This is a genomic window from Alloalcanivorax venustensis (genome assembly GCF_047495515.1).
Taxonomy (GTDB): domain Bacteria; phylum Pseudomonadota; class Gammaproteobacteria; order Pseudomonadales; family Alcanivoracaceae; genus Alloalcanivorax; species Alloalcanivorax venustensis.
In genome coordinates, this window is record NZ_CP179934.1 from 3,325,476 (window position 1) to 3,379,887 (window position 54,412).

The 54,412-nt window shown below is 64.2% G+C and carries 56 protein-coding genes and 1 pseudogene (2 of these 57 only partly in view); 18 read left to right on the top strand and 39 right to left on the bottom strand.

The genetic code is table 11. The features are described 5' to 3' along the window. A protein-coding gene (gene pssA / locus ACMG4O_RS15540; protein ID WP_067608480.1) for a CDP-diacylglycerol--serine O-phosphatidyltransferase crosses the window boundary here: on the bottom strand, positions 1-750 show its 5' portion. The gene continues 39 nt to the left of window position 1, outside the view; the window shows 750 of its 789 coding nt (coding positions 1-750); it begins with the start codon at positions 748-750; its stop codon lies off the left edge, out of view. A gap of 118 nt (positions 751-868) precedes the next feature. Then, complete coding sequence (ilvC, locus tag ACMG4O_RS15545) at positions 869-1,885, bottom strand: ketol-acid reductoisomerase (protein WP_142950220.1); 1,017 nt, start codon at positions 1,883-1,885, stop codon at positions 869-871. A 123-nt stretch (positions 1,886-2,008) separates the two neighbouring features. Here ilvC and ilvY point away from each other — a divergent pair, with 123 nt between their 5' ends. Next, positions 2,009-2,890: an HTH-type transcriptional activator IlvY gene (gene ilvY, locus ACMG4O_RS15550; protein WP_370202666.1), complete on the top strand. Its 882-nt coding sequence runs from the start codon at positions 2,009-2,011 to the stop codon at positions 2,888-2,890. Between the two features lie 21 nt (positions 2,891-2,911). On the opposite strand, the gene ACMG4O_RS15555 is transcribed toward ilvY, so the two are convergent. The 4 genes from ACMG4O_RS15555 to ACMG4O_RS15570 form a co-directional block, all read right to left on the bottom strand. After that, positions 2,912-3,421: a DNA-deoxyinosine glycosylase gene (locus ACMG4O_RS15555; RefSeq protein WP_414434116.1), complete on the bottom strand. Its 510-nt coding sequence runs from the start codon at positions 3,419-3,421 to the stop codon at positions 2,912-2,914. Positions 3,422-3,465: 44 nt separating this feature from the next. Continuing rightward, a complete protein-coding gene (locus tag ACMG4O_RS15560) occupies positions 3,466-3,909 on the bottom strand; it encodes a hypothetical protein (RefSeq protein WP_194856314.1) in 444 nt (147 codons plus the stop codon). A gap of 159 nt (positions 3,910-4,068) precedes the next feature. Beyond that, a complete protein-coding gene (gene ilvN / locus ACMG4O_RS15565; RefSeq protein WP_067609676.1) occupies positions 4,069-4,560 on the bottom strand; it encodes an acetolactate synthase small subunit in 492 nt (163 codons plus the stop codon). After that, positions 4,560-6,281 (bottom strand): acetolactate synthase 3 large subunit, encoded by a 1,722-nt coding sequence (locus ACMG4O_RS15570; protein WP_370202676.1) that lies wholly within the window; start codon positions 6,279-6,281, stop codon positions 4,560-4,562. The genes ilvN and ACMG4O_RS15570 overlap by 1 nt, the downstream gene beginning before the upstream one ends. Before the next feature lie 440 nt (positions 6,282-6,721). Here ACMG4O_RS15570 and ACMG4O_RS15575 point away from each other — a divergent pair, with 440 nt between their 5' ends. Then, positions 6,722-7,189: a DUF4124 domain-containing protein gene (locus ACMG4O_RS15575; protein ID WP_414434117.1), complete on the top strand. Its 468-nt coding sequence runs from the start codon at positions 6,722-6,724 to the stop codon at positions 7,187-7,189. Here ACMG4O_RS15575 and clpB read toward each other — a convergent pair whose 3' ends face one another. The 3 genes from clpB to rluD all read right to left on the bottom strand — a co-directional run bounded on the left by clpB (position 7,190) and on the right by rluD (position 11,628). Further along, complete coding sequence (clpB, locus tag ACMG4O_RS15580; protein WP_414434118.1) at positions 7,190-9,775, bottom strand: ATP-dependent chaperone ClpB; 2,586 nt, start codon at positions 9,773-9,775, stop codon at positions 7,190-7,192. A 129-nt stretch (positions 9,776-9,904) separates the two neighbouring features. Beyond that, positions 9,905-10,660 (bottom strand): peptidoglycan editing factor PgeF, encoded by a 756-nt coding sequence (pgeF, locus tag ACMG4O_RS15585; RefSeq protein ID WP_370233479.1) that lies wholly within the window; start codon positions 10,658-10,660, stop codon positions 9,905-9,907. Then, positions 10,657-11,628, bottom strand: a complete 972-nt coding sequence (gene rluD, locus ACMG4O_RS15590; RefSeq protein ID WP_414434119.1) for a 23S rRNA pseudouridine(1911/1915/1917) synthase RluD — start codon at positions 11,626-11,628, stop codon at positions 10,657-10,659. Before rluD ends, pgeF begins: the two co-directional genes overlap by 4 nt. A gap of 57 nt (positions 11,629-11,685) precedes the next feature. On the opposite strand from rluD, the gene ACMG4O_RS15595 reads away from it, so the two are divergent. Next, positions 11,686-12,504 (top strand): outer membrane protein assembly factor BamD, encoded by an 819-nt coding sequence (locus tag ACMG4O_RS15595; RefSeq protein WP_194856318.1) that lies wholly within the window; start codon positions 11,686-11,688, stop codon positions 12,502-12,504. Positions 12,505-12,510: 6 nt separating this feature from the next. Here ACMG4O_RS15595 and ACMG4O_RS15600 read toward each other — a convergent pair whose 3' ends face one another. After that, positions 12,511-14,136 (bottom strand): NAD+ synthase, encoded by a 1,626-nt coding sequence (locus ACMG4O_RS15600; RefSeq protein ID WP_414434120.1) that lies wholly within the window; start codon positions 14,134-14,136, stop codon positions 12,511-12,513. A gap of 78 nt (positions 14,137-14,214) precedes the next feature. On the opposite strand from ACMG4O_RS15600, the gene ACMG4O_RS15605 reads away from it, so the two are divergent. Genes ACMG4O_RS15605 through ACMG4O_RS15615 form a run of 3 tightly spaced genes read left to right on the top strand, consistent with a single transcriptional unit; the run spans position 14,215 to position 17,391 of the window. Beyond that, on the top strand, positions 14,215-14,463 hold the full coding sequence (locus tag ACMG4O_RS15605; RefSeq protein WP_142949769.1) for a PP0621 family protein: 249 nt from the start codon (positions 14,215-14,217) through the stop codon (positions 14,461-14,463). After that, entirely contained in the window at positions 14,453-16,009 is a 1,557-nt protein-coding gene (locus ACMG4O_RS15610) for a sensor histidine kinase (RefSeq protein ID WP_414434121.1), read from the top strand. The genes ACMG4O_RS15605 and ACMG4O_RS15610 overlap by 11 nt, the downstream gene beginning before the upstream one ends. Positions 16,010-16,011: 2 nt before the next feature. Continuing rightward, positions 16,012-17,391 carry a sigma-54-dependent transcriptional regulator gene (locus tag ACMG4O_RS15615; protein ID WP_414434869.1) on the top strand — a complete coding sequence of 460 codons (1,380 nt, stop codon included), beginning with the start codon at positions 16,012-16,014 and terminating at the stop codon, positions 17,389-17,391. Here the strand turns inward: ACMG4O_RS15615 and ACMG4O_RS15620 are convergent. After that, the gene (locus tag ACMG4O_RS15620) at positions 17,364-18,443 is read right to left on the bottom strand and encodes an NAD(P)/FAD-dependent oxidoreductase (RefSeq protein WP_414434122.1); all 1,080 of its coding nucleotides are present in this window, start codon (positions 18,441-18,443) and stop codon (positions 17,364-17,366) included. The two genes, ACMG4O_RS15615 and ACMG4O_RS15620, sit on opposite strands and share 28 nt — an antisense overlap. A gap of 72 nt (positions 18,444-18,515) precedes the next feature. Next, complete coding sequence (locus tag ACMG4O_RS15625; protein ID WP_194856343.1) at positions 18,516-19,100, bottom strand: GspH/FimT family pseudopilin; 585 nt, start codon at positions 19,098-19,100, stop codon at positions 18,516-18,518. A gap of 117 nt (positions 19,101-19,217) precedes the next feature. Between ACMG4O_RS15625 and tnpA the strand changes: the two genes are divergently transcribed. The 3 genes from tnpA (at position 19,218) to tnpC (ending at position 21,574) form a co-directional block, all read left to right on the top strand. Next, the gene (tnpA, locus tag ACMG4O_RS15630) at positions 19,218-19,601 is read left to right on the top strand and encodes an IS66-like element accessory protein TnpA (RefSeq protein WP_414433629.1); all 384 of its coding nucleotides are present in this window, start codon (positions 19,218-19,220) and stop codon (positions 19,599-19,601) included. Further along, positions 19,598-19,933 carry an IS66 family insertion sequence element accessory protein TnpB gene (gene tnpB / locus ACMG4O_RS15635; RefSeq protein WP_414433628.1) on the top strand — a complete coding sequence of 112 codons (336 nt, stop codon included), beginning with the start codon at positions 19,598-19,600 and terminating at the stop codon, positions 19,931-19,933. The genes tnpA and tnpB overlap by 4 nt, the downstream gene beginning before the upstream one ends. Positions 19,934-20,008: 75 nt before the next feature. Then, positions 20,009-21,574 carry an IS66 family transposase gene (tnpC, locus tag ACMG4O_RS15640; protein ID WP_414434123.1) on the top strand — a complete coding sequence of 522 codons (1,566 nt, stop codon included), beginning with the start codon at positions 20,009-20,011 and terminating at the stop codon, positions 21,572-21,574. Positions 21,575-21,703: 129 nt separating this feature from the next. Here tnpC and ACMG4O_RS15645 read toward each other — a convergent pair whose 3' ends face one another. The 13 genes and pseudogenes from ACMG4O_RS15645 to murJ all read right to left on the bottom strand — a co-directional run bounded on the left by ACMG4O_RS15645 (position 21,704) and on the right by murJ (position 35,937). Continuing rightward, positions 21,704-22,117, bottom strand: coding sequence for a type IV pilin protein (locus tag ACMG4O_RS15645; RefSeq protein WP_323745375.1), 414 nt, complete (start codon positions 22,115-22,117; stop codon positions 21,704-21,706). A 53-nt stretch (positions 22,118-22,170) separates the two neighbouring features. Continuing rightward, complete coding sequence (locus tag ACMG4O_RS15650; protein WP_414434124.1) at positions 22,171-25,635, bottom strand: pilus assembly protein; 3,465 nt, start codon at positions 25,633-25,635, stop codon at positions 22,171-22,173. Positions 25,636-25,666: 31 nt separating this feature from the next. After that, on the bottom strand, positions 25,667-26,224 hold the full coding sequence (locus ACMG4O_RS15655) for a pilus assembly PilX family protein (protein WP_194856323.1): 558 nt from the start codon (positions 26,222-26,224) through the stop codon (positions 25,667-25,669). Between the two features lie 36 nt (positions 26,225-26,260). Further along, the gene (locus ACMG4O_RS15660; RefSeq protein ID WP_194856324.1) at positions 26,261-27,307 is read right to left on the bottom strand and encodes a PilW family protein; all 1,047 of its coding nucleotides are present in this window, start codon (positions 27,305-27,307) and stop codon (positions 26,261-26,263) included. A gap of 12 nt (positions 27,308-27,319) precedes the next feature. Further along, entirely contained in the window at positions 27,320-27,823 is a 504-nt protein-coding gene (pilV, locus tag ACMG4O_RS15665) for a type IV pilus modification protein PilV (RefSeq protein ID WP_194856325.1), read from the bottom strand. Beyond that, positions 27,817-28,224: a GspH/FimT family protein gene (locus tag ACMG4O_RS15670; protein WP_228548085.1), complete on the bottom strand. Its 408-nt coding sequence runs from the start codon at positions 28,222-28,224 to the stop codon at positions 27,817-27,819. Before ACMG4O_RS15670 ends, pilV begins: the two co-directional genes overlap by 7 nt. Before the next feature lie 12 nt (positions 28,225-28,236). Beyond that, positions 28,237-28,344 (bottom strand): annotated as a pseudogene (locus tag ACMG4O_RS15675) (Tfp pilus assembly protein FimT/FimU); the annotation flags it as partial. Positions 28,345-28,595: 251 nt separating this feature from the next. Next, positions 28,596-29,531 carry a 4-hydroxy-3-methylbut-2-enyl diphosphate reductase gene (gene ispH / locus ACMG4O_RS15680; protein ID WP_194856327.1) on the bottom strand — a complete coding sequence of 312 codons (936 nt, stop codon included), beginning with the start codon at positions 29,529-29,531 and terminating at the stop codon, positions 28,596-28,598. 62 nt (positions 29,532-29,593) lie between these two features. Then, positions 29,594-30,061 carry an FKBP-type peptidyl-prolyl cis-trans isomerase gene (fkpB, locus tag ACMG4O_RS15685; protein WP_142949780.1) on the bottom strand — a complete coding sequence of 156 codons (468 nt, stop codon included), beginning with the start codon at positions 30,059-30,061 and terminating at the stop codon, positions 29,594-29,596. Further along, entirely contained in the window at positions 30,054-30,548 is a 495-nt protein-coding gene (gene lspA / locus ACMG4O_RS15690) for a signal peptidase II (protein ID WP_414434125.1), read from the bottom strand. The genes fkpB and lspA overlap by 8 nt, the downstream gene beginning before the upstream one ends. After that, a complete protein-coding gene (gene ileS, locus ACMG4O_RS15695; protein WP_414434126.1) occupies positions 30,541-33,354 on the bottom strand; it encodes an isoleucine--tRNA ligase in 2,814 nt (937 codons plus the stop codon). The genes lspA and ileS overlap by 8 nt, the downstream gene beginning before the upstream one ends. After that, entirely contained in the window at positions 33,351-34,289 is a 939-nt protein-coding gene (gene ribF / locus ACMG4O_RS15700; protein ID WP_142949783.1) for a bifunctional riboflavin kinase/FAD synthetase, read from the bottom strand. Before ribF ends, ileS begins: the two co-directional genes overlap by 4 nt. Positions 34,290-34,362: 73 nt before the next feature. After that, on the bottom strand, positions 34,363-35,937 hold the full coding sequence (murJ, locus tag ACMG4O_RS15705; RefSeq protein ID WP_370203082.1) for a murein biosynthesis integral membrane protein MurJ: 1,575 nt from the start codon (positions 35,935-35,937) through the stop codon (positions 34,363-34,365). Between the two features lie 192 nt (positions 35,938-36,129). Here murJ and rpsT point away from each other — a divergent pair, with 192 nt between their 5' ends. Then, positions 36,130-36,396: a 30S ribosomal protein S20 gene (rpsT, locus tag ACMG4O_RS15710; RefSeq protein ID WP_067608555.1), complete on the top strand. Its 267-nt coding sequence runs from the start codon at positions 36,130-36,132 to the stop codon at positions 36,394-36,396. Between the two features lie 71 nt (positions 36,397-36,467). Here the strand turns inward: rpsT and proB are convergent, their stop codons facing one another. The 4 genes from proB to rplU all read right to left on the bottom strand — a co-directional run bounded on the left by proB (position 36,468) and on the right by rplU (position 39,579). Further along, the gene (gene proB / locus ACMG4O_RS15715) at positions 36,468-37,574 is read right to left on the bottom strand and encodes a glutamate 5-kinase (protein ID WP_214012268.1); all 1,107 of its coding nucleotides are present in this window, start codon (positions 37,572-37,574) and stop codon (positions 36,468-36,470) included. 35 nt (positions 37,575-37,609) lie between these two features. Beyond that, positions 37,610-38,791, bottom strand: coding sequence for an Obg family GTPase CgtA (gene cgtA / locus ACMG4O_RS15720; RefSeq protein WP_414434127.1), 1,182 nt, complete (start codon positions 38,789-38,791; stop codon positions 37,610-37,612). A gap of 189 nt (positions 38,792-38,980) precedes the next feature. Then, positions 38,981-39,241: a 50S ribosomal protein L27 gene (gene rpmA, locus ACMG4O_RS15725; protein ID WP_067608563.1), complete on the bottom strand. Its 261-nt coding sequence runs from the start codon at positions 39,239-39,241 to the stop codon at positions 38,981-38,983. A gap of 26 nt (positions 39,242-39,267) precedes the next feature. Beyond that, the gene (gene rplU / locus ACMG4O_RS15730) at positions 39,268-39,579 is read right to left on the bottom strand and encodes a 50S ribosomal protein L21 (RefSeq protein WP_067608565.1); all 312 of its coding nucleotides are present in this window, start codon (positions 39,577-39,579) and stop codon (positions 39,268-39,270) included. A gap of 240 nt (positions 39,580-39,819) precedes the next feature. Here rplU and ACMG4O_RS15735 point away from each other — a divergent pair, with 240 nt between their 5' ends. Both ACMG4O_RS15735 and ACMG4O_RS15740 read left to right on the top strand, forming a co-directional pair. After that, complete coding sequence (locus tag ACMG4O_RS15735; protein WP_142949787.1) at positions 39,820-40,791, top strand: polyprenyl synthetase family protein; 972 nt, start codon at positions 39,820-39,822, stop codon at positions 40,789-40,791. Between the two features lie 63 nt (positions 40,792-40,854). Next, positions 40,855-41,448 carry a YajG family lipoprotein gene (locus ACMG4O_RS15740; protein WP_414434128.1) on the top strand — a complete coding sequence of 198 codons (594 nt, stop codon included), beginning with the start codon at positions 40,855-40,857 and terminating at the stop codon, positions 41,446-41,448. A 9-nt stretch (positions 41,449-41,457) separates the two neighbouring features. On the opposite strand, the gene ACMG4O_RS15745 is transcribed toward ACMG4O_RS15740, so the two are convergent. Together ACMG4O_RS15745 and ACMG4O_RS15750 are read right to left on the bottom strand one after the other, a co-directional pair. Next, the gene (locus ACMG4O_RS15745; protein ID WP_142949789.1) at positions 41,458-41,646 is read right to left on the bottom strand and encodes a CPXCG motif-containing cysteine-rich protein; all 189 of its coding nucleotides are present in this window, start codon (positions 41,644-41,646) and stop codon (positions 41,458-41,460) included. After that, complete coding sequence (locus ACMG4O_RS15750; RefSeq protein WP_414434129.1) at positions 41,647-42,045, bottom strand: HIT domain-containing protein; 399 nt, start codon at positions 42,043-42,045, stop codon at positions 41,647-41,649. Between the two features lie 149 nt (positions 42,046-42,194). On the opposite strand from ACMG4O_RS15750, the gene ACMG4O_RS15755 reads away from it, so the two are divergent. Further along, positions 42,195-42,587 carry an MAPEG family protein gene (locus ACMG4O_RS15755; protein ID WP_142949791.1) on the top strand — a complete coding sequence of 131 codons (393 nt, stop codon included), beginning with the start codon at positions 42,195-42,197 and terminating at the stop codon, positions 42,585-42,587. 6 nt (positions 42,588-42,593) lie between these two features. Here ACMG4O_RS15755 and ACMG4O_RS15760 read toward each other — a convergent pair whose 3' ends face one another. Further along, positions 42,594-43,607: an AraC family transcriptional regulator gene (locus tag ACMG4O_RS15760; RefSeq protein ID WP_370186083.1), complete on the bottom strand. Its 1,014-nt coding sequence runs from the start codon at positions 43,605-43,607 to the stop codon at positions 42,594-42,596. Between the two features lie 216 nt (positions 43,608-43,823). Between ACMG4O_RS15760 and ACMG4O_RS15765 the strand changes: the two genes are divergently transcribed. Further along, positions 43,824-44,660, top strand: coding sequence for an SDR family oxidoreductase (locus tag ACMG4O_RS15765; RefSeq protein ID WP_142949793.1), 837 nt, complete (start codon positions 43,824-43,826; stop codon positions 44,658-44,660). Between the two features lie 191 nt (positions 44,661-44,851). Continuing rightward, the gene (locus ACMG4O_RS15770) at positions 44,852-45,061 is read left to right on the top strand and encodes a hypothetical protein (RefSeq protein WP_194856345.1); all 210 of its coding nucleotides are present in this window, start codon (positions 44,852-44,854) and stop codon (positions 45,059-45,061) included. A 66-nt stretch (positions 45,062-45,127) separates the two neighbouring features. Here the strand turns inward: ACMG4O_RS15770 and ACMG4O_RS15775 are convergent, their stop codons facing one another. Continuing rightward, the gene (locus ACMG4O_RS15775) at positions 45,128-45,508 is read right to left on the bottom strand and encodes a hypothetical protein (RefSeq protein ID WP_142949795.1); all 381 of its coding nucleotides are present in this window, start codon (positions 45,506-45,508) and stop codon (positions 45,128-45,130) included. 246 nt (positions 45,509-45,754) lie between these two features. On the opposite strand from ACMG4O_RS15775, the gene ACMG4O_RS15780 reads away from it, so the two are divergent. Then, on the top strand, positions 45,755-46,186 hold the full coding sequence (locus tag ACMG4O_RS15780; protein WP_142949796.1) for a phasin family protein: 432 nt from the start codon (positions 45,755-45,757) through the stop codon (positions 46,184-46,186). Positions 46,187-46,355: 169 nt separating this feature from the next. Continuing rightward, complete coding sequence (locus ACMG4O_RS15785; protein ID WP_414434130.1) at positions 46,356-47,681, top strand: ABC1 kinase family protein; 1,326 nt, start codon at positions 46,356-46,358, stop codon at positions 47,679-47,681. A 64-nt stretch (positions 47,682-47,745) separates the two neighbouring features. On the opposite strand, the gene ACMG4O_RS15790 is transcribed toward ACMG4O_RS15785, so the two are convergent. Then, positions 47,746-48,297 carry a porin family protein gene (locus ACMG4O_RS15790; protein ID WP_142949798.1) on the bottom strand — a complete coding sequence of 184 codons (552 nt, stop codon included), beginning with the start codon at positions 48,295-48,297 and terminating at the stop codon, positions 47,746-47,748. Positions 48,298-48,420: 123 nt separating this feature from the next. On the opposite strand from ACMG4O_RS15790, the gene ACMG4O_RS15795 reads away from it, so the two are divergent. Then, positions 48,421-50,811: a hybrid sensor histidine kinase/response regulator gene (locus tag ACMG4O_RS15795; protein ID WP_335629394.1), complete on the top strand. Its 2,391-nt coding sequence runs from the start codon at positions 48,421-48,423 to the stop codon at positions 50,809-50,811. On the opposite strand, the gene ACMG4O_RS15800 is transcribed toward ACMG4O_RS15795, so the two are convergent. The 5 genes from ACMG4O_RS15800 to ACMG4O_RS15820 all read right to left on the bottom strand — a co-directional run. Next, positions 50,808-52,148, bottom strand: coding sequence for a VWA domain-containing protein (locus tag ACMG4O_RS15800; RefSeq protein WP_370233109.1), 1,341 nt, complete (start codon positions 52,146-52,148; stop codon positions 50,808-50,810). The genes ACMG4O_RS15795 and ACMG4O_RS15800 overlap by 4 nt on opposite strands. A gap of 9 nt (positions 52,149-52,157) precedes the next feature. Next, the gene (locus ACMG4O_RS15805) at positions 52,158-53,087 is read right to left on the bottom strand and encodes an AAA family ATPase (protein WP_142949801.1); all 930 of its coding nucleotides are present in this window, start codon (positions 53,085-53,087) and stop codon (positions 52,158-52,160) included. Positions 53,088-53,120: 33 nt separating this feature from the next. After that, positions 53,121-53,471 (bottom strand): putative quinol monooxygenase, encoded by a 351-nt coding sequence (locus ACMG4O_RS15810; RefSeq protein WP_142949802.1) that lies wholly within the window; start codon positions 53,469-53,471, stop codon positions 53,121-53,123. 82 nt (positions 53,472-53,553) lie between these two features. Beyond that, on the bottom strand, positions 53,554-54,240 hold the full coding sequence (locus ACMG4O_RS15815; RefSeq protein WP_142949803.1) for a nitroreductase: 687 nt from the start codon (positions 54,238-54,240) through the stop codon (positions 53,554-53,556). 70 nt (positions 54,241-54,310) lie between these two features. Beyond that, positions 54,311-54,412: the 3' end of a TetR family transcriptional regulator gene (locus ACMG4O_RS15820; RefSeq protein WP_370186075.1), read on the bottom strand. Its footprint extends 531 nt past the window's final position; 102 of the gene's 633 nt are visible here — the last part of the coding sequence; its start codon lies beyond the right edge, outside the window — the gene reads right to left on this strand; the stop codon is at positions 54,311-54,313.

Here is a 54,412-nt window from a genome sequence, read left to right on the forward strand (position 1 = left end):
CAGCAACAGCCCCACGGCGACATAGATCACCGCCACGGTAAGAAGCACCAGCGGCGGGTCCAGGAAAACGATAGCGAACGCCACGATCACCCCGAGCAGCACCTTGAACGGCACCCGCCCGATATGAAACTCCTTGAACGAGTGGTAGCGCACCGAGGACACCATCAGCAGGCCGGCACCGGCCACCACCAGGGCCACCAGCCAGGAGACCTCGTTGCCGTCGATGCCGCGGCTGGCCCCCAGCCATACCATGGTGGCCACCAGGCCGGCGCCGGTGGGGCTGGGCAGGCCGATAAAAAAGCGCTTGTCGGTGCTTTCCGCCTGCACGTTGAAGCGCGCCAGACGCAGAGCGGCACAGGCGAGATAGATGAAGGCGGCCATCCAGCCGAACTTGCCGAGCTCGGTGAGCGCCCAGGAGTAGGCCACCAGCCCCGGCGCCACGCCGAAGGCGACACAGTCGGAGAGCGAATCGTACTCCGCGCCGAACTTGCTCTGGGTGTTGGTAAGGCGGGCGACGCCACCGTCCAGGCCGTCCAGGATGCCGGCGACGATAATCCCCACCGCCGCCGCTTCGAACAGGCCGTTCATCGCCGCCACGATGGCGTAGAAGCCGGCGAACAGGGCGCCGGTGGTGAACAGGTTGGGCAGCAAATACACCCCCTTATGCCGGGCACCGGTGCGGTGCTCCGCCTCCACCACTTCGAAGGGGTCGCTCTGGGGCTGCTCGTTCTGGTCTTGCTGCTGGGTCATGGTGTCTCGCCGCTCGGTGTGGCATCAGGACGGCTAGTCTAACCCACTGGCGCCCAACAAAAAACGCGCCCCGGAGGGCGCGTTTTGATAGCGAACCAGTGCGGCAAGCGCCGCTGGATCAGTTCTTGCTCTTGTCGACGATCTGGTTGGCCTTGATCCAGGGCATCATGCCGCGCAGCTTCTCACCCACCTGCTCGATGGGGTGCTCGGCGTTGAGCCGGCGGCGGGCGGTCATGCTCGGGTAGTTGGAGTTACCCTCGTTGATGAACATCTTCGCGTATTCACCGGTCTGGATGCGCTTGAGCGCGTTGCGCATGGCGGCACGGGACTCGTCGTTGATCACTTCCGGGCCGGTCACGTACTCGCCGTACTCGGCGTTGTTGGAAATCGAGTAGTTCATGTTGGCGATGCCGCCTTCGTACATCAGGTCGACGATCAGCTTGAGCTCGTGGAGACACTCGAAGTACGCCATTTCCGGCGCGTAGCCCGCGTCGGTCAGGGTTTCAAACGCCGCCTTCACCAGCTCCACGGTGCCGCCGCACAGCACGGCCTGCTCACCGAACAGGTCGGTTTCGGTCTCGTCCTTGAAGGTGGTTTCGATGATGCCGGTGCGGCCGCCGCCGATGCCGCAGGCGTAGGACAGCGCCAGATCCTTGGCCTGGCCGGAAGCGTCCTGGAAGATCGCCACCAGGTCGGGGATGCCGCCGCCCTTGGTGAACTCGGTGCGCACGGTATGGCCCGGCGCCTTGGGCGCGATCATGATCACGTCCAGGTCCTGGCGCGGCACGATCTGGTTGTAGTGGATGCAGAAGCCGTGGGCGAACGCCAGGGTGGCACCCTGCTTCAGGTTCGGCTCGATCTCGTTCTGGTAGATGGCGGCCTGGTACTCGTCCGGGGCCAGCACCATCACCACGTCGGCGGCCTTCACGGCCTCGGGCACGTTCTGCACGGTGAGGCCGGCGGCCTCGGCCTTGGCCGCGGAGCTGGAGCCCTCACGCAGCGCCACCACGACGTCCACACCGGACTCTTTCAGGTTGTTGGCGTGGGCGTGGCCCTGGGAGCCGTAGCCGATAATGGCCACTTTCTTACCCTGGATGATGGAAAGGTCGCAGTCTTTGTCGTAGTACACTTGCATGGTTGTATCCCAATGACGGTTAACGAATGGTCGCTACCATAGGCCATACCCGGTATTGCGTAAAATGATATATTCGCAACACAGTATGCCGACTATTAAAATACCGGATTGGACAACGCTCGCATGGATACCCGCCCGCTTCGCCTGTTTCTGGCGCTCGCCGACACCCTGCATTTCGGCCGCGCCGGCGACCGCTGCCATATGAGCCCCTCGGCGGTGAGCCGCACCATCCGACACCTGGAAGAAGAGCTGGGCGTCACCCTGTTCCGGCGCGACAACCGCAGTGTCAGCCTCACCCCGGAAGGCCGGCGTTTCCAGCAGTACGCCCGCGAAGCCCTGGCCCAGTGGGACAGCCTGCGACACTCCATGCAGGAGAGCAGCCGCGTGCTGCAGGGCGAGCTGAGCCTGTATTGCTCGGTGACCGCCAGCTACAGCTTCCTCTATGACATTCTCAGCCACTTCCGTAACGACTACCCCGGCATCGAGATCAAGCTGCACACCGGCGACCCGGCCCAGGCGGTGGAACGGGTGACCACCGGACGGGAAGACATCGCCATCGGCGCCCGCCCGGACACCCTGCCCCGGGGCGTGGCGTTCCGGTCGATACTGCGCTCGCCGCTGCTGTTCATCGCCCCCGCCGACCAGCCCGACCTGGCCGGCGCCCTGAACGGCCCCGCCCGGGCCGACGCCTGGCGCGACGTGCCGATGATTCTTTCCGAGGAGGGCCTGTCCCGGCAGCGCCTGGACCAGTGGTTCCGGGCCCTGGGCGTCACGCCGCGCATCTACGCCCAGGTGAGCGGCAACGAAGCCATCGTCAGCATGGTGAGCCTGGGTTTCGGGGTCGGCGTGGCGCCCCGCATCGTGCTGGAGAACAGCCCGCTGGCCGAGCGCACCCGCCCCCTGGAAGTGGAACCGGCCCTGGAGGACTACGAAGTGGGCCTGTTCACACTGGAAAAGCGCCTCACCGACCCGGTGATCCAGGCGTTCTGGTCGCAGCTGCGGTGACTCAGCGAACCACCGCCCTTCCTATAGAGGCGTAGTCACCGCCCGCCATTGCCGCAGCTTCACCGGATAGGGAATCGACGCGTTCGCCGGGCTGGTGGACGGCAGGCGAGAAGTAGGGATCGCGGCAAGATCGGCGGGTAGTGTGGGCCCCACGTGACGCCGCCAGACGCTCTCCGCCTTGGCGCCGTTGAAAAAGATCACGCCGATGCGCGGATGGGCACGCAGAAAACCCTCGAAATCCTTAGGCACGATCGACGCTTCAAGGATATCCGAGTCGAGGCTGCTCGAGCGTGTGCAGGCTCGCAGCACGTCCCAGAGGGCCACGCCCTGCTCCGCCAGCTGCCGGCAACGTTCCGCGTAAGGGAGATCGGCTCGAATGTCGAAAAGGGTTTCGACGATTGGCCAGAACAGGTTGCGCGGGTGGGCGTAATACTGATTCGCCGCCAGCGACGCCTTGCCGGGCATGGAGCCGAGAATCAGCCGGTCGGCGCCGGGCCCGGACACCGGTGGGAAGCTATGGATATAAGACATGGCGAGCCTAGAGCCTGCGGATCGGCTCTGCGGAGACAGTTGCGCTATTCACCAGAGACCGGCGGCCACACTGACCGGTCGGGGGTATCCGAAAGACGATAGATTGAGTGGCGCTCACCCTCATAGTCTTCGTAAACGAACTCAGACAACCCTAAACCGATAATTTTGTTGCAGAAATCTCTCCGGCTCCCCCAGTTAACCAGCAAGTTGGTATTCTCATCGTATTCCTCGAAAGCGATATGGGTGAAGCAGGAGTAACGCCCAATATGGCCCCACATTCCCACTATCTCCAGCCGGTTACCTTCAACGCTTGTTGTATAAGCATAGGCACTACCGTCCGGAAAATACGAGGTATATCCACTACACGATTGACCACCGTCGTCGGACTCGCACCACTTCCCCACCATGCGCGCCGGGTGCTGCTGCGCGCCGGCCAGGCCCGACCATATCCCCCAAATTAAAGCCAAGCCGCCCAATACTCCACGCATAGTCTTTCCCCCGGAAATGACGTCCGATGACCACTCTTTAAAATACGTACATCCGTTTCAACGCTCAAGAAACCAACATCGAATCGCCATTCCCAGCGCTATATACGAAAGAACCCCGCACGAGGCGGGGTTCTTTGGGACTCACAGTGTAAAGGCGACTCAGAGGCTGAGGACTTTCTCGCCCCGTGAGATGCCGGACACGCCGGAGCGCACCACTTCCAGCACCTGCGCTTCTCCGACGGCGTTGATGAACGCCTCCAGCTTGTCGGTGGTGCCGGTGAGCTGCACCGTGTACACGGTGCTGGTGACGTCCACGATCTGGCCCCGGAAGATGTCCACGGTGCGCTTGACCTCGGCGCGCTGGGCGCCGGTGGCCTTCACCTTCATGAGCATGATCTCGCGCTCAATGTGGGCACCCTCGGTGAGATCCACCAGCTTGACCACCTCGATGAGCTTGTTGAGGTGCTTGGTGATCTGTTCGATCTTCTTGTCGTCGCCGGTGGTGGTCATGGTCAGCCGGGACAGGGTGTCGTCCTCGGTGGGCGCCACCGTCAGGGTCTCGATGTTGTAGCCGCGCTGGGAGAACAGCCCCACCACCCGGGACAGCGCACCCGGCTCGTTTTCCATCAGAATCGAAATAATGCGTCTCATCAGGTGCGCTCCGTCTTGCTCAGCCACATGTCCCGCATGGCGCCGTCAGCGATATGCATGGGGTAAACGTGCTCCGTGGAGTCCACGTAGATATCCATGAATACCAGGCGGTCCTTGAGCGCGAAGGCTTCGTCCATGGCCGGCTGCAGGTCTTCGAACTTTTCCACCAACATGCCCACGTGCCCGTAGGATTCCGCCAGCTTGACGAAGTCCGGCAGGGATTCCATGTACGACTGGCTGTGACGGCCGCCGTACTGCATGTCCTGCCACTGGCGCACCATGCCCAGGGCCTGGTTGTTGATGTTGATGATCTTGATCGGGAGACCGTACTGCAGACAGGTGGAGAGCTCCTGAATGTTCATCTGGATCGAGCCTTCGCCGGTGACACAGGCCACCACGCCGTCCGGATAGGCGAACTGCACGCCCATCGCCGCCGGCAGGCCGAAGCCCATGGTGCCCAGGCCGCCCGAGTTGATCCACTGACGCGGCCGGTCATAGAGGTAATACTGGGCGGCGAACATCTGGTGCTGGCCCACGTCGGAGGTGACGAACGCCTCGCCGTTGGTGGCCTTGTAGAGCGCCTGCACCACCTGCTGCGGCTTCATCGGACCGTTTTCGTTGACCTCGTAACGCAGCCCGTGCACCTGGCGCCAGCCGTCGATTTCCTGCCACCAGCGCTCCACGCTCTTGTGGTCCGGGCCGCTGTCATGCTCGTCGATCATGGTGAGCATTTCTTCCAGCACCTGCTTCACCGGCCCGACGATGGGAATGTGGGCGGTGACGTTCTTGGAGATGCTGGCCGGGTCGATATCGATATGGATGATCTTGGCGCCCGGGCAGAACTTCTTGGCGTCGTTGGTGACCCGGTCGTCCAGGCGCGCGCCGGCGGCCAGAATCACGTCGGCGTTGTGCATCGACATGTTGGCTTCGTAGGTGCCGTGCATACCCAGCATGCCGAGGAACTGTTCGTCGGTGCCCGGGTAGGCGCCCAGCCCCATCAGCGTGTTGGTGACCGGATAGTTGAGCTTGCGGGCCACCGCGGTGAGCGCCTCGCTGGCGTCACCCTGAACCACGCCGCCGCCGGAGTAGATCACCGGGCGCTTGGCCTTGAGCAGCTCGTCCACCGCCTTGCGGATCTGCCCGGAGTGCCCCCGGGAGACCGGCATGTAGGAGCGCATCTTGACCTTCTTGGGGTACTCGTACGGGAAGGTCTTGTTGGGCGCCGTGTGGTCCTTGGGAATATCGATCAGAACCGGGCCGGGGCGGCCGGTGCTGGCGATATAGAAGGCCTTTTTGACCATCTCCGGGATCTCACTGGGGTCGCGGACCATGAAGCTGTGCTTCACGATCGGCCGCGACAGACCGATCATGTCGGTCTCCTGGAAGGCGTCGTCGCCGATCCAGTCGGAGCGCACCTGGCCGGACAGCACCACCATGGGAATGGAGTCCATGAAGGCGGTGGCGATGCCGGTGATGGCATTGGTCGCGCCGGGGCCGGAGGTCACCAGCACCACGCCGGGCTTGCCGGTGGAGCGGGCATAGCCGTCCGCGGCATGCGTGGCGGCCTGCTCATGGCGCACCAGAATGTGATTGACTTTGTCCTGCTGGAACAACGCGTCATAGATGTGCAGTACCGCGCCCCCGGGATACCCGAAGATGTACTCCACTCCCTCGTCTTGCAGAGCGCGGACCACCATTTCCGCGCCGGATAACATTTCCACGATTGCTACCTCGAAATTAAAAATAGCGTTCACCCCGCCGAAAACCGGCGGAACGGGAGGGTGTTGCGTTTACCTGTGGGACGGACGCCGTATTTAGGCATCCCGAAGTCCGCGTGGAGGTGGCCAACGGCGAACACAGGTTGGGAAGCTCGGAGGGGGCACATACCCGCGCCGGAATCCTCCAGAGGCTTCACCAGCGGGACATGCTTGCAGTGATGCTGCGTTAGGACGTCGCGGTAACGGCGCCCCGGGTCCCGGCCACACAGGTGCCGGTAAGCGCCTGCGGGTTCCGATCTCCGGAAAGTACTGCAATATTGTCAGAAATGCGGGCGCTTTCAAACCCCTGGCGGGCCCTTTCTTACACAATAGGGACGCTTAGGGGCACTTGCACAGCGGGGACCGTCGCGGGCATTCTGATTCGCCGACCAAGGGGGCAAACAATGATCCGAACCAGCATCGCCAGAACACTCACGCCACTGCTGGCGCTCGCCCTGCTGGGCAGCGCCGCACCCGCCATGGCGGATAAGTACTACAAATGGGTGGATGACAACGGAGTCACGCACTACGGCACCGCGCCGCCGGAGGACGGCGGCTCGGAAGCGGTGCGCACCTACGGGCCCAGCTCCGATCAGGGCAAGGAGCTCAAGGCCCTGCAGGAGCAGCGCGAGGCCGCCGCCCGCGCCCGTGAACAGGCGGAAGAGCGGGCCCGCGAGGCCGAACGCGCGGCCGAGGAGCCGGAGGCCGTGGCCAAGGAGCGCTGCGAAGAGCACCGCGCCAACCTGGAGATCCTTGAGAACAAGCCGGTGGTGCGGGTGGAAAACCCGCAGACCGGAGAAATGGAAGTGATCGACCAGGCGCGCCGCGACGAGATAATCGAAACCACCCGCGCGGCGCTCAAGAACTGCTGATCAGCCTTTGCGGAACACCATCTCACTGCCGGCGACATCCACTTCGATGGTGTCGCCGGGGCCGAACTCACCCTTGAGCAACGCCTGGGCAAGCGGGTTTTCCAGCTGCTGCTGGATCGCCCTTTTCAGCGGCCGGGCGCCGTAGACCGGATCGAAACCGGCCTCCACCAGCTTCTCCAACGCCTTGTCCGACAGCCGCAGCCCCATATCCCGGTCCACCAGCCGCTGACGCAGGTAGTCGAGCTGGATCGCGGCGATGCCCTTGAGCTGATCCCGGGCCAGGGGGTGGAACACCACCGTCTCGTCCACCCGGTTGATGAACTCGGGCCGGAAGTGCTGGCCGACCACCTCCATGACCGCGTCTTTCATGGCGTCGTAGTCGCCCTCGCCGGCCATGCGCTGGATCAGATCGGAGCCCAGGTTGGAGGTCATCACCACCACCGTGTTGCGGAAGTCCACGGTGCGGCCCTGGCCGTCGGTGAGGCGGCCGTCCTCAAGCACCTGCAGCAGGATGTTGAAGACGTCCGGATGGGCTTTCTCCACCTCGTCGAGCAGCAACACCGAGTAAGGCTTACGCCGCACCGCCTCGGTGAGGTAGCCGCCCTCTTCATAGCCCACGTAACCCGGGGGCGCGCCGATCAGCCGGGCCACGGAGTGCTTCTCCATGAACTCGGACATATCGATGCGCACCATCGCCTCTTCGGTGTCGAACAGGAACCCGGCCAGGGCCTTGCAGAGCTCGGTCTTGCCGACCCCGGTGGGGCCCAGGAACAGGAAGCTGCCGTTCGGGCGGTTGGGGTCGGAGAGCCCGGCCCGTGAGCGGCGCACCGCGTTGGACACCGCGGTCACCGCCTCGTCCTGGCCGACCACCCGGGCGTGCAGCGCCTCTTCCATACGCAGCAGCTTGTCGCGCTCGCCTTCCAGCATCTTGGACACCGGAATGCCGGTCCACTTGGAGACCACCTCGGCCACCTCTTCCTCGGTGACCTTGTTGCGCAGCAGCTTGGTTTCCACCTGGGCGGACTCTTCCGCCTCCTGGGCGGTCTGCACCTTCTTCTCCAGATCCGGGATCACCCCGTATTGCAGCTCGGACATGCGGCTCAGGTCGCCGGCGCGGCGCGCCTGCTCCATGTCCACCCGGGCCTGTTCCAGCTCCGCCTTGTACTGCTGGGCGCCCTGCAGGGCCGCCTTCTCGGCGTTCCAGATTTCCTCCAGGTCGGCGTACTCTTTTTCCAGCGCGCCGATGTCGTCCTGCAGTTTGTCGAGCCGCTTCTTGCTGGCCTCGTCGTCTTCCTTACGCAGCGCCTCACGCTCCATCTTGAGCTGGATCAGGCGACGGTCGAGACGGTCCATTTCCTCGGGCATGGAGTCGATCTCCATGCGGATACGGCTGGCCGCCTCGTCGATCAGGTCGATGGCCTTGTCCGGCAACTGCCGGTCGGTGATGTAGCGGTGGCTGAGCCGGGCGGCGGCGATGATCGCGCCGTCGGTGATGTCCACGCCGTGGTGCACCTCGTAGCGCTCTTTCAGGCCACGCAGGATGGCGATGGTGTCCTCCACCGAGGGCTGGTCCACCTGCACCTTCTGGAAGCGCCGCTCCAGTGCCGCGTCCTTTTCAATGTGCTGGCGGTACTCGTCCAGGGTGGTGGCGCCCACGCAGTGCAGTTCGCCCCGGGCCAGGGCGGGCTTGAGCATGTTGCCGGCGTCCATGGCGCCGTCGGCCTTGCCGGCACCGACCATGGTGTGCAGCTCGTCGACGAACAGAATGATGCGCCCTTCCTGCTTGGCGAGTTCATTCAGCACCGCTTTCAAGCGTTCCTCGAACTCGCCGCGATACTTGGCGCCGGCGATCAGCGCCGCCATGTCCAGGGCCAGCACGCGCTTGTCCTTGAGCCCTTCCGGCACCTCGCCGTTAACGATGCGCTGGGCCAGCCCCTCGACGATGGCGGTCTTGCCGACGCCGGGCTCGCCGATCAGCACCGGGTTGTTCTTGGTGCGGCGCTGCAGCACCTGGATGGTGCGGCGAATCTCATCATCGCGACCGATCACCGGATCCAGCTTGCCGTTCTCGGCCCGCTCGGTGAGATCCTGGGTGTACTTCTTCAGCGCTTCCATCTTGTCTTCCGCGTTGGGGTCGGTGACCGCTTCACCGCCGCGGACTTCCTGGATTTTCTCCGCCAGCACCTTCTTCTTGATGCCGGCGTTCTTGAACAGCTTGCCCAGTTCCCCGCCGTCGTCGCAGGCCGCCAGCAACAGCGCCTCGGTGGACACGTACTGGTCGCCACGCTGCTGGGCCTCGCGGTCCGCCAGGTTGAGCAGCCGCGCCAACCCCTGGGACAGCTGCACGTCACCGTTGAACTGTCCCACCGTCGGCAGTTTATCCATGGCCATTTTCAAGGCGGTGATGACATCCGCCGGGTTGGCGCCGGCTTTCTCCAGCAACGGCGCCGCCACCCCGCCACTCTGCTGCAGCAGTGCCAACAGTAAGTGCACCGGTTCGATCGCACTGTGGCTCTGGCCCACGGCCAGGGATTGGGCTTCGCCCAACGCTTCCTGCAAGCGCGCGGTAAATTTGTCCATTCGCATTTTCCACTCTCCTGATCACGCCTAACGGCCGGCCCGGACCACGGCACCGGCGCGTTATCGGTTGTTTAAAAACTGAGCTTTAAATGCGGGCTGACGTGAAGCGATTCAAGAGGGGATTGTTGATCTGGATCAAGCCGGGGCGGGTTCCAGCCACACCATGGTGGCAAAGCGGCCGGTCTGGCCTTCGGCGCGGTAAGAGTAGAAATGGACCGGATCACTGGCGGTGCAGTGGTCGCCCCCCGCCACCTCGAACACACCGGCGGCGTTCAGCGCCAGCGTGGCGGCGTGGGCCAGGGAGAAGCGCCAATGGTTGGGCTGGCTGTCGCGGCTGAAGGCGGCCTGATACTCCGGCCCCAGCGATACAAAGGCACGGTGCACGTCCTCGCCCACCTGGTAGGCGCGCGCGGAGATCGCCGGGCCCAGCCAGGCGGACAGCGGCTCACCGCCGGGCGCCAGCGTTGCCACCGCCCGGCCCAGGATGCCGCCGTGCAGGCCGCGCCAGCCGGCATGCACCGCCGCCACCGCGCTGCCGTCCTGGCGCGCCAGCAGTACCGGCAGGCAGTCGGCGGTAAGTACCACGCAGGGCCAGCCCGGTTCGCCGGTCCAGACCCCGTCGGCGCGGGTGTCGGCGTCGCCGGCCTGGATGATGCGGTCGCCGTGGACCTGCTCCAGCCAGGCCGGCGGATGGTCCACCGCCAGCATCTTGTGCACATGGCGGCGGGCCTGTTCCACCCGCGCCGCGTCGTCACCGCAGTTCATGCCCAGGTTGAAACCGTGCCACGGGGGCGGCGAGTGGCGCCCCAGACGGGTGGTCACCAGGGCGCGAACCCGGGGATGGGGCTGCCAGTCGGGCCGCAGCCACTGGCTTATATCGGGCAGGGTCATTGTGCCTCCCGGTCCGCCTCCAGGACCTGAACCAGCGTCTGGAAATCCTCGGGCAGGGGCGCCTCGAATTCCATGTACTCGCCGCTGGCCGGGTGCACCAGCCCGAGCTTGAAGGCGTGCAGAGCCTGGCGGCGGAACCCGCGCAGGGCCTCGCGCAGCGCCTCGGTGGCGCCGGCGGGCTGCTTGAGCCGGCCGCCGTAAAGCGGGTCGCCCACCAGCGGATAACGGCGGTGGGCCAGATGCACGCGGATCTGGTGGGTGCGGCCGGTTTCCAGGCGCACCTGCACGCGGGTGTGGGCCCGGTAGCGGTCCAGCACCCGGTAGTGGGTGACCGCCGTTTTGCCGCCGTGGGCCACCACCGCCTGGCGCTTGCGGTCCACCGGGTGCCGGCCCATGGGCGCGTCCACGGTGCCGCCGCCGGTCATCACACCCATGGCGATGGCCTGGTACTCCCGGTACAGGCTCTTGTCCTGCAGCTGCGCCACCAGCCCGGTGTGCGCTTCCACGGAGCGCGCGACCACCATCAGGCCGGTGGTGTCCCGGTCCAGGCGGTGGACGATGCCGGCCCGGGGCAGGCTGGACAGGCGATCGTCCAGGTGCAGCAGGCCGTTGAGCAGGGTGCCGTCGGCGTGGCCGGCGGCCGGGTGCACCACCAGGCCGGCGGGCTTGTTGATCACGATCAGGTCCTGATCCTGATAAATCACCGGCAATTCAATGGCTTCCGGCTGATCGTCGATCTCCGGCGCCAGTTCCACCGCCAGGGTCAGCGCCTCGCCGCCCAGCAGCTTGTCCTTGGGCCGCGCGGCGCGCCCGTTCACCGTCAGCACGCCTTCTTTGATCCAGTTCTGCAGGCGCGACCGGGAGAAGCCGTCGAACAATTCGGCGGCCGCCTGGTCCAGCCGGATACCGGCGTATTGCGCATCAACCTGCTCAGTGCGCTGAATTTTCTCACCGCCAAGATGTCCCATGGTCCGACCTGTGCGTAGAATAGGCGCACCATTGTACCCTGTCGCACCGAGGATAAAATGCCACGATTGCTTTCGACCCTGTTGATCGCCGCGCTGCTCAGCGCCTGCGCCAGCAAACCTGACGAGGCCCCGGAGCGCACCGAAGCGGAACAGTACCGTGAAGCCCGCGAGTCCATGGAGTCGAATAACTACGTGACCGCCGTGGACCGGCTCAAGGAGCTGGAGGCCCGTTTTCCCTACGGCCGCTACGCGGAGCAGGCGCAACTGGAGCTGATCTACTCCCAGTTCCGCCTTCAGGATTACCCGCAAACCGTGGTCGCCGCCCAGCGTTTCATGCGCAGCTACCCGGCCCACCCGCGCCTGGACTACGCGCTCTACATGCGCGGCCTGGCCAATTTCTACATGGAACGGGGTTTCTTCGATTCCATGATGAACACCGACAAGTCCGCCCGCGACCTGTCGTCCGCGCGCGACGCCTTCGAGGATTTCGAGCGCCTGGTGACCCGCTTCCCGGACAGCGAGTACAGCGAGGACGCCCGCGCCCGCATGGTGTTCATCCGCAATGAATTCGCCCGCCACGAGTTGCACGCGGCCCGTTACTACGCCCGCCGGGGCGCCTACATCGCCGCCATCGGCCGCGCCCAGTACGTGGTGCAGCACTACCAGCAGACGCCGCTGGTGCCGGAAGCCCTGGCCATCATGGTGAAAGGCTACGAGCGCCTGGACCGCCCGGCGCTGGCGGATAAAAGCCGCCGCATCCTGGCCACCAACTGGCCGGACAGCGAATTCCTGGAAGACGACGACCAGGTGGATCTGGCCTGGTGGCCGAACGAGAACAAGGGCCTGCTGAGCCTGCTCACGTTCGACCTGCTGTAACCGCTGTCAGTCCCCCGGTCGCCAGCCGTTGGTGATCGGGTAGCGGCGATCCTTGCCGAAGGCGCGGCGGCTGACCCGCGGCCCCACCGCCGCCTGACGCCGCTTGTATTCGTTGCGGTCGGTGAGCTTGACCACCCGGTACACGGTGTCGCGGTCAAAGCCGTCGCGAATCACCGCCTCGGCGCTCATGTCCTGTTCCACGTAACGCTCCAGAATGGCGTCCAGCTCGTCGTACCCGGGCAGCGAATCCGAATCCACCTGATCCGGCGCCAGCTCCGCCGACGGCGGCCGGGTGATCACCCGCTCGGGGATAATCTCACTGCCCGCCTTCTGGTTGCGCCAGCGCGCCACCCGGTAGACCCAGGTCTTGAACACGTCCTTAAGCACCGAGAAACCGCCGGCCATGTCGCCGTAGAGGGTGGCGTAGCCCACCGCCATCTCACTCTTGTTGCCGGTGGTCAGCACCACCGACCCGTTCTTGTTGGACAGCGCCATCAGCAACACGCCACGGCAGCGCGCCTGCAGGTTTTCCTCGGTGGTGTCCGGCTGGTGGTCGGCGAACGCCTCCTCGAGGATCGACATGAAGCCGTTGAAGGCCGGCTCGATGGGCAGCGACCGGTAGTGCACCCGCAGTGCCTTGGCCTGCTGCTCCGCGTCTTCGATGCTGATGTCGGCGGTATAGCGGAACGGCATCATCACCGCCTCCACCCGGTCCGGGCCGAGAGCGTCCACCGCCACCGCCAGGGTCAGGGCGGAATCGATGCCCCCGGACAAGCCCAGCAGCGCGCCCTTGAAGCCGTTCTTGTTGACGTAGTCACGGGTTGCCAGCACCAGGGCCCGGTACAGGCTTTCCTCGTCTTCCGGCACCGGCAGCACTTCACCGCGCACTTTCAGCGCGCCGCCTTCGCGGCCCAGGTCCACCGGGACCAGCGCTTCCTCGAAGCTGGCGCCCTGAACACAGACACCGGCTTCGCCGTCCACCACGAAGGAGGCGCCGTCGAAAACCAGCTCGTCCTGACCGCCCACCAGATTGCAGTAAAGCACCGGCAAACCGGTTTCCCGGGCGCGGGCGCAGACCTGGTCGCGGCGCTCACCGGGCTTGCCGGCGCGGAACGGCGACGCATTCAGGTTGACGATGCAGGTGGCGCCGTCGCGGGCGGCCTGGGCCGCCGGCCCCTCGAACCAGATGTCCTCGCAAATGGTGATGGCCAGGCGCTCCCTGCCCAACTCGAACACACAGCTTTGATCTCCGGGCTGGAAGTAACGCTTTTCATCGAAAACCCGGTAATTGGGCAGGCACTGCTTGAAATACTCATGCCGGGGGCGGCTGTCCCCCGGGAACAGCACGCCGGCGGCATTGCGGCGCACGCCATTACGCACCGCCGGATAGCCCAGCACCACCGGTACCTCGATACGTTCGCCGATGTGCGCCAGCGCGTCGTCGACGCGGCCGTTCAGGCTGGGGCGCAACAACAGGTCTTCCGGCGGGTAGCCGGTGAGCACCAGTTCGGGGAACACCACCAGCTCGGCGCCCAGCAAATTGCGCGCCTCACGAGCGGCGGCCACCACCGCATTCGCGTTGCCCTCGATATCCCCGACCAGCGGGTTGCGCTGGGCCATCACTACTCGCATATCACCAGCCTTTTCTCCATGGAGCGCTGATTGTACTCTGTAGCCGCCTGCCCTTGCACAGGCGTCGGGGAGATCCTTATGGGGCTGATACGGCTGCTTATCATAGCGGCTCTGATTTATCTGGTTTGGCGGGTCGTGAAAGGCCTGCTGGGTGAACGCCGCCGGCATGACGACCCGGCCGACGGGCCGGCTTCGCTCAGCCAGAAGATGGTCAAGTGCCGGCAATGCGGCGTGCATGTGCCGGAAAACGAAGCGTTCCAACACAACAACATGGCGTTCTGCAGCCAGGACCATCAGCGCCAATACCTGGAGCACCATGAGCCCTAGCCAGAGCTGGACACCAAGCCGTATCTACAACCTCTACCGCATCACCATCGCCACGGTGCTGCTGACGCTGTTCTATGTGAGCGAGCAGCGGCTGATCGGCCAGTACATGCCGGCTCTGTTCGAAGGCACGGTGTCGGGCTATCTGCTGCTGACGCTGGTGTCCTCGGCGATGGATTACAGCGAGCGGCTGCGCAAGCCGGGCTTCGCGCAGCCGCTGGCGCTGGTTATCGATGTGCTGGTGCTGGGCCTGGTGGTGCACGCCAACGGCGGCCTGGAAGGCGGCCTGGCGGTGCTGCTGCTGGTCAACGTGGCCGCCGGCAATATTCTGTTGCGCGGCCGCATGGGTTTCCTGATCGCCGCGCTGGCCACCCTGACGGTGATGTTCGAGCAGTTCTACTTCGCCACCCAGACCGGCGACAAGGACCCGTTCCAGCTCACCGAAGCGGGCCTGCTGGGCATCGCCTTCTTCATGGTGTCGCTGATCATCCAGCAGATCGCCGAGCGGCTGGAGCGCAGCGAGTCCATCGCCGCCAGCCAGCGCGTGGCGATCGAGCGGCTGGAGGCGCTCAACCGGCAGATCGTGGCCCGCATGCGCACCGGCGTGATGGTGTTCAACAACGAGCACCGGATTCTGCAGTCCAACCCGTCCGCGGACGGCTTTTTCGCCATCCCCATGGTCGGCCAGCACCTGCCGGCGGCGCTGGTGGAGCGGCATCAGCATTGGCGGCAGGCGCCGCACATGGCGCAGAGCCCGCTGCGGGTGTCGCGCCAGTCGCCGCAGGTGAGCGCCCGTTTCGCCGACCTGGACACCGGCCATGAGGACCTCACCCTGGTGTTCCTGGAAGACACCGCCCGCGTGGCCCAGGAAGCCCAGCAAATGAACCTGGCTTCCCTGGGCCGCCTGTCCGCCACCCTGGCCCATGAAATCCGCAACCCGTTGAGCGCCATCAGCCACGCCACCGAGCTGCTGGACGAAGACATGGAAAAGCCGGAAGACAGCCATCTTCTGGGCATTATCCGCAACCATGTGAAACGGGTGAACGGCATCATTTCCGATGTGCTGGACTTGTCCCGGCGGCCACGCAGCCAGGCGGCGCGCTTCGATGTGGCACCGGTCCTGGAGGAGGTCTCCGCCAGCTGGCACCAGCGCGGCATCCCCCGCGAGCGGTTGCGCCTGCAGCACCGCGACGAGGGCCTGGAAGTGCGCTTCGACCGCAGCCAGCTGATACAGGTGGTGGACAACCTGATCGGCAACGCCTTCGACCATGGCGGCGCGGACTGCCGGGTGACCGTGGCCTATGGCCGCCACCCGCAGACCCGGCTGCCGTGGATCTCGGTGGCCGATAACGGCGACGGCATCCCCGAGGACGCCGCCGCCCACCTGTTCGAACCCTTCTACACCACCAGCGACGGCGGCAACGGGCTGGGGCTGTACGTGTGCCGGCAGCTGTGCCAGGCGAACCAGGCGACCCTGGACTATGAGGACGCCCAACCCGGCGCTCGCTTTGTGCTAACCTGTGCTCACCCGGACCGACAGTTCCAATAATGATGACCGATAAGACTCCTCGTGTTCTGGTTGTTGACGACGAAGCGGATCTGCGCGAACTGCTCGTCATCACCCTGGGGCGGATGAAACTGGATGCCACCGCGGCCGACTCGCTCGGCGCCGCGCGGCGCCTGCTCGACAGCGACCGCTTCGACCTCTGCCTGACCGATATGAACCTGGGCGACGGCACCGGCCTGGACCTGCTGCGCCACGCCGCCCAGACCGCCCCGGACATGCCGGTGGCGGTGATCACCGCCTACGGCAACATGGACGTGGCCACCGACGCGATGAAGCTGGGCGCCTACGACTTCATCGCCAAACCGGTGGCGCTGGACCGCCTGCGGCAGTTGATCGAGGACGGCCTGGGCATCAGCCGCACCGAGAAAGCCGGCGACGGCGGCGGGGAAGAAGACACCCTGGTCGGCCAGGGGCCGGCCATGCAGCGCCTCAAGCAGCAGATCCGCAAACTGGCGCGCAGCCAGGCGCCGATCTACATCAGCGGCGAATCCGGCAGCGGCAAGGAGCGCGTGGCGCGTTTGATCCACGCCCTGGGCCCGCGCCGGGAAAAGCCGTTCGTGGCGGTCAACTGCGGCGCGATTCCCTCGGAACTGATGGAGAGCGAGTTCTTCGGCCACCGCAAGGGCAGCTTCACCGGCGCCGTGGAAGACCGCAAAGGCCTGTTCCGCGAAGCGGACGGCGGCACCCTGTTCCTCGACGAAGTGGCCGACCTGCCGCTGCACATGCAGGTGAAACTGCTGCGCGCGATTCAGGAAAAGACGGTGCGCCCGGTGGGCGAGTCCAAGGAGTTCGCGGTTAACCTGCGCATTCTCTGCGCCACCCACCGGGATCTGGGCGAGGAAATGAGCGCCGGCCGCTTCCGCCAGGATCTTTACTACCGGCTCAACGTGATCGAAGCGCACGTGCCACCGCTGCGCGAACGGCACGAGGACATCCCGGTGCTGGTGGAACACATCCTGGAGCGTCTCGGCGAAGCCTGGGAGACCCGGCCGCCGGCGGTCAGCGAGCGGGCTATGTCCGCCCTCGCCGGCTACCGCTTTCCCGGCAACGTGCGCGAACTGGAAAACACCCTGGAGCGTGCCCTCACCCTCTGCGACGGCGAGATGATCGAACCCGAGCATCTGCACCTGCCCAGCGACGATGGGCCGCAGCCGGCCACCGGCAACGGCGGCGGCCGCCACCCGCAGCTGCCGCTGGAAGACTATCTGCAGGAGATCGAGAAACAGGAAATCCTGCGCGCGCTGGACACCACCCACTGGAACCGCACCGCGGCCGCCAAGAAGCTGGGCATGACCTTCCGCTCGCTGCGCTACCGGCTAAAGAAGCTGGAACTGGATCAGGACGGCGCCCCGGACAGCGAATAAGCCGCCGGATCCAGCGACGGCGTTTCCCCGCACATCAGGCGCGCCAGCAGCTCGGCGCTGGCCGGCGCCGCCACCAAACCATTGCGATGCAGCCCCGCGGCGGCGAACACCCCGCGGGTGCCGGGCACCGGCCCCAGATAGGGCCAGTCGCGGTCGCTGCCCGGCCGCACCCCGGCCCAATGATGGGACGGCGTCACCGACGCCAGCTCCGGCAGCAACGACGCCGCCATGGCCTGCAACGCCCAACGCCCGGTCACCGTGGGGTACGTGGTGGCATCGCCGGGGTTGAGGGTGGAACCGGCCAGCACCGCGCCATCGGCACGCGGAATCAGATAGCCCTGGTCGGTGAGCACGATGGTCGGCACCCGGCCCGGCGGCAAACGGTACAGCAGCATTTCGCCCTTGGCCGGAAACAGCGGCAACCGCACGCCCAGAGGGGCCAACAACGCCGACGTCCAGGCCCCCGCGCAGAGCAGCACCCGGGGCGCGGACAGCGTGCCGCCCCGGCTCAGCGTCAGCTCGGCGCCCCGGGCGCCGGGCCGCACGGCGCCCACCGCCGCGTTCACGAACGTCACGCCCTGCCCCAACAGCGTAGCGCGCAGCGCCTTCAATAGGCGCGGGTTGCGTAGATTGCCGACCTCCGGAAACCACACACCTTGCCGCTCCGGCGCCGCCGACAAATGCCCGCTCAGCGGCGCTTCCCGACAGCTCAGGCTCCAGTCCGACGCCCAGCGCAGCGCCTGCCGGCGCTCGTCGCCGTCCACCGCCACCCACAGACCGCTGTGGTGCAGGTCCGACGCGCGTAACCCGGCCTTGCCCTGGAGACGATCCACCAGCGCCCGGTAACGCGCCGTGGCGTCGTGGGTCAGCCGGTTCATGGGATCGGGATAACGCCAGGCAAACAGCGGCGACAGAATACCGCCACCGGCCCAGGACGCCGGCGGACGCTGCCCGCCGGCGTCGATCACGGTGACGCTCAAACCGCGGTCGCTGAGATTCAGCGCACTCAGCAAACCGACAATTCCACCACCGACAACGAGTACATCAGCCATAGCAAATCGTGGGAGTTGGATGACAGGAAGGGGAGCAACAATAACACAGGCTCGTCCTCCTCACCGCTCCGCCTAGGGGCACGGGAGTAAATCAGAGCCACGGGCACGACGCACCCTGCCGGTAGCCGCCACCACCAGACCAACGGGCTGTACCGCACCGCTCAGGGCGCACAGCGTGAACCGTCCATTGTGCCCGTAGCTCATCCCGGTAGCGGCGAAACGTACCCGCCGGGAAACGTGGTGGTTACTGCGTATGACGTAGCCCGGTTTCACAGGAGAGCGGATTTCGAGAACCCGGTTCCGTGTTCCATGGCAAAAACCCGTCTTAGCCGGATTATCACAACGGCCAGTATGGTCCGGGTCCTCGAACACCATCCATCCCCGCGACCAGTCGCCGGAAGGGAAAGCACATCCACCGTTGCGACCCATAGGGCAGACCGAGACAGCCTGCCCGGTCTCAACCGCCTGGGTCCGCGCCACACTCAGCGAAGCGCGCAAGCTCCCATGCAATGCCACCAGACTATTCCGCTTTATCAGCGCGCTCATGGAAGGGGCCACCATGACCAGCAATACAGCGACAACCAAGACCGTGGTAAGCAGTTCGACTAGCGTAAAGCCCTGAAGTCCCCTGTTCGGGGTCCGCTTTACTACACCCATCACTCACATCCTTGTGTATGGAAGGTGCCTTCAGAGTAAGCGTCCGGCAAACCCATCTTGAGTCGATGATGGCGGTCTTCACGATAGTGTCCACTTAATTCCTAGTGGACACTTACCATGGACCCTTTAAGCGTACCTCAGCCCCAACCTCAGCCCCGACGTCGCCGCCACTTCTCCCGTGAGTTCAAGACCCATATCGTGGCCGCCTGTCAGGAGCCCGGCGTGTCCGTTTCCCGCATCGCCCTGGACAACCAACTCAATGCTAACCTGCTCCGCCGCTGGATCCGTGAAGCCGAGCAAGCCGACCAGGCAACAGCGTCACCTGGGTTTATGCCTTTGTCCCTGCCGGCCGCGTCGAGTCCGGGCGAGCGCTCCCGAACCAACGGTCAGGATAGCCGCATCCGTATCGAAGTGCCTCGCGCGGGTGGGCCTGTTGTGGTGGAGTGGCCCGCCGAACAGGCCCATCAGTGCCTGGCCCTGTTGCGCGAGTTGCTGCGATGATCCGCATCGACGAGATCTGGCTGGCCACCGAGCCGCTGGACATGCGCGCCGGGCCGGACAAGGCCCTCGCCCGGGTGATCCAGGTGTTCGGTGCGGCGAAGCCGCACCAGGCTTACCTGTTCGCCAACCGCCGGGGCAACCGCATGAAGGTGCTGATCCACGATGGCTTCGGCATCTGGCTGTGCGCCCGCCGGCTCCATCGGGGCAAGTTCCACTGGGGGGACGCTTGGCGCGGTGACCAGTTACGCCTGACCGACGAGCAGCTCGACGCCCTGGTGCAGGGCCTGCCCTGGCAGCGCCTGGGCAACGACGCCGTGATCTCGGTGCTGTAACCACACCCCGTTCCTGTTGGCTATACGCCCAACATCCAATCGCCGATCGGGCGCGGGCTTGGCATACTGTTCGCCATGACTTCGCGCCCCGACCTCAATGCCTTCTCCGCCGATCAACTCCGTGCTCTGGCCACGGAACTGTTCGATCACTTGGAGAGTAAGGACCGGGCCCTCACCCAGCAAGATACCGCCATCCGCCACCGCGACGCGGTGATCGAGAAACAAAACCACGAGTTGGCGCTGCTCAAGCGCCACAAGTTCGCCCGCCGCAGCGAGCAGTTCAAAGGCGTGCAAGGGCAACTGCTGGAAGAACTGATCGACGCCGACCTGGCTGCCATGGAAACGGAGCTGAGCGAGCGCCTGCCCGCCGAGGCGCCCACCGCTGCACCCAAGCAACAGCCCAAGCGCGCGCCACTGCCGCCACAACTGCCCCGCACCCTGATCCACCACGAACCCGAGAACACGCAATGCCGTTGTGGCTGTGCGCTCAAACGCATCGGCGAGGACGTCAGCGAGAAGCTGGACTATGTGCCCGGCGAGTTCACGGTGGAGCGCCACATCCGTGGCAAGTGGGCCTGCGAGCAGTGCGAGACGCTGATCCAGGCGCCGGTGCCGGCACAAGTGATCGACAAAGGCATCCCCACTGCCGGGCTGTTGGCCCAGGTGCTGGTGGCCAAGTACGCCGACCATCTGCCCCTGTACCGCCAGGAACGCATCTTCGGCCGGGCGGGGCTGACGATCCCACGCTCCACCCTGGCCGAGTGGGTGGGCACCTGCGGTGTACGGTTGCAGCCTCTGGTGGATGCCCTGCGCGCCACACTGCTGGCCCAGCCGGTGCTGCACGCCGACGAGACCCCGGTGGCCATGCTGGCCCCCGGCAAGAAGAAAACCCACCGGGCCTATGTGTGGGCTTACTGCAGTACGCCGTTCGCCGACCTGAAGGCCACGGTCTACGACTTCGCCCCGGGTCGGGCGGGCGAACACGCCCGCGCCTTCCTGGGCGACTGGCGGGGCAAGCTGGTCTGTGACGACTACGCCGGCTACAAGGCGGGCTTCGGCGAGGGCATTACCGAGATCGGCTGCCTGGCGCATGCCCGTCGCAAGTTCCACGACCTGCACGTGGCCAATAAGAGTGAACTGGCCGCCCAGGCGTTGGAGTCCATCGGCGCGCTGTACGGCATCGAGCGGGACCTCAAGGACCTGTCCGATCAAGACCGACAGCGGTTAAGACACGAACAAGCCCGGCCCATCGCTGACGCACTGCACCGATGGATGATCGCGCAGCGGCAGAAAGTCCCGGACGGGTCGGGCACGGCGAAAGCGTTGGGCTACAGCCTGAAACGCTGGGCGGCGCTGACGCGCTACCTGGACGACGGCGCGGTGCCGATCGACAACAACCGGGTGGAAAATCAGATCCGGCCCTGGGCGCTGGGACGCAACAACTGGCTGTTCGCGGGCTCACTGCGCAGCGGCCAGCGTGCCGCCGCCGTGATGAGTCTGATCCAATCGGCGAAGCTGAACGGTCACGATCCCTACGTCTATCTGAAGGATGTGCTGGCTCGCCTGCCGACGCAGAAGAACAGCGCCATCGGCGAACTCCTGCCGCACAACTGGAAACCGACCATCACTGACAAGGTGTGATGGCCGGACGCTTACCCTTCAGACTAAATGATGGGGAGAGAGTCACAATAAGAGGACGCCGACAGAGTCTGTCGGCGTTTTCGGAAATGATCTTGTGGGGTGGCTTACAGAGAGGACGCAGGCACCATATCAGCGCCAGCATTCGGCCGCGGTTTTGGTGGCGCTTTCCACATCAGTCTTACCTGTCTGGGTAAGCGTCAGGTTGCCGCACTGATTCGCGCCCGTTGCCTTCTTTCGTGTCGCCACCAGAGTGAAGGTGTTATCCGCCGCTGGGGCTTTCACCGATACTGCATACATACCTGTCTCTGAGTCCACGGCCGACGAAATGCAGTTTTTATAGGTGCCCTTGGTGGAATAGCAGCGCTCCATTCGTGTGGCCGCCTGGGTCAGTACGGCTTTCCCTTCCGCCAATCGGCCACGCTCAACCTGCTCTTGATAGCTGGGGTAAGCGACAGCGGCAAGAATCGCCACAATGACCACCACGATCATAAGTTCGATCAGCGTGAACCCAACCTGTTTGTGAGATTGCATGGTTTTTTTCATAACCCATCCGGTGCATGAGCCGGCTCCAAGATGCGGAGCCGGCGCTTCACTGTTCAGCGCAGCTGCCGCCAGGATTGTCGGCCCAGCAAGCCACCCAGGCCCTTCAGGCCAACCCTGGCTATATCGCCATCCGAGGTGCTGCCATAACCCTGATCGACATTCGCCGCACCACTGATGAAATTAACGCGGCTCAAAATGCTGTCAAAGCCGATTGAAGAGGCAGGCACTTTAACGCCGCCGTCGTTGACATAGTCCTCTTCATCGATCTTCCCATCCTCGTTGACGTCAATGACACCGCCGTCGATCTGACCTCCATTATTCTTACTAATGGCGATCAACCAACTGCTGCCGCCGCCGTCACAAGGGCTTGCGGAAGGAATAAGAGACACGAACACAACGGCTTCACCACGAATGGTGGGGCGAACCACGACACGCTCGCCCTCGCTGCCGGTGTTCGGCGATATCAGATCGATACGCCAGCCAGCATCACCATCAGATATTTCATTATCGGAGAAGATCCGGTAGGGGCGCGACTCACCACTGATGGTCAGTTCCCCTTCGGAGTTAATCCGCTGCTCCAGGAGATCACCCCGACTCACGGTGCCTTTTAGGTCGTCATCGAAAATGCCATACAGGCTTTGAACGCTGGTATCGCTGACGTCGCCGTTCTCCAGGTACTTCCCGGTGCCGAAGACCACTACATTCTGATCATTTTCGGTGACGGTCACTTCCGGGCGTGACGTGATCGGCTGACGATTGCTTCCATCGGTGGCGATGAACATGGGATCGGGACTGTTGGCGTTTCCGAAAGCGGATTTCCAGCCGTTGTTACCAGGCTCGAACTTCCAAAGGTTACCACGCAGATCGCCGGCGTATATGACATTCGCGAAATAGCCGTCACCGCTGTTGATGGCAGTGACACCGGCCATTCCGTTCTCAGTGCTGGTACCGACCGTAACCGGCGCATCACCAACCAGCGAGCCGTCCGAAAGATCCAGGGCGAACAGCGCGGCTTTGCCGCTGTCACTGTTATAGCCGTTACCAAAGACAACGTGCCACTCGGAGGCACTTTCATTAACCGGAACCACCGAGACTTCTTTCACACCCTCTCCGAGCTCCGGATGGGTGAATTCCCACATCAGTGTGGGATTGTCCGGATTACTGATATCAAGCGCGAAAAGGCCCTTGCCGCCGGCGTTGAGGCTTCCGATCAGAACGGTCTTCCAGCCGCCGCCGATATACGCATCGGTAACGATCGGCGCGCCGTCCACATAGAAGCTGTGGGCGTAATTGGGGTCGGTAAGCGCTGGCAGCTTGTCGAAAAGCATGCTCGGGATATAGGCAAAGACCTCATCGCCATCGTCGGCGTCGAACGCATGCAGCATGCCATCGTTGGCGCCAACGTAGATCATTTCATTACGGTTTTCCTTATCGTCGAGATAAGTGGTGTACTTACGGCCCGCCTCGTTGGGCAGCAACTGATAGCCGTAGCCCTCCGAACCACTGAACGCCGGATTGGAATTAATGATGTCGCCCAGACGGGAATCTCTATTACGGAACGCGCCACCGTTACGCTGCTCCAAGCGCCGGTCACCGCGCAGGTATCTGACGCGCTGCTGACCAAGAGTGGCATTGTTGTCGGCACCATCCAGCGCATCTTTCTGGTCGGCGGACAAATTATTCCAGAAGAACTCCGTGAGTACGGGGTCAAGATTATCGGTGGGGTCATCAAAGTAAGTGTAAATTTCTCTGGACCCATTAACGTTCATAATGTCGTCATCGCTGGCTTTATCCAGCTGGCTCGCGGCCTTCCAACCAACACCCTCTATCTCACCATCGGTGTTCACCTCGTAGGAAACCAGATCGCCCTCCCAGCTGTCGCTGTCAAACAGCGCCTGGTAGATAGCGCTGTCTGTGTCCAGCCGGGTCGAATTAGCGGCAATGGACGACGATGAGCCGGTCCCTCTATTGACGATGTCGGACAGCATGGAGGTCATTTCGCGGGTAAAAGTCTCCGGATCGTCGGCGCCGAAGAACTCACCCCGACCATTCACCGCAGCATGGAGCAAGTCATCGATCTTGGCCGAATTGCCGCTGTTAGGATCGGGCCAGTCAACGGTTTCATCAGGTTCTTTAGCCAGAGTTTCTATAGAAGGAAGGCCCCCATCGACGCCGAGACCGACACCGTAGGTCACCATGTGCTGCCAGAAGGCCGGATCGCGCTCGTCGGTGCCGACGATATTGTCCATGTCGGTGCGCAGATCACGTTTCCAGTAGTCCATGGCCACATCAGCCAGGGTATTGCTGTGCCCGTCCCTGTACAGTGGCGTGACGGCCGGATCGTACTGATAGCTTTTCCCACCAGGCCCGGTAATCACCTGGCCCGCTTCGTTGTCCGTATTGCCGACACCAGGGCTGTTTCCACCGTAATAGCCATCGGTCATCAAAACAGAGAAACTTCTCCGGCAGGCGTAATCGCTGCCGCCACCCGAACCCGGCGTGCTGCTCCAGGGCCCCTGGCTGTCGCTCCGCTCGTAATACTCCCCCACGTCCTTGAGCGCGCCTCTCAGGGGTGTGCTACCGTTTGGTTCGGAATCATAAAGAAGCCGGAAGAACTCATCGCGGTCATCACCCTGAAAATTACGAACGCCGCGACGCAGCGTACCTGTATTCTGCCCGTCGACATTGTGAGAGCTCTGGTTGATGGTGCCGAAGCCCACGCGCAGCGATTCCGGCTGCTCGGAAAACGCGATGCCGACGCCCGCTTTTGCCGTCATCATGCGTGTCCGGTAATAACTGAACCAGTTGGCGAAGTTCTGCTTTTCCTGCTCTGAAACCGTTATTAGTTTATAACAATCATCATCAAACCGGTTGGAATCACAGTTCTGCAGTTCCCCATCATACATGTAATAGAATGCACTTCTCGCCTCGCCGTTCGGACTAACGGAAAAGCCATCTTCGCTGCAGCCGTTCCAGCCACAGTTATAGCCGTCGTAATTACCATAGTAGAAATAATCGTCCATAACGGCACGATAGTTACTGCGCAAATCGACGGTATCCGAGTTATCGTCGTAGCCGTTAGTCGGGGCATTGGTGAAATCGGCGCCGGGGTAGGAGGTGCCGTCAGGTCTCGGTGGCGGCCGATAGTTCTTGTCCGGATCAAAATACTGATTATTCATATAAGGCGAGGCAAGATATCTCAGGTCATCGATATCAATCGCGCAAAGCGTGTTCTCCCAGCCATTACGTCCATTCTCGGCTCCGAACTCAAACCGTTCTTCGCAGACACCAATGTAACTGCCGTTAGCATAGTCCCCAACCAGTTCATCGGGCATGAACCCCCAGGTCATGGACCCAGAGTCATCCAGAACAAACATGAGGTTCGGGCTTACGCCACCGATGACGAACAGCGGAATCTGCGAGATGGAAACGTCTGCGCGCAGATGCCCTGTAGCCAGTATCGCCGCCACGAATATACCAACGTGAAGAAAACGACGGTTTAGTTTTACTCCGTTCATCACATTACCCCCAAAGGGTTATAGTTCCTGCTCAACGGCGGTATATGCTTTCCACTATCGCCACTGTTGTCTGATTTTTGCCAAACCCGCGCGCCACAACGCGGTAAAGCTCATATTCTTCTTTGACCGTACCGTCACCGATCGCCTTAGAGGCACCGGATGAGCCTGTAATCACAACGGGCGGCATCCTCTCGATATAAAACTCGGGTGGCTCGCTCCATTCCATATCCTGGCCGGTACCACCACCGGAAGAGACGCTGTAGGTCACGACACCGTCGCCGGTATCGCCGGGATCGGAGGCGTTATCCGGCCAATCCGGTCGTGTCTTACCGTCACCCTGGTCATACCATCCGGTTGCGTTGAAATTGGGAGCCGTAATCGAGCTTAGAACACTCTCGCCTTGACGCAGCGCGGTCTCCGCGGCCTGAAACGCGGTGTTTTGATCAGACAGTGCGCCGGACATTCGTTCCTGTAATGTCGTTCCTCGCATCGCGGTCACTCCGAGCAAGGTCATCACCAGAAGCAGTATCAGGCCGATTACCAGCGCAGCCCCGCTCTGATGTGTATGGAAACGCACCTGCTTCTTCATGGTCTTTCTCTTCGTTATGTCGTTCGGATATTCGGTTTAAGGTGCTCGGTTCCGCACCGTGGCCGTGCTGCTCATCACGTACCGAAGCCTTCCGTCGTCACGGTTTATGACGTCACCATCGAGAACAAACCCTTGCTCACCGTCGACGATATTCTGGCGCTCCCCGCGCAGAAGCATGGATGTCCGAACAGCCATAATCCTGTTGAGTTGCGACGTTGTAGGCGCCTCGGTGTAGCTGTCCAGCTCGCGATCTTCATTGCTATCCAGGCCATAACGAAAACTGAGCTGATCCACGCCCGCGACCAGCTCTTCCGCGTTCTCGCCGGCAGTCAGCTTTTTCCGGAATAGAGATGGCACGCCTGCTACGTTGTTAGCCACGTAAAAAACGTTACTTTGGATTTTGGAAATGATGGCACCCTGGCCATAGTTATGACCCAGCGATGACGTCGTGTTCCCCGGGGATGCCGAGTTGCCAGTATTATTGGTGACGGCTGCGGACGTTCCACCACCGCCTTCGCCAGTAATCTGCACCACAGTTGCTTGAGAGCAATCGGACACCACCGCGATGTCTCCTTTACTTAGACCATGGCCCTTCTCCAGATGAATACTGGCTTTGCTGGCGTCGCCGGACTGGTAGGGAGGCGTAAGGCTTACCGAACTGGCGTCCGCGCTGCGGATCAACACGATGTCATTGCCAGGGAGCGGCTCCAAGGCCTGAATGGAGGCCGGCAACGCCGGACTCCATCCTCCGCTGTCGTTGGCGTTGTAAGCCATCAGCGGGGAACCGGCGAAATCATAGGAAAAATCGTAATCGCTACTGCTGCTGTCCAGATTATTCTGGACCGGAACATTGTTACGGCAACCGAAGTAGCCCGCCATTCGCAGATCTTTCATCAAAAAATGGAAGGCAAAACGACCGTTTTCCTGAAGACGCGACATTTCGTCCTGAAGAACATAAGCCTGCTTGTTGCTGCTGAAGATCTGTATCAACCCGCCGATCAGCAGAGAGCTGACGACCAGTGCGACCATGATCTCCACAAGCCCGATGCCGGCCTGACGTCTTTGCCTTGATAACAGGGTCACAATGGGGAGCTCCTATAGTTCTGCACTGACACGGACGGTTTTGATCGGATCGGCGTCTTCCTCGCCGTTATCGCCCTGCTCCTGCCAGCGGGCGTCGTACCAGGCGAGAGTCACGACAACCCGCCCTTCGTCATCCACTTCGATCTCCGCACCGGTTTTCCCGTCGTCACCCTGCGGCAGGACGCCCGGCGCGCTTTGTTCCCCCTCGATACCGCAAAGCGTCTCCAGCCAGTTTTCGAGATCGTCTTGCACGACCCCGGTGGCCGTAGGCGCGGTGCATCCCAACGTCATCTCATAATCGCCTTTCAGGGCGGCGCTGCGGTTGGCGCGCATTCGGTCAATGATGTCGTAGGCCAGAAAGGTGGCCTGGGAGGATAAGTGCGCGCTCTGATTCATCTTCAGACTGACCGCTTGCAACCCCGCCATCCCCATCAAACCGATTGACAGAATGAGCATGGTTACGAGCACTTCTATCAGGGTAAAACCGCGTCCGTGATATCGCCGCCGACTCAACATGACACCTTCTCCGAAGCCGCTCTGCCGCCTCTCGCAATACTGATCTGCCGGGCTTTCTCGGAGCCGCAAGCACTGCGCTTGATCGTCACGGTAGCCTCCGACGTATCGCGGCGCAGACCCTGGTGATCGAAGCGCACCACGCCCCCGCTGGTGTTATCCACCTCCGCGCTGCCGTCGGCCACACGGACAATGTTGGTGGAGGTCGGGGACCCGGAGCCGTCGGAATCTTCGTAGACAAGCCACCCCTGGCCCCACTGTCCGTCGCATGAAGCCTGATCGCTGCTGCCGCACACGGCCATGCCGACACCCCGTTTAACGGCCTCGGCCCGCGCCAGTTGAATGCCACCCAGAACGCTATTGGTTTGGTTGATCACCTGATTGCTTCGTATTAACTGGGTCATGCTAGGCACTCCGAAACCGAGGACGATCGCCACCAGAGCCAGCGTTAGCATCAACTCAATAAGGGTAAAGCCCCCGCTTCCGAACCGGGTGTCAGACACCACGATGCACTCCACTTTCATTCTTGTGAGCAGACACTCTAGCAATTGTAAAACCGTCGACAATGAGACTTAGACGAGCGGTCACTTGGCGGCAATAAACGGCATAAGCGGTTGATAAGCGGGGGTTTTTACGAAGATAGGCTGTGACGCTATTCGCACTTTTTCATTAGCTATAGAGCCAGTCTTTTACATGGCAAGCGCGGCACGCGGACAAGCCGCCCCACTCGCCCCGGGCGGGCGGTGGGGACAGCGGCTTCCAGGGAGCGGAGGGATCAGGCCCGCAGGGCGCGGGGCATGGAAAAGCGGATGTTCTCTTCGCGGCCGGGGATCTCGTGGGCGTCTTCGCCGCCCAGTTCGCGCAGGCGGGCGATCACCTGGTGGACCAGCTCCTCGGGGGCGCTGGCGCCGGCGGTGACGCCCACGGCCTTCTTACCCTTGAGCCAGGCCGGGTCGATCATGGCCGGGTCGTCGAGCAGGTGGGCGGGGGTGCCGCAGCGCTCGGCCAGTTCGCGCAGGCGGTTGGAGTTGGAGCTGTTCACCGACCCCACCACCAGCACCAGCTGGCATTCCAGAGCGAGCTGGCGCACCGCGTCCTGGCGGTTGGTGGTGGCGTAGCAGATATCTTCGCGCTTGGGGCCGAGGATATTGGGGAAGCGCTGGCGCAGGGCGTCGATGATGCGGGCGGTGTCGTCCACGCTCAGGGTGGTCTGGGTGACGAACGCCAGATTGTCCGGGTCGGTGACTTCCAGGCGGGCCACGTCGGCCTCGTCTTCCACCAGATACATGCGCCCGCCCTTGCTGGTGTCGTACTGGCCCATGGTGCCTTCCACTTCCGGGTGGCCCTGGTGGCCGATCAGAATCGCCTCGCGGCCTTCCTGGGCGTAGCGAATCACCTCCATGTGCACCTTGGTGACCAGCGGGCAGGTGGCGTCGAACACCTGCAGGGCGCGCTGCTCGGCCTCGTCCTGCACCGCCTTGGAGACGCCGTGGGCGCTGAAGATAACGATGGCGTCGTCGGGCACTTCCTCCAGCTCGTCGACGAACACCGCGCCGCGCTCGCGCAGGCCGTCCACCACGTAGCGGTTATGGACCACTTCGTGGCGCACATAGACCGGCGGCCCGAACACGTCCAGGGCCCGATTGACGATATCGATGGCCCGATCGACGCCGGCGCAGAAGCCACGGGGGTTGGCGAGACGGATTTGCATATCGGAACCTGCTTGAAATGTATCCTGAGTATACGCGCCACCAGCGGTGGCCGGCCAGAAGGTCAGTTCAGGCGGACGGCCTGCTCCGGGGCGTCGTGCTCGACGTTGATGATCTCCACCTCGAAGGTGAGGTCGCGGCCGGCCAGCGGGTGATTGAAGTCCACGGTGACCCAGTCGTCGTCCAGTTCGGCGATCACGCCGGGCAGTTCGGCGCCGGCGGCATCGGCGAAATTCATCACCGTGCCCACTTCCACGTCGTCGGCGCTGAAGGTGCTGCGCTTGAAGTGCTGCCGGTTCTGTTCGTTGTATTCACCGAAGCCGGAGGCGGCGTCGATGAAGACGCTGCGCTTGTCGCCGGCCTTGAGGCCGAGGATAGCGCGCTCGAAGCCGGGCAGCAGGGATTCGTCACCCCAGGAGAAGGCGGCCGGCTCGCCGCCGTAGGTGCTGTCCATTTCGGTGCCGTCCATCAGACGCACGGCGAAATGCAGGGTGATGCGGGTCTGCGGACCCGCGCGCAAGGTGTCAGTCATGGCCGCGACGGCCTCCCAGCAGCATGTCGAGAATGATCAAGGCTGCCCCAATAGTGATGGCGGTATCGGCGATATTAAAGGCCGGGAAGTGGTAATCGCCCCAATAGAAGTCGAGAAAGTCGACCACATGGCCGAGCACCACCCGGTCGTAGAGGTTGCCGACGGCGCCGCCGAGGATCAGTGCCAGAGCGGCGCCCTGCATGCGCTCGTCACGCAGTTTGCGCATCCAGCCCAGGATCAGCACCACGGCGATCACCGCCACGGCGGCGAAGAACCAGCGTTGCCAGCCGCCGGCGCCGGCCAGAAAGCTGAACGCGGCCCCGGAGTTGTAGGCCAGGGTCAGGCTGAAGAACGGCAGCACCTCCAGCCGCTCATAGAGGTCGAAACGGGCCACCACCCAGTGCTTGCTGACCTGATCCAGCACGATCATCAGGCCGGTGAGCCACAGCCAGACCAGTTGGCTCTGGGCGCCTTGTTGCTCACGCATAGTGGCGTTCCTCGCCGTCACCGTCCAGGTTGGTCACGCAGCGGCCGCACAGCTCCGGGTGCTCGGGGTGCGTGCCGATGTCCGGGCGGTGGTGCCAGCAGCGCACGCATTTGTCGTGCGGCGACGGCGCCACCTGCACTTTGAGCCCGGCCACGGCGCTGTCCGGCAGCTCCGCCGGAGCGTCCGCCAGTGGCGCCAGGGTGGCGGTGGAGGTGATGGTGACGAAGCGCAGCTCATCGCCCAGGCGACCGAGCAGGCCGGCCAGCCGCTCGTCCACGTAGAGGGTGGCGTCGGCGGCCAGGTTGGCGCGCAGTTCCTTGCGGTTGCGGGCCTCTTCGATGGCCTTGTTGACCGCCTGCTTGACGGCCTGCACCTGCTCCCAGAACGCCAGATCCATGTCCGCGTCGTCCGCCGGCGGGAAGAGGCCGTCGTACCAGGTGGTCAGGAACACGGAGTCGGGGCGCTCGCCGGGCAGCAGCTCGAAGATTTCCTCGGCGGTGAAGCTGAGGATCGGCGCCATCCAGCGCACCAGGGCCTGGGCGATGTGATAGAGCGCGGTCTGGCAGGAGCGCCGCGCCAGCGAATCCGCCGGCGTGGTGTACTGGCGGTCCTTGATGATGTCCAGGTAGAAGCCGCCCAGCTCGTTGCCGCAGAAGTTGTGCAGGCGCTGGTAAACCAGATGGAAATGATAGCCGTCGTACAGCTCGCGCAGCTCCGCCTGCAAGGCGTCGGCGCGGCCCACCGCCCAGCGGTCCAGAGCGATCATGTCGTCCGGGGCCACCGCGTCGCGCTGCGGGTCGAAGCCGTTCAGGTTGGAGAGCAGGAAGCGGGCGGTGTTGCGGATGCGGCGATAGCTGTCCGCCATCTGCTTGAGAATGTTCTTGGACACGCTCATCTCACCGCGGTAATCGGTGGCCGCCACCCACAGGCGCAGGATGTCCGCGCCCAGGTCGTTCCACACTTCCTGCGGGGCGATCACGTTACCGATCGACTTGGACATCTTGCGGCCCTGCTCGTCCACCGTGAAGCCGTGGGTGAGCACGCTTTTATAGGGCGCCGCGTCACGGATCGCGGTGCTGGTCAGCAGCGAGGACTGGAACCAGCCGCGGTGCTGGTCGGAGCCTTCCAGGTAGAGGTCGGCGGGCACCGCCAGCTCGTCGCGCTGCTCGAGCACCGAGTAGTGGGTCACGCCGGAGTCGAACCAGACGTCGAGGATGTCGGTGACCTTGGTGTAGCGCTCCGCGTCGTCGCCGAGCAGCTCCTCGGCCTCCAGGTCGAACCAGGCGTCGATGCCGTTCTGCTCTACACGCTTGGCCACTTCCTCGATCAACCGCGGCGTGTCCGGGTGCGGTTCGGAGGTGGCGCGGTCCACGAACAGGGCGATCGGCACGCCCCAGGTGCGCTGCCGGGAGATACACCAGTCCGGGCGGTCGCGCAGCATGCCTTCGATGCGCGCCTTGCCCCACTCCGGCAACCACTGCACCTTGTCCACTTCGGCGCGGGCCTGGGCCAGCAGGCCGCCCTCGCTCATGGGGATGAACCACTGGGCGGTGCTGCGGAAAATGATCGGCGTCTTGTGGCGCCAGCAGTGCGGGTAGCTGTGGGTGATGGTCTCCAGCGCCACCAGGGTGCCGCCTTCCTTGAGGGCGTCGATCACCGGCTGGTTGGCCTTGCTCACGTGCAGGCCGCCGACCACCGGCAGGTCCTCCCGGAACAGGCCGTTGTCCTGCACCGGGCTGTCCACTTCCAGGCCGTACTGCTTGCCGACGATAAAGTCGTCTTCACCGTGGCCCGGCGCGGTATGCACGCAGCCGGTACCGGCGTCGGTGGTGACGTGGTCACCAAGAATCACCGGCACCTGGCGGTCCAGGAACGGGTGCCGCAGGGTGAGGTGTTCCAGGGCCGCGCCCTTGAACGACGCGGACCGCTCGGCGCCGGTGAGCGCGAAGCGCTCGCTGACGGTGTCCGCCAGATCTTCGGCCACCACCAGTGCCACGGCGGCGCCGTTCTGCTCACCGCTGAGCAGCACATAATCCAGCTCCGGATGCACCGCCACCGCCCGGTTGGCGGGCAGCGTCCAGGGCGTGGTGGTCCAGATCACCAGGGCCGGGGATGCGGCCTCGACGCCGGTGCGGCTGTTGAAATCCGCCGGGTCGGTGACGGCGAACGCCACGTCGATGGCCGGCGACTGCTTGTCCTGGTATTCCACTTCCGCTTCCGCCAGGGCGGAGGCGCAGTCCAGGCACCAGTGCACCGGCTTGAAGCCCTTGGTCAGGTGGCCACCGGCGGCGATCTTGCCGAGCGCGCGGATGATGTTCGCCTCGGTGTCGTAGTCCATGGTCAGGTAGGGGCTGTCCCAGTCCCCGAACACACCCAGGCGCTGGAAGTCACGCTTCTGGCCTGCCACCTGCTTGGCGGCGAACTCCCGGCACTTCTTGCGGAAGGTGGCGGCGTCCACCTTGTGGCCGGCCTTGCCCACCTTCTGCTCCACCTTCAGCTCGATGGGCAGGCCATGGCAGTCCCAGCCGGGCACATAGGGGGCATCGTAGCCGTCCAGGGTGCGCGCCTTGACGATGATGTCCTTGAGGATCTTGTTCACCGCGTGGCCGATATGAATGTCGCCGTTGGCGTACGGGGGGCCATCGTGAAGGATGAACTTGGGACGTCCGGCGGACGCTTCGCGAATCCGGCGGTACAGATCGCGCTGCTGCCATTGGTCCAGACGCTTGGGTTCGCGCTGGGACAGACCGGCCTTCATCGGGAAGTCGGTGTGGGGAAGATTAAGCGTCGCCTTGTAATCCGTCATAGTCCGTCGTCTTGGTCCAAAAAGGCTTGTACCTGTTCCAGATCCCGCCACATGGCGGCCTTGAGTTCGTCGAGGCCGTCGAATTTCTCTTCCGGCCGCACGAAATGATGAAACGCGACGCTCAGGTGCGCGTCGTACAGATCACCCTGAAAATTGAGCAGATGCACTTCCAGGCGGTTTTCCTGGCCGTCCACCGACGGCCGCGTGCCCATATTGGCCGCGCCCGGATGGCCCTCGAGGCCGGCGCCGGACACCCGCACCGCGAACACCCCGTGCAGCGGCGAAACCGGCCGCTTCAGAGCCAGATTCACCGTCGGCACATCCAGGGTGCGGCCCAGCTTGTCGCCGTGGCGCACGCGGCCGCTGATCGTATAAGGGCGACCCAGCAGGCGCTCGGCCAGGCGGAAATTCCCCTGCTCCAGCGCCGCGCGTACCCGCGTGCTGGACACCCGCTCGCCGTCGACTTCGCAGGTCGGCGTGTCGGTGACCTGAAAACCGAACCGCTCGCCGGCCTGCTTCAGGTAATCGAAATCACCGTCACGGCCACGGCCGAAACGGAAGTCATCACCCACCACCAGGTAGTCGATGCCCAGGCCCTCGACCAGCAGATCGCGCACGAACGCCTCGGCGGTGAGGCTGCGGAACGACTCGTTGAACCGGGCGCACAACACCTGATCGACGCCGTAGTCGCGCAGCGCGATCAACTTGTCACGCAGGCTGTTAAGCCGCGCCGGTGCCTGGTCCGGGCAGAAAAATTCCTGCGGCTGAGGTTCGAACAGCATCACCGTGGCCAGCTTGCCACGCGCCCTGGCCTCGTCGATCACCTGATCGAGAATCCGTTGATGCCCCAGATGGACGCCATCGAAGTTGCCGATGGTGGCGACGCAGCCCCGGTGGCTCGCCCGCAGATTGTGAATGCCGCGAATCAGTCGCATTCCGCCCTCGTCAGGTTCCCGCCCGGCCGGCTTTATGCCGGCACGCGGGAGAAAAGAGGGCCGATTATAGGAATCATCGGCGCAAGTGGCGAGGTCTGAGGCCAAGAATCAGCAAGGCGAGCAGATAAACCGCCAATCCCGCCACCACGATCAGGCCCAGCCAGAGGATGCGATCCCACAGCGCCCCATTCAGCCACACCGTGGCCTGCCGTGCCAGCCAGTAGATCGCCCCGGCCATGGCACCGCCGGCCAGAGCCAGCCGCAGGCCGTGCTGCCACCAGCCCTTCATCGGCCGGTACACGCCGCCGCGGCGCAACCCTATATAAAGCAGACCGGCGTTGAGCCAGGCGGACAGCGAGGTCGCCAGCGCCAGGCCGGCGTGCTGAAGCGGCCAGATCAACGCCAGGTTCAGGGCCATGTTGGCGACCATGGCGATAATGCCGATTTTCACCGGCGTGCGGGTGTCCTGGCGGGCGAAATAGCCCGGCGCCAGAATCTTGATCAGCATGAACGCCACCAGCCCGGCGCTGTAGGCGCGCAGGGATTCCGCCGAGCGCAGCACGTCGTTGGCGCCGAACTCGCCGTGGTTGAACAGGGTCGCCAGCAGCGGCTCGGCGATCACCGCCAGCGCCAGCGCCGCCGGCACGCCGATCAGCAGCACCAGTTTCAGCGCCCAGTCCAGGGTGCGGCTGAACGCTTGCGGATCGTCCCCGGCGTGCTTGCCGGACAGGCTGGGCAGGATCACCGTGCCGATGGCGATGGCGAACACGCCCAGGGGCAACTCCACCAGCCGGTCGGAGTAGTACAGCCAGGTCACCGAGCCGGTCTGCAACAGGGACGCCAGCACCGTGTCCAGCAGCAGATTGATCTGGCTCACCGACACCCCGAACATGGCCGGCGCCATCAGGCGCAGGATGCGGCGCACGCCTTCGTCGCGCCAGGCCATGCGCGGCACCGGCATCAAATTGAGACGGGCCAGGAACGGTAGCTGGAACAGCAACTGCACGGTGCCGGCGATCAGCACGCCCCAGGCCAGCGCCACCGCCATGCGCCCCTCGGCGAACTGCGGCGCCAGGTAGAGGGCGCTGCCGATCAGGCTGAGATTGAGCAGCACCGGGGTGAAGGCGGGCACCGCGAAGCGGTTCCAGGTGTTGAGAATGGCGCCGGCGAAGGCGGTCAGCGAGATGAAAAACAGGTACGGGAAGGTGAGCCGCAGCATTTCCACCGCCAGGGCGCGCTTGTGCGGGTCGTCGCCGAAGCCCGGGGCGAACAGCCAGATCAGCAGCGGCGCCGCCAGCACCCCGACCAGGGTGATCAGCGCCAGGGTGCCGCCCAGGGTGCCGGCGACCCGGTCGATCAGCGCCTTGGTGGCGGCCGCACTGCCCTCGTCACGCTGGCGGGTGCGGTATTCGCTGAGCACCGGCACGAAGGCCTGGTTGAAGGCGCCCTCGGCGAACAGGCGGCGCAGGAAATTGGGGATGCGGAACGCCACGAAGAAAGCGTCGGTGCCCGCCGAGGCGCCCAGCAGCCGTGCCAGCACCACGTCGCGGACCAGCCCCAGCACCCGCGACAGCAGCGTCATGCTGCTCACCACCAGGGTCGAAGCCAGCAAACCGCCCTTTTTACCCGCTGTTTCCTGCTCGTCCATCCCGGCGCCTCCGAAAAACCGGCCAAGAGTAACCAAAGCCCGCCGTCACCGCCACAGGCCCGCCCCGGGGATTGACAATCCGCACCCGGATCGGCATAGTTGCGCGTCTTCAGGACCGGCCAATGGCAGCATCCGCCCGGTCCTAATCGATTATCACCATCGAATTACCGATTTATATATAGGAGCAGGACCTTGGCTAACTCACCGCAAGCACGCAAGCGCGCGCGTCAGGCGGAACAGCGTCGTAAGCACAACGCAGCGATGCGTTCCATGGTGCGTACGTACCTCAAGAAGGTGAACGCGGCCATTGCGTCCGGCGACCAAGGCGCCGCTCAGCAAGCGTACCAAAAGGCGACCTCGGTGCTGGATAAGGCCACCCAGAAGGGTAAGTTCCACCCGAACAAATCCGCTCGTCATAAGAGCCGCCTGAACGCCAAGATCAAGGCCATGGCGGCCTGATCGATCGAACGCGTTCGCTAAAAAAACCGGCCTCTGGCCGGTTTTTTTATGCCTGAAGATCCGCCTCCGGACTACAGCACCACCATATTGTCCCGGTGGATCAGTTCTTCCTCGTTCATAAAGCCCAGCACGTCGGCAATCTCGTGGCTCTTCTTGCCGCACAGGCGGCGGGCGTCGGCGGCGTCGTAGTTGACCAGACCGCAGGCCACGCGCTCGCCGTGCCGGTCCTCGCAGGCCACCATCTCACCGCGCGAGAACTGGCCGAACACATCCACCACCCCCACCGGCAACAGGCTGGAGCCGGCCTCGCGCAGCCGCCGGGCGGCGCCGTCGTCGAGAATCAGCCGGCCGCGCATGCGCAGATGCCCCGCCAGCCACTGCTTGCGGGCGTTCATCGGCGAGGTGTCCGGCAGCAGCGTGGTGCCCGGGGCCTGGCCGTCGACCAGCTCGGTGAGCACCTCCGGGCGGCGCCCGGAGGCGATGGTGGTCATGGTGCCCGAGCGCGCCGCCAGCGCGGCGGCGCGCACCTTGGTGGTCATGCCGCCACGGCCCAGCCCGGAGCCGCCACCGCCGGCCATGGCGGCCAGGGCCGGGTCGGAGGCGCGGGCGCTGGGAATCAGGCGCGCCGCCGGGTTCTGGCGGGGGTCGGCGTCGAACAGGCCGTCCTGGTCGGTGAGGATCACCAGCCGCTCGGCTTCCACCAGGTTGGCCACCAGGGCGGCCAGGGTGTCGTTGTCGCCGAAACGGATCTCGTCGGTGACCACGGTGTCGTTTTCGTTGACCACCGGCACCACGGAAAAGCCCAGCAGCGTCAGCAGGGTGCTGCGCGCGTTCAGGTAGCGCTTGCGGTCGGAGAGGTCGTCGTGGGTGAGCAGTACCTGGGCGGTGTGCAGCCGGTGCTTCTGGAAGCAGGATTCCCAGGCCTGCACCAGCCCCATTTGGCCGACGGCGGCGGCGGCCTGCAGCTGATGCACGGAATCCGGGCGGCGCGCCCAGCCCAGCCGGGTCATGCCCTCGGCCACCGCGCCGGAGGACACCACCATGACGTCGATGCCGCGCTCGCGCAGGGCCACCATGCGGTCCACCCAGACCTGCATCAGGTCCCGGTCCAGGCCGCGGCCGTCGTTGGTGAGCAGAGCGCTGCCAATTTTGATTACCCAGCGTGCGCGTTGCGCCATGGTGCCTTTCCCGCTTTCAGTAAAGTGATGCCCGATCAGGGTTCGTAGACGATCTCCACGTCGTGATCGTCATCATCATCGTCGTCGTCATTGTCGCGGGCCGCGCGGCGGTCCCGCTTGATTTCCTGGATCTTCTCGCGGGCCTCTTCTTCCAGGCGCGCGCGCAGTTCCCGCTGCTCGGCGGCGTAGTCCGGGTCTTCCTGTTCGCGCAGACGGCGCTCTTCGATGGCGTTCATCAGCGCGTAAACCAGTTCTTCGCAGCCCACGCCGGCGGCGGCGGAAAGACGGAACACCGGCCCCTGCCAGCCCAGCTCGGCGACGATCTCAGCAACCCGCTGCTCGGCCTCGTCGTCGGGCAACAGGTCGATCTTGTTGAACACCAGCCAGCGTTCCTGCTCCGCCAGCGCCGGGGAGAACCGGTCCAGCTCGTCGGCGATGATGTCGATGTGGTCCGCCGGGTTGCCGTCCAGGGGCGCCATGTCCACCACATGCAGCAGCAACCGGGTGCGCGCCAAGTGCTTCAGGAAGCGGATACCCAGGCCGGCGCCCTCGGCGGCCCCCTCGATCAGGCCGGGAATATCGGCGACCACGAAGCTGCGGTAGCGGTCCGCCTTCACCACCCCCAGGTTGGGGATCAGGGTGGTGAAGGGATAGTCCGCCACCTTGGGCTTGGCGGCGGAAATGGCGCGGATCAGGGTGCTTTTGCCGGCGTTGGGCATGCCCAGCAGGCCCACGTCCGCCAGCACCTTGAGCTCCAGCCGCAGGCGCCGGTTTTCACCGGGCGTGCCGTTGGTGGTCTTGCGCGGTGCCTGATTGACGCTGCTTTTGAAGTGCACGTTGCCGAGCCCGCCGCGGCCGCCCCGCGCCACCATCACCTTCTGGTCGGCGGCGGTCAGATCGGCGAGCACCTCATCGGTGTCCACGTCCACCACGGTGGTGCCCACCGGCACTTTCAGCACCACGTCCTCGGCGGATTTACCGGTCATCTGGCGACCCTTGCCGGGCTCGCCGTTGCGCGCCTTGAACGAGCGCTCGTAGCGGTAATCCACCAGGGTGTTCAGGTTGGTGTCCGCCTCCACGTACACGTGTCCGCCGGCGCCGCCATCCCCCCCGTCGGGGCCGCCGAACTCCACGTACTTTTCACGACGGAAGCTCAGGCAGCCGTGCCCCCCGCTTCCGGCGCGGACATCAATGGTGGCTTCGTCGACGAATTGCATGATGGCGGCTCTTAATATCGGCTAAAGGAGGCATTCTAACGTAGGGCGCCCGGTCGCTCACAAAAAATCGCCGGGAGCGATTTTTGACGTCGCGCCAGCGACGGTCCGCAGGATGACCGCCAGGGATGGCGGTCACAAAAAAGCCCCGCGGGCGCGAGCCTCGCGGGGCTTTTTCAGATCCCGGAAGGATCAGGCCACGGGCTCGATCACCACGTATTTGCGGCTGAGCGGGCCTTTGACTTCGAACTTCACGCGTCCGGCTTCCTTGGCGAAGATGGTGTGGTCCTTGCCAATCCCGGTGTTCACTCCGGGGTGGAAACGGGTGCCGCGCTGGCGAACGATGATTTCGCCGGCCTGAACGACCTGGCCGCCGAAGCGCTTCACGCCAAGGCGTTTACTTTCCGAGTCGCGACCGTTACGAGTACTACCACCGGCTTTTTTATGTGCCATGTTTCAATCCTCTCGTTGCGTCCGGATCAGCCCTGGATCCCGGTGATTTTCACCGCAGTGTACCACTGGCGATGGCCCTGCTGCTTGCGGGAATGCTTGCGGCGGCGGAACTTCACAATCTTGATCTTCTTGTGACGGCCCTGCTCAACCACTTCGGCGGTGACCTTGGCGCCTTCCAGCAGCGGCTGGCCGACCTTCACGTCGTCGCCGTCGGCGACCAGCAGCACTTGATCAAAGTCCACGGATTCACCGGTGGCCACTTCGATCTTTTCCACGCGCAGGGTGTCACCCTCTTCAACGCGGTACTGCTTGCCACCCGTTTTGATGACTGCGTACATCTACTTGCTCCAGATGGTTCCTCTTGGGCGGACCCGGCCCTGAAATCAGGCGGTCGCTTTCGGTGCCCGTGGGATGATTAAATCGGGTCGCGAAGTGTACGCTAAAGGTTGATGCGCCTCAAGCCCGCATGACACGGCTTTTACAGCGACCTTCCGGTGGCCGGGTTTTCTTGACTGGCCGGGCCCCGCTGCTAGCATTGCCCGCTGTTTACCGCCCCTTTTTAGCCGGATAGCTACTTCATGGATTTCAAGGCCATCAGCTCTGTCGTCGCCGAGGATTTCGAGGCGGTGAACCGCTTCATCACCCACCACCTGGACACCGAGGTACCGCTGATCCGCGAGGTGGGGGAGTACATCGTCGACTCCGGCGGCAAACGCCTGCGCCCGCTGGTGGGGCTGCTGAGCGCGCGAGCATCCGGCTACACCGGCGCCCAGCACGTGGATGTGGCGGCGGTGATCGAATTTCTGCACACCGCCACCCTGCTCCACGACGACGTGGTGGACGAATCCAGCCTGCGCCGGGGCCGGCCCACTGTGAACGCGGTCTGGGGCAACTCCGCCAGCGTGCTGGTGGGGGACTTCCTGATTTCCCGGGCGTTCCAGCTGATGGTGGCGCTGCGTGATCAGCGCCTGCTGGAGATTCTCTCGCAGAGCACCAACACCATCTCCGAGGGCGAGGTGCTGCAGCTGATCAATACCCGTGACCCGAGCACCACCGAGCCCAGCTACATGCGCGTGATCCACCACAAAACCGCCAAGATGTTCGAATCGGCGGCGGAGACCGGCGCGGTGCTGGGCGCCCGCACGGAAACGGACTTTTCCCAGGCGTTCGCCACTTTTGGCCGCCATCTGGGCATCGCTTTCCAGCTGATCGACGACGTGCTCGACTATCAGGGCGACGTCAATGAGCTCGGCAAGAACGTGGGCGACGACCTGGCCGAGGGCAAACCCACCCTGCCCCTGATTTACGCCATCCAGCACGGCGCCCCGGAGCAGGCCGGGCTGATCAAGGACGCGATTCGCACCGGCGGCCTGGAACAGCTGGAACAGATCGTCGAGATCGTGCACGACTGCGGCGGGCTCAGCTACACCGTGGAGCGGGCCGCCGAGCAGACCCGGCTGGCCCTGGATGCGCTGGCGCCGGTGCCCGCTTCCCGCTACAAGGACGCGCTCCACAATCTGGCGGAAGAATCCTTGAAGCGAACGCACTAAACTGCATTGATGGAGTCGAACCACGACCCCGTTTCAGTGAACGCCCTTACGGAGACCACACGGATGAAATCGACCCTCGCCACGCTTTTCACCGGCGCCGCCCTGGCGCTGTCGCTGACCGGCTGCGCGCTCAGCCCCCAGCAGATCGAAGTGAAACCCACCGCCGAAGTGCAGCCCGCCAACCGCGGCAACAACCAGCCGGTGCAGGTGATCGCGGTGGATTCCCGGGACAGCAAGGCGTTCGGCTCGCGGGGCGGTGTGTACAAGGACACCTCCCTGGTGCAGCCGGCCAACGACCTGCGCCCGGCGATCGCCGAGACCGTCCGCCAGGGGCTGCAGACGCTGGGCTACAACGCCTTCAACCCGGGCGACGAGGCCACCACTCTGGAAGTGCGCCTGGAAAAACTGGAGTACATCCCCGAAGAGGGGTCGGTGGTCAACGAAGTGACCCTGAACCTGGAGCTGGTGGCCGAGGCCCGGCGCGGCGACACCACCCATGTGGGCACCTACAAGAGCAGCGTCGAGCACGACCTGCCCTTTACGCCGTCGGCGGCGCGCAACCAGGAAATGGTCAACGACATCCTCAGCCGTTCCATCGAGCGGATGCTCAACGACCAGGAAATGCAGGCCTTCCTGGCCGGCAACGACAACCCCTGAGCGGGTCCGTCAGTCGTTTTCAGGCGTCACCGACACCGAGGGCGCCTCGGGGTCGGTGAGGTCGACGGTGAGCACCAGGGGCCGGCAGCAAATGTGGCAGTCCTCCACGTACTCCTGATCCCCCTGGGACGGATCCACCAGGGCCTCGAAATGCTCCCAGCAATGGGGGCATTGCACGTCCACCGCGATTAATTCCATCTAGCTCTCCTCGGGCAGCGCCAGCCGCGCCAGCCAGTCCGGCGTGCCGTCCACCGGCACCGGCTCGCCCTGCCCCCACACCGGCCCGGGCCAGCAGGGGTCGTCGCGAAAGCGGGCGATGATGTGCACGTGCAGCTGCGGCACCAGATTGCCGAGGGCGCCGAGATTGATCTTGTCGGCGCCGGTGACCCTCTCCAGCTCCCCGGCAAGGTGGTTCACGGTCGCCAACAGCCGCTGCTGGTCCGCCGCCGGCAGGTGGTGCCACTCGCGCAGACCGTCGCGCTTGGGCACCACGATCAGCCAGGGGAAACGGGCATCACGCATCCAGCGCAGCCAGCACAGTTCAGTCTCGCCCAGGGCGCCGGTGTCCGCCGCCAGGCGTGGGTGTAATTCCGTCATTCTCGGTTCCGTGGTCACGCCACCGGGCCGATCCCGGCGGCAAAAGATGCGATCGTACGAAAAACGCTCTAGGATGATGCGCAAAAATAAGAATATAGCGGCGCCGTCTGCCTGGCGCCGGCTTAACCATACCTGCTTGGGGGAAAGTCATGGAATGGGTTGCCATCATTACCGTCGTGGCGTTGCTGCAGTGCGCGCTGTTCAGCTTTGTCGTCGGCCGTGCCCGGGTCAAATACCAGATCCGCGCGCCGGCGGTGCAGGGCCACGAACTGTTCGAGCGCAGCCTGCGCGTGCACGCCAACACGGTGGAGCAGCTGATCCTGTTCCTGCCCGGTCTGTGGCTGTGCGCCTGGTATCTGGAACCGCGCGCCGCCGCGGCGCTGGGGGCGCTGTTCGTGATCGGCCGGCAGCTCTATTTCAACGCCTATCTGGCGTCGCCCCGGGACCGGGGGCGCGGCTTTCTGCTCGGCTTCCTGGCCACCTTGACGCTGCTGCTGGGCGGCCTGGGCGGCGCCGTGGCGGATCTGATCGCCAGGCTGTAGCGCCGTTCAGCGGTAGTCCGACGGGCTCTTGCCGGTCCAGCGCCGGAACGCGCGGGCAAAATTGGAGGCGTCCGAATAGCCCAGCGCCAGGGCGATATCGTCCACCGAACGCCCGCTCTGGGTGAGGTACTCCACCGCCAGCCCCTTGCGCAGATCATCCAGCAGCTTCTGATAGCTGGTGCCCAGCTGCTGGAGTTTGCGTTTGAGCGTGCGCGACGACATGTGCATCTCCGACGCCACCTCCTCGACGCCCGGAAACCCGCCGGAGCCCGCCAGCATCACCCGCCGCACCTGACCCAGCAGCGCCGGCGGCGCCTTGATCTGCTCCATTTCCTGCTCGCACTGGGCGGCGGCCATCTGCGCCAGGCGCGGGTCGGCGAAGCGCAACCGCCGTTGCAGGCGCTCGGCGGGGAAGCGCATCTGGCTGTAGGCGCAGTCGAAATAGATCGGCACCGGGATCATCGGCCGCAGGCGCGAAAAGTACTCCGGCTCCGGGTAGGCGAAGCGCAGCTCGCCGAGGATCTCGATGTCCGGCATCAGCTGCAGGCCCATGAAGTGGAAACTGGAGAACAGGCTTTCGGTGAGCAGCGGTCCGTGCTCGCCGAGCGACAGCATCTCGTTGAGCTGCAGCACCGCCCACTCGCCCTCCACGAAAGCTTCCAGCTGGACGATGGTGCCGCGGGTGCGGAAAAACTTCACCGCCAGCTCGATGGCGTCGCCCAGGGTATTGCTGCTCATCGCCGCGTAGCCGAGAAACCCGTGCGACGACAGCGGCATGGAGGCGCCCAGTTCCCAGCCGATCCAGGGCTCGCCGGTCAGCTCCACCAGCCGCCGGGAGAAGCGCTTGAAGGTCAGGGCGGTGACACGGGCCTTGGGATCGCGCCAGCAGCCCGGCTCGATGTCCAGCCCGGCCAGCGCTTCCTGTTCGTCGATGCCCCGTTTTTGCAGGGCCTCCAGCATCGGGCCCAGGTATTCGGCGGACAGGGTGTAGTCCTCCGCCGTCATTTTTAGAATCGTCATACGTTTTGCCCGTCTTCACCAACCTGTGTCTTCGTCCGCCCTAGGGCCTTCGTACCGATGGCCCAAAATGACCAGACAGGCCACAAGATACCCGTTTCCCAAGCGCGGGAGCAAGTCCTCGCCGGCCGGGAGCCATAACCCGCAGGTTTGTGTATTGCCGCCCCCGGCCCGCTCTTGCTAGCGTGAATCTCCATTCTTCATGCCGAGGATACGGTCATGACCGCCGCCACCCTGAAAGGAAAGACCCTGTTCATCACCGGTGCCAGCCGCGGCATCGGCAAAGCCATCGGCGTGCGCGCCGCCCGTGACGGCGCCCGGGTGGTGCTGTTCGCCAAGACCACCGAGCCGCACCCCAAGCTGCCGGGCACGCTCTATACCGCCGCCGAGGAAATCCGCGAGGCCGGCGGCGAGGCCCTGGTGTGCGTCGGCGACATCCGCTACGAGGATCAGGTCCAGGCCGCCGTGGACAAGGCCGAAGCCGAGTTCGGCGGCATCGACATTCTGGTCAACAACGCCAGCGCCATCGCCCTGACCCCCACCGAAGGCACCACCATGAAGTCCTACGACCTGATGAATCAGGTCAACAGCCGCGGCACCTTCATGACCAGCAAGCTGTGTCTGCCGCTGCTGCGCCGGGCGGACAACCCGCACATTCTCAATCTGTCGCCGCCGCTGAACATGAACCCGGCCTGGTTCGGCCGCCATCTGGCCTACACCATGGCCAAGTACGGCATGAGCCTGTGCGTGCTGGGCATGGCGGACGAATACGCCGGCAAGGTGGGGGTGAACGCGCTCTGGCCGCGCACGGCCATCAACACCGCCGCGGTGCGCAACCATCTGGGCGGCGAGATGGCGGTGCGGGCGGCGCGCCAGCCGGAGATCATGGCGGACGCGGCGCACTGGATCCTGACCCGGCCGCAGGCGGAGTGCAGCGGCAACTTCTTTATCGACGACGAGGTGGTCCGCCAGGCCGGCGTCACCGACCTGTCGGTGTACAAGGTCGACCCGCAGCTTTCCGACGACCAGTTGCTGCCTGATTTCTTCCTCGATTAACCCCGCCGCCACCGCCCTGTCCGGGCCGCCGGCGCCACTGGCAAAGATTGTCACATCTTGCCGGCGCGCGCCGGTGGTCGCGCCGCCGCCCTACCCCCGCTGCGCCAACCGACTGATTTTCCAGCAAAAAAATTTTTATATGCCTTGGCATGGTTCTCGCTTCCTCTGAGTCAGGCAACGAGTGAAGCGTCATGAGCAAGGTGATAAGAATTGAAAAGCGGCATCCGGAAACCGCTCTGGAGAACCTGAACCGGCTCACCGGCCTGGATTTTCAGGACTGGCCGGAGTCCCTGCTGGAGTGTGGCGACGATGTCACCGCCGGAAACGACCGCACCGAAAACCCGAAGCGTCGGGGGGAGCGGGCCTTGCCGCCACGGCGGCGGGCCCATCAAGGGGGGTAAGGAGCCGGGCCCGCGAAAGGGGAGCGGGCCCGGCGACCTTTTTTCAGCAAGCCATGCCTGACCGGCTCAGTAGTTGGAGATCAGCTTGTCCTGGGGGCGCAGCGCCGTGCCGCGCCGCTGCATGTACAGCTCTTCCACCACATAGCGCATGCCCGGATCCGACAGCCGCAGGGACACCTGAACCTGCTCGACGCTGTCATTGAACCGCAGCCGAACCAGCCCGGACAGCAAGGCGCTGCCGTCACCGTTCACTTCGGCGGCATCGACCAGAATGGCCTGGTCGTTGTTGGTGTCCAGGTAACGCACCAACAACTGGACCGTGCCCGGCTTCCCGGAGATTCGCGCCCAGGCCGCCACATTGAACTCGGCATCCCATTGCCGCGCTTTGGCCGGACGCCCGTCCGCCCAAATCCGGCTGGGCACCTTGGCAATGAATTTCTCAATCATGAATTCGTATCTCTGCCGATTAATACTTTCCTATGGAGTGTAAGCGCTCGGTATGGGTTCCCGCCACGTTTGACTTGGCGGCCCGGCTGGGAATTCCGTCACAGCACGTCACATCCATCACCCTCACCGATTGTCCTATTGTCAGACAGTAGTGCCGCCCGCCGCCGGCCCGGCGCCCTACTATATCGTCCATCGAGGCGCGACCTCCCGGGTCGCCGACATTCTCAGCAAGAGAGAGGAACGATCATGGGTGAACTGAAAGAGATTCGCGACCAGCAAGACAACCTGATTCAGCGTGCCAAGGCCCTGGGCAACAAACTGTACCTGGCCGGTCTGGGCGCCTACAGCAAAGCCGGTGACAGCTCCGAAGAGCTGTACGACAAGTACGTACAAGCCGGCCAGGAAGCCTATGGCGACGACGCCGAAGGCAAATCCAAGGCCCTGCTGGCAAGCCGCGGCCTGGTAGTAAGCACTCGCAAACTGATCGACGAAGCGCCCCGGAAGCGCCATGAGCTGTACGAGCAGTTCGTCGCCAGCGGCAAGCAGGAGCGCGGCGAGAAAGCCGAGGAAACCAACGAATTCGTGCTCGCCGGCCTGGGCGCCGTGAGCACCCTGCGCGAACAGAGCCAGAAACTGTTCGACGATCTGGTCAGCACCGGCGAGAAAGAGCGCGCCTGATTTCTGGAATTCTGCCTACTCTCCTTTAATGGGGCCCTCCCGGGCCCCTTTTTTTTGCCCGGCTTTGGCCCGAATACCCCATGACAGGGACCGGACAGCGGACTAGTCTCTGCATTTCAGCACGGTGTGCGATTCCGCCACCGCTTTTTCGACCACGGGACCACGCAGCATGGCAAAACGCGGACGGGAACGGCGCCCCGCTTCCACCACCGGGCGCCTCTGGAAACTGACCGGCATGACGACGTCCATCGCCACCCGTGTCGCCTCGCATCAGGTGAAAGGGCTGTTTCAGTCGGAACAGGACCGGGCCACCAGCCGCGAAGCGCTGATGCGCCATATCGGCCAGGAGGTGGCCGCCACGCTCGGGCAGATGAAAGGCGCGGTGATGAAGGTCGGGCAGATCGCCTCGCAGATGCAGGACGTGCTGCCCCGCGAGATCAGCGAGCAGCTGGCGGTGCTGCAGAACGCCTCGGCGCCGATGCCCTTCCACGTGATCCGCCGGCAACTGGAGAAGGAGCTGGGCGGCCCGGTGGGCGACTACTTCCAGATGTTCGACGAGGCGCCGTTCGCGGCCGCCTCCATCGGCCAGGTGCACCGGGCCACCACGCTGGCCGGCGACGACGTGGTGGTGAAAATTCAGTACCCGGCGGTCAAGGCCTCGATCGACTCGGACATGAAGCACCTCAAGCGCATCCTCAAACTGGGCAGCTTGCTGCGCGTCGACGAGCGCGCGCTGGACGCGGTATTCAAAGAGATCCGCGCGCAGCTGGAAGAGGAACTCGATTACCTGCGCGAAGCGGACAACGTGCGCCTGTTCCAGGCGTTCCATGCGGAGGACGACGATGTGGTGATCCCCACCGTGTTCGCCGACCTGTCCGGCGCCACGGTACTGACGTTGAGCTTCGAGGACGGCGTGCCCCTGGAGAACGTCAGCGACGCCAACGGCTTTGATCAGGCGTTGCGTAACCGGCTGGGCGAGCGGCTGTTCGATATTATCGGGCGGCAGATTTTCGAACTGCGCACCGTGCACTGCGATCCCCACCCGGGCAATTTCGCGTTCCGCACCGACGGCAGCATCGTGCTGTACGACTTCGGCGCGGTGAAACGGCTGCCGGAAGAAGACGTGCGCCTGATGGCCACCCTGGTGCGCGCCTCACTGGATGGGGACTGGCGGGCCCTGGACCGGGCCTTGCTGGCGATCGGCGCGCGGCGCAGCGACAGCGAGGTGTCCGACCGTCTCTACCAGGCCTGGGTGCCACTGCTGCTCAAGGCGTTCGCCGAAACCCCCTTCGACTTCGCCCAGGCCAGCCTGCATCAGGACGTGGTGCAGCAGGCTCGCCGCACGCCGCTGGAAGAGATGCTCAAGTTCCAGCCCAGTTCACGCACCTTGCTGGTACAGCGGGTGGTGGGCGGCCACTACTGGACCATGAAAAACCTGGGCGTGGCGACCGCTTTCCGGCCAAGACTGGAGAAATTGCTGACCCGGGCGGGCTGACCGTTATCGCGGACAGCAAAACGCCGGCTTGCGCCGGCGCTGTCGGGGGCGGAGTAAGAGAGGATCAGAAAGCGGAGCGCAGGCCCACGCTGACCCCGGAGATTTCCTCCTCGTCCTGATCGTAATAGCGCATGTATTCCAGGTTGGCGCCCAGGGTGTCGGTGATATTGAAATCCAGGCCGGCGCCATAGGATTCGTCCTCGAACCGCTCGCTTTCGTCCGTGCTGACACCGGCCACGGTGTACTTAACGTCCGCTTTCATTTTGCTGTAGCCGCCGATCACATAGGGGTGGATCGAATCGGACAGCGGCGCGGAGAGTTTCAGGTAGCCGCCGTACATGTGGTCCATGTCGTACTCGAAGGTACCCAGGGGCGCGTTCTTGGAATCACCGTCAATACCGGTGCCGCCGCGCGCTTCCAACGCGATAAAATCATTGAACTCAAAGCCGGCCCGCAACGTGACGCCGTCCACTTTCAGGGTGTCCTCATCGACGTCGTCGTTGTCGTACTGAATCTGATTGTAGTTGGCGCCGATGTAGGGCCCGGCCGCGAAAGCGCCGCCGGCCATCACCGAACAGGACAACACCATTGCACTACTCAGGATTCGGATCTTCATGTGCCTCTCCTTTGCGTTAGAAGTCAGTAATTTGAACATTGGCGCTTGGAGCTGTTCCTCCGGCCCGGTTAAATACGGTAAAAGGGCAGTGACGGAGTTCACGCTTTGCGAGGGGGAACACTAATGCAGGGAGCTTCATGGTTGGCGGGGCTCTGCTTTCTTCTTTTCGCGGGCACGGTGCAGGCTCTGGAATTGGGGAAGCAGCGCTCTGATTATCAGGCGTCACCGGACCTGCGCTGGCTGGAAGCGGCGCCCGGTGAACTGTCGCCCGAGCAGGCCCTGGAAGCATTGCGCAGCGGCAAGGGCCAGCGGCTGGGCAGCCGTTATCCGGCGATGGGGTTTCGGGAACAGGACCAGTGGTTCCTGCTAAGCCTCGACAACCAGTCCGACACCGGGCTCTGGTACCTGCGCGCCGGGCGGCCGCATCTGGATTATCTGGACCTGTATATCTATGACGCCGCGGGCACCCTGCTGCGCCACCAACGCAGCGGCGACCGGGTGCCCTTCGCGGAACGCCCCTTCCCTCATCACCAACTGGTTTTTCCGCTCGCCATTCCCCAGCAGGCGCAATGGTCGGTTCTGTTCCGGGCCCGTGGCGACAACGTGATCGACTTTCCCTTGTCGATTCGCGCCCCGGACGAATTCAACCAGCATGACGGCTACCTGAAGCTCAGCTACGGCTTTTATTTCGGCTCGGTACTGATCATGTGCCTGTTCAATTTGCTGATTTTTTTCTCCATCCGCGAGCCCAGTTATCTGCTTTACGTCCTCTATTTGGGCTTTTTCGGTTTGAACCTTTTCGCCCGCGAGGGGCTCGCCTATCAGTGGCTCTGGCCCGGCGCCAGCGAATGGAACCATCGCAGTTTGCCGGTACTGAATTTACTGACGCTGGCCTTTTCGATGTTTTTTTCCTGCTCGTTCCTGGAGCTAAAAAAAGCGGCCCCGGGGCTGAACCGCGTTCTCATGCTGGTGGGCCTGGCACTGATCGCGCTGGCCCCTTTCACCCTGCTCAACTTCACGTTTTTTATTCAGTTTTCTTCGGCGATTATTTTCCCCTGGCCGTTCATCGCCATCGCCCTGGCGATCTGGTCGATCCGCCAGGGTTACCAGCCGGCGCGCTTCTTCTTGCTGGCGTTCACCGCCGTGGGCCTGGCCTCGGTGATCTATATTCTAAAAACCTTCAACCTGATCGGCGGCAGCTGGTTGATCGAAAACGCGCTGCAGCTGGGCACCGTGACCGAGGCGCTGTTACTCTCCTTCGCGCTGGCCCACCGCATGACCACCCTGAAGTCGGAGAACGAGCGCATCCACAAGGAGGCCCAGGAAGCGCTGGAACGCCGCGTCGAGGAACGCACCCATGAACTGAACACGGCCCTCAGCGCCCGCAGCGAGTTCCTCGCGGTTATGAGCCATGAAATCCGCACGCCGCTCAACGGCATTATCGGCACCGTGGATATGTTGCGGGATTCAGATCTGGACGAGGCGCAGCGGCGCCAGCTGCATGTGATTGAGCAGTCCGGCAACACCTTGCTGGATTTGATCAATGACGTGCTGGACTACTCCCGGCTGGACGCAGGCAAGATGCCCATCGAGCAGACCGGGCTGGATCTGCCGGCGCTGATCGGCGAATGCGTGGCGCTGTTCGAGCACCGCGCCCGCCTCAACGCCAACGCCCTGAGCGAGAACCTGGACCCGGATCTCGGTGAGTATTGCGTCGGCGATCCGGTGCGGCTGCGCCAGATCCTGGTCAACCTGATCAGCAACGCGGTCAAATTCACCGAGAACGGCCGCATCCAGGTCTCCGCGCGGCGGGACGAGGCCAACCGGGACTATGTCCTGTTCGAAATCACCGACACCGGCATCGGCATTCCCGCCGACCAGCAGTCGCGATTGTTCGACTATTTCCACCAGGGCGATCAGACCAGCCGGCGCCGCTACGGCGGCACCGGCCTGGGGCTGGCGATCTGCCGGCAGCTGGCGGAAATCATGGGCGGTGAGATCGGCTTCCAGAGCAGCGAGGCGGGCGGCTCTTGTTTCTGGGTGCGGCTACCGCTTCCCGCCGGCAAGGCCCAGGCGGAGGCCGCGGTGCCGGAGCAGGAACGCCCCGCCAGCGTGGTCGGTGCCCGGCTGCTGATTGTCGACGACAACCACATCAACCTGCTGGTGGCCGAAGGGCTGTGCCGCAAGCTCGGCCACCAGTGCGAAACCGCGGAAAGCGGCGCCGAGGCGCTGGCGGTATTACTGTCGCGGCCGGCGCAGTTCGATCTTATTCTGATGGATTGCGAGATGCCGGACATGGACGGCTTCGAAACCACCCGCGCGATTCAGGGCCTGCAGCGTCAGGGCCGTCTGCCGGTGATCCCGGTGATCGCCCTGACCGCCCACGCGGTGCCGGACAAGATCGCCGCCTGCCACGACGCCGGCATGATCGGGCATATCGCCAAGCCGGTGAACCTGCGCCGCCTGGACGAGGCCCTCAGCGGTGCATTGAGGGGCATGGCGAACAGCCGCTAGACGCTTTTCAGCAGATAGTCGGTGAAGCGGCTCAGGTCATTGAGCGAGGCGCAGCGCCGCGCGGCGCGGCAATAGGGTTGGTAGCGGGCCATGATGGCATCGCCGCTGTTCCAGCGCGAAGGCGGCTCCGGATTCAGCCAGAACACCTGTTTGGCACGGCGCGACACCTCAGCCAGATGTTGCTCACCGGCGGGGAGATCGTTGTTACGCGCATCGCCCAGAATGATCACGGTGGTGTGGCGGTCGATCTCGGACCCGCACAGCGCCACGAATTCCTCGAACATGGTGCCGTAGTCGGTGCCGCTGCCGGACACCCGGTCGAGAATCCGGCCCACCGCCACGTCCGGCGGATAGCGGTCGAAATCATCGGTGACCTCGTCGAAGCGGGCGGCGAACGCAAAGCTGCGCACCCGCGGCAGCACATCGGTCATCGCGTAGAGGAACTGCAACAGAAACCGGGCGGCGTCCCGCACCGAGCTGGAGACATCGCAGATCACCAGCACCTTGGATTTGAGCCGGCGCTTCTGGCGCCAGTGCAGCTGCACCGGCACGGCGTTATAGCGCAGGCTGGACGCCAGGGTGCGGCGCGCATCCAGGGTGCCGCGCTTGGCTTTTTTCTGGCGCCGCTGATGGAGGCTGGCGAGCCGGCGCGCCATGCGCCGCACCAGGGTCTGCACCTGTTTGAACTCACGCAGATCGCGGAACGGGGCCGCGCGCATGGTATGTTCGCGCAGGGCGCGTCCATGGGCGCGCCCGTGCAAATTGAACTGCCGCCGCACATGGCGCACCGCCAGCTCGCGAACCTGCTGGCGCCACTCACGCAGCTCGCCGGCACGGCGCTGGTCGGCACCGCGCGGTGAAGCGTCCAGCCGCAGGATCTCATCGTCCACCGCGCCCATGCCCATGTTCATCAACAGCCGGCGGGCGTAAAGACCCTGCTGGGTGATCACCTGCATATCGGTGAAGTCCATCTCGCCGGCGTTGCGTGCCAGGGTCTGCTCCAGCTGCCCCGCGTCCTGCGCCACCAGCTCCGCGGCCTGCTCGGACAGGCCCTGCCCTTCCTGGGGCGACAGCGGCTCGCCGCCCTCGTCCTGATCGCCGGCGTCCTCGTCCTCGGCGGATTCAAACTGGAAAAACGCCTCGAAACAGGCGTCGAAGTCCGGGCGCTCCTGCTGGCTTTTCACCAGGGTGAGCGCCAGGGTCTCGCGGAACTGGTCGCGGGGGTGGTAGCCGATCAGGGCGGCGGCGCGGAACGCTTCTTCCGCCTCCGTGGGCGAAACACGCACGCCCGCGCCGCGCAGCGCGCGGACGAACTCATGCAAACGGCGGTCGGCCATGGTGGCGCCTCAGGCGGAACGGGGTTTACGGAACCAGTGCGGCAGCAGATCGCGGGCCAGCGCCACGTCCTGCTCGTTCTTGAGCACCAGCGCCAGGGTCTGCTCCACCAGCTCCGGCTCAAGGGTGTCCGCGTGCAGCAGCACCAGGGCGCGCGCCCAGTCCAGGGTTTCCGAGATCGCCGGCAGCTTCTTCATGTCCTGCTCGCGCAGGTGCTGGATGAACGCCACCAGCTGATCGCGCAGCTGCTCGCCCAGCTCCGGCACGCGCTCGGCCAGAATGCGGCGCTCCAGGGCGGCGTCGGGATAGGGAATATAGAGATGCAGACAGCGCCGCTTGAGCGCGTCGGAGAGCTCCCGCTGGTCGTTACTGGTGAGGAACACCAGCGGCTGATGCCGGGCCTTCACGGTGCCCATCTCCGGGATCGAAATCTGGAAATCGGACAGCAGCTCGAGCAGAAAGGCTTCGAATTCCTGATCCGCCTTGTCGATCTCATCGATCAACAGCACCACGGGTTCGTCGGCGCGCAGGGCGCGCAGCAGCGGCCGCGGTTCGAGGAAGGTGTCGCTGTAGAAGGCATCGCCGAGATCGCCGAGCCGTTCCATGCTCTGCTCGAGGCTGTCGGTGTCCGCCAGCATCCCGCTGAGCTTGTCACGCAGCAACTGGGTGTAGAGCAGCTGCTTGCCGTACTTCCACTCGTACAGCGCGCGGCTTTCGTCCAGGCCTTCGTAGCACTGCAGGCGGATCAGCGGCGCTTCCAGGAAGGCGGAGGCGGCTTTCGCCAGTTCCGTCTTGCCCACCCCGGGCGGGCCCTCCACCAGCACCGGCTTGTGCAGCTGCGCCGCCAGATAGACCGCCAGGGCGGTGCGCTGGTCGCAGATGTAGCCTTGCCCGGCGAAGCTGGCAATAACGTCGTCGAGGGAATCGATTCGGGTTTTCATGATGGGTCAGGCTCCCGGCCGCCGGCGCCCGGCTCAGTGCAGGGTGGTGCCTTCGGCCACTTCCACGGCGGGCGGTTCCACCACCGGCTCGCCGTCTTCGTCGGTAACGTCAAAGCGCATGGAATGCACTTCGCCGTCTATCATGTCGGGAATCCGGTCCAGGAAAGCGTCCAGGTGATCGGAATCGAAGTGACGCTCCAGATCGTCCAGGGTCTGCCATTGCTGCCACAGCATGATCACCCTGGGGGTGTCCGCCTTGACGTACACCTCGTAGGACACACAGCCATGTTCAGCGCGGGCCTGGGTGGCCAGCTCCTGGGCCAGTGCCACGGCGCTGTCGCGCAACGTATCACGGACCGGAATCACACCTTTTACGATGACCATATTGCCCCGGGGGTAGGAAAATAGCCGACCAGTATAACACGAACGGCCCTCTTCCTCACCCCGGGGCGCGGCCGGACAGCGCCTAGAGCGCCGTCTTGAAGGCCACCGAATCCGCCAGCGGGGCCCGCCCCACGCGGGTCCGGTTGGCCGCCACGTCCGGATCCTCATAGCCGAAACTGATGCCCACCAGGATGGCGGTGGACGCCGGCTCGCCGAAGATCTCGCGCACGTCATTGGGGAAGTAGCGCATGCTGCCCTGGGCGCAGGATCCGACGCCGTAAGCGGTCATCGCCAGCATCAGGGACTGGATGTACATGCCCACGTCCAGCGCCACGGTGGGGCCGAATTCCCGCTCCATGCCGATAAACACCACATGGGGCGCGTCGAACAGCTCGAAGTTTCGCAATTGCGCGCGCATGCGTCCGGGTTTGTCGTCCCGGGCGATGCCCATGTTGTTGTACAGCTCCACCGCGCAATCCACCTGGCGTTGCCGATAGACCCCGCTGAATTTGCCGGCGTTGGGCTCGAAGTCCGGCTCCATGGGCACGCCGGCGGTGACTTTCTCCACCATCCGGCGGCGCAATTCGTCGCGCACCTCGCCGGAGGCCACGAACACCTTCCAGGGCTGGATATTGCAGTTGGAGGGCGCCAGCTGGGCGAGTTCGAAGATTGCCTTGAGGGTTTCTTCCGGCACCGGCTTATCCAGGAAGCCGCGCACTGAGCGACGCGAACGGAGGGCGTCGGCCAGGGACTGGGTTTCAGCGCTCATGAACCTACCTTCTAATTATGGAATAGCGTTCCATCCTAGCGCCTGACGTCGGGGATTTCGATCCTTGCGGCTACAAACGGTCCCCGGCGGCCCAGCAACGCCCGCCCAGGGCAATGATCTCCACCTGATCACCGGCGTTCTCGGCCAGCTCGCGCCGCCGCGCCGGCGACAC

Coding starts and splice junctions, on each gene's coding strand:
- ACMG4O_RS15790 (WP_142949798.1), bottom strand. CDS start 48,297: ATGAAGATCCGAATCCTGAGTAGTGCAATGGTGTTGTCCTGTTCGGTG.
- ACMG4O_RS15625 (WP_194856343.1), bottom strand. CDS start 19,100: ATGGGTGTAGTAAAGCGGACCCCGAACAGGGGACTTCAGGGCTTTACG.
- ACMG4O_RS15780 (WP_142949796.1), top strand. CDS start 45,755: ATGGGTGAACTGAAAGAGATTCGCGACCAGCAAGACAACCTGATTCAG.
- fkpB (WP_142949780.1), bottom strand. CDS start 30,061: ATGACTGACACCTTGCGCGCGGGTCCGCAGACCCGCATCACCCTGCAT.
- ACMG4O_RS15800 (WP_370233109.1), bottom strand. CDS start 52,148: ATGGCCGACCGCCGTTTGCATGAGTTCGTCCGCGCGCTGCGCGGCGCG.
- ACMG4O_RS15600 (WP_414434120.1), bottom strand. CDS start 14,136: ATGCGAGTAGTGATGGCCCAGCGCAACCCGCTGGTCGGGGATATCGAG.
- ACMG4O_RS15735 (WP_142949787.1), top strand. CDS start 39,820: ATGGATTTCAAGGCCATCAGCTCTGTCGTCGCCGAGGATTTCGAGGCG.
- pilV (WP_194856325.1), bottom strand. CDS start 27,823: ATGTTGAGTCGGCGGCGATATCACGGACGCGGTTTTACCCTGATAGAA.
- rpmA (WP_067608563.1), bottom strand. CDS start 39,241: ATGGCACATAAAAAAGCCGGTGGTAGTACTCGTAACGGTCGCGACTCG.
- ACMG4O_RS15795 (WP_335629394.1), top strand. CDS start 48,421: ATGCAGGGAGCTTCATGGTTGGCGGGGCTCTGCTTTCTTCTTTTCGCG.
- ACMG4O_RS15670 (WP_228548085.1), bottom strand. CDS start 28,224: ATGACCCAGTTAATACGAAGCAATCAGGTGATCAACCAAACCAATAGC.
- ACMG4O_RS15815 (WP_142949803.1), bottom strand. CDS start 54,240: ATGAGCGCTGAAACCCAGTCCCTGGCCGACGCCCTCCGTTCGCGTCGC.
- clpB (WP_414434118.1), bottom strand. CDS start 9,775: ATGCGAATGGACAAATTTACCGCGCGCTTGCAGGAAGCGTTGGGCGAA.
- ACMG4O_RS15575 (WP_414434117.1), top strand. CDS start 6,722: ATGATCCGAACCAGCATCGCCAGAACACTCACGCCACTGCTGGCGCTC.
- ACMG4O_RS15555 (WP_414434116.1), bottom strand. CDS start 3,421: ATGTCTTATATCCATAGCTTCCCACCGGTGTCCGGGCCCGGCGCCGAC.
- ilvY (WP_370202666.1), top strand. CDS start 2,009: ATGGATACCCGCCCGCTTCGCCTGTTTCTGGCGCTCGCCGACACCCTG.
- ribF (WP_142949783.1), bottom strand. CDS start 34,289: ATGCGACTGATTCGCGGCATTCACAATCTGCGGGCGAGCCACCGGGGC.
- ACMG4O_RS15760 (WP_370186083.1), bottom strand. CDS start 43,607: ATGACGATTCTAAAAATGACGGCGGAGGACTACACCCTGTCCGCCGAA.
- ACMG4O_RS15605 (WP_142949769.1), top strand. CDS start 14,215: ATGGGGCTGATACGGCTGCTTATCATAGCGGCTCTGATTTATCTGGTT.
- ACMG4O_RS15615 (WP_414434869.1), top strand. CDS start 16,012: ATGACCGATAAGACTCCTCGTGTTCTGGTTGTTGACGACGAAGCGGAT.
- ACMG4O_RS15755 (WP_142949791.1), top strand. CDS start 42,195: ATGGAATGGGTTGCCATCATTACCGTCGTGGCGTTGCTGCAGTGCGCG.
- ACMG4O_RS15650 (WP_414434124.1), bottom strand. CDS start 25,635: ATGAACGGAGTAAAACTAAACCGTCGTTTTCTTCACGTTGGTATATTC.
- ACMG4O_RS15805 (WP_142949801.1), bottom strand. CDS start 53,087: ATGAAAACCCGAATCGATTCCCTCGACGACGTTATTGCCAGCTTCGCC.
- ACMG4O_RS15610 (WP_414434121.1), top strand. CDS start 14,453: ATGAGCCCTAGCCAGAGCTGGACACCAAGCCGTATCTACAACCTCTAC.
- ilvC (WP_142950220.1), bottom strand. CDS start 1,885: ATGCAAGTGTACTACGACAAAGACTGCGACCTTTCCATCATCCAGGGT.
- rluD (WP_414434119.1), bottom strand. CDS start 11,628: ATGGGACATCTTGGCGGTGAGAAAATTCAGCGCACTGAGCAGGTTGAT.
- lspA (WP_414434125.1), bottom strand. CDS start 30,548: ATGCGTGAGCAACAAGGCGCCCAGAGCCAACTGGTCTGGCTGTGGCTC.
- ACMG4O_RS15785 (WP_414434130.1), top strand. CDS start 46,356: ATGGCAAAACGCGGACGGGAACGGCGCCCCGCTTCCACCACCGGGCGC.
- tnpB (WP_414433628.1), top strand. CDS start 19,598: ATGATCCGCATCGACGAGATCTGGCTGGCCACCGAGCCGCTGGACATG.
- ACMG4O_RS15620 (WP_414434122.1), bottom strand. CDS start 18,443: ATGGCTGATGTACTCGTTGTCGGTGGTGGAATTGTCGGTTTGCTGAGT.
- rplU (WP_067608565.1), bottom strand. CDS start 39,579: ATGTACGCAGTCATCAAAACGGGTGGCAAGCAGTACCGCGTTGAAGAG.
- ACMG4O_RS15750 (WP_414434129.1), bottom strand. CDS start 42,045: ATGACGGAATTACACCCACGCCTGGCGGCGGACACCGGCGCCCTGGGC.
- tnpA (WP_414433629.1), top strand. CDS start 19,218: ATGGACCCTTTAAGCGTACCTCAGCCCCAACCTCAGCCCCGACGTCGC.
- ACMG4O_RS15810 (WP_142949802.1), bottom strand. CDS start 53,471: ATGGTCATCGTAAAAGGTGTGATTCCGGTCCGTGATACGTTGCGCGAC.
- ileS (WP_414434126.1), bottom strand. CDS start 33,354: ATGACGGATTACAAGGCGACGCTTAATCTTCCCCACACCGACTTCCCG.
- cgtA (WP_414434127.1), bottom strand. CDS start 38,791: ATGCAATTCGTCGACGAAGCCACCATTGATGTCCGCGCCGGAAGCGGG.
- ilvN (WP_067609676.1), bottom strand. CDS start 4,560: ATGAGACGCATTATTTCGATTCTGATGGAAAACGAGCCGGGTGCGCTG.
- ACMG4O_RS15645 (WP_323745375.1), bottom strand. CDS start 22,117: ATGAAAAAAACCATGCAATCTCACAAACAGGTTGGGTTCACGCTGATC.
- murJ (WP_370203082.1), bottom strand. CDS start 35,937: ATGGACGAGCAGGAAACAGCGGGTAAAAAGGGCGGTTTGCTGGCTTCG.
- ACMG4O_RS15770 (WP_194856345.1), top strand. CDS start 44,852: ATGAGCAAGGTGATAAGAATTGAAAAGCGGCATCCGGAAACCGCTCTG.
- pgeF (WP_370233479.1), bottom strand. CDS start 10,660: ATGACCCTGCCCGATATAAGCCAGTGGCTGCGGCCCGACTGGCAGCCC.
- tnpC (WP_414434123.1), top strand. CDS start 20,009: ATGACTTCGCGCCCCGACCTCAATGCCTTCTCCGCCGATCAACTCCGT.
- proB (WP_214012268.1), bottom strand. CDS start 37,574: ATGGCGCAACGCGCACGCTGGGTAATCAAAATTGGCAGCGCTCTGCTC.
- ACMG4O_RS15595 (WP_194856318.1), top strand. CDS start 11,686: ATGCCACGATTGCTTTCGACCCTGTTGATCGCCGCGCTGCTCAGCGCC.
- ACMG4O_RS15745 (WP_142949789.1), bottom strand. CDS start 41,646: ATGGAATTAATCGCGGTGGACGTGCAATGCCCCCATTGCTGGGAGCAT.
- ACMG4O_RS15765 (WP_142949793.1), top strand. CDS start 43,824: ATGACCGCCGCCACCCTGAAAGGAAAGACCCTGTTCATCACCGGTGCC.
- ACMG4O_RS15740 (WP_414434128.1), top strand. CDS start 40,855: ATGAAATCGACCCTCGCCACGCTTTTCACCGGCGCCGCCCTGGCGCTG.
- ACMG4O_RS15655 (WP_194856323.1), bottom strand. CDS start 26,224: ATGAAGAAGCAGGTGCGTTTCCATACACATCAGAGCGGGGCTGCGCTG.
- ispH (WP_194856327.1), bottom strand. CDS start 29,531: ATGCAAATCCGTCTCGCCAACCCCCGTGGCTTCTGCGCCGGCGTCGAT.
- ACMG4O_RS15775 (WP_142949795.1), bottom strand. CDS start 45,508: ATGATTGAGAAATTCATTGCCAAGGTGCCCAGCCGGATTTGGGCGGAC.
- ACMG4O_RS15560 (WP_194856314.1), bottom strand. CDS start 3,909: ATGCGTGGAGTATTGGGCGGCTTGGCTTTAATTTGGGGGATATGGTCG.